This window comes from Flavobacterium filum DSM 17961, from assembly GCF_000425465.1.
GTDB lineage: Bacteria > Bacteroidota > Bacteroidia > Flavobacteriales > Flavobacteriaceae > Flavobacterium > Flavobacterium filum.
In genome coordinates this window covers 1-57,671 of the sequence record NZ_AUDM01000009.1, presented here as the reverse complement: position 1 = coordinate 57,671, position 57,671 = coordinate 1, and the positions used below count along the sequence as shown (strand labels likewise).

The 57,671-nt window shown below is 34.8% G+C and carries 57 protein-coding genes (1 of these 57 running past the window's edge); 37 read left to right on the top strand and 20 right to left on the bottom strand.

Annotation, left to right across the window (positions count from 1 at the left end):
* The 5 genes from H601_RS0106490 to pheT form a co-directional block, all read left to right on the top strand.
* Positions 1-888: the 3' portion of a tetratricopeptide repeat protein gene (locus H601_RS0106490; protein ID WP_035655669.1), read on the top strand. It extends 48 nt beyond the left edge of the window; the window shows 888 of its 936 coding nt (coding positions 49-936); its start codon lies beyond the left edge, outside the window; the stop codon is at positions 886-888.
* Between the two features lie 68 nt (positions 889-956).
* Positions 957-2,999: an ATP-dependent DNA helicase RecG gene (gene recG, locus H601_RS0106485; protein ID WP_425402330.1), complete on the top strand. Its 2,043-nt coding sequence runs from the start codon at positions 957-959 to the stop codon at positions 2,997-2,999.
* A gap of 148 nt (positions 3,000-3,147) precedes the next feature.
* Positions 3,148-4,011, top strand: a complete 864-nt coding sequence (locus tag H601_RS0106480; protein WP_026710748.1) for a bestrophin family protein — start codon at positions 3,148-3,150, stop codon at positions 4,009-4,011.
* 163 nt (positions 4,012-4,174) lie between these two features.
* Positions 4,175-4,705, top strand: a complete 531-nt coding sequence (locus tag H601_RS0106475; RefSeq protein ID WP_026710747.1) for a hypothetical protein — start codon at positions 4,175-4,177, stop codon at positions 4,703-4,705.
* Positions 4,706-4,823: 118 nt separating this feature from the next.
* Positions 4,824-7,244 carry a phenylalanine--tRNA ligase subunit beta gene (gene pheT / locus H601_RS0106470; protein ID WP_026710746.1) on the top strand — a complete coding sequence of 807 codons (2,421 nt, stop codon included), beginning with the start codon at positions 4,824-4,826 and terminating at the stop codon, positions 7,242-7,244.
* 63 nt (positions 7,245-7,307) lie between these two features.
* Here the strand turns inward: pheT and H601_RS0106465 are convergent, their stop codons facing one another.
* Entirely contained in the window at positions 7,308-7,877 is a 570-nt protein-coding gene (locus tag H601_RS0106465) for a fasciclin domain-containing protein (RefSeq protein ID WP_026710745.1), read from the bottom strand.
* Positions 7,878-8,071: 194 nt separating this feature from the next.
* On the opposite strand from H601_RS0106465, the gene H601_RS0106455 reads away from it, so the two are divergent.
* Positions 8,072-8,788 carry a hypothetical protein gene (locus H601_RS0106455; RefSeq protein WP_026710744.1) on the top strand — a complete coding sequence of 239 codons (717 nt, stop codon included), beginning with the start codon at positions 8,072-8,074 and terminating at the stop codon, positions 8,786-8,788.
* Between the two features lie 80 nt (positions 8,789-8,868).
* Here H601_RS0106455 and rpsA read toward each other — a convergent pair whose 3' ends face one another.
* On the bottom strand, positions 8,869-10,644 hold the full coding sequence (gene rpsA / locus H601_RS0106450; protein ID WP_026710743.1) for a 30S ribosomal protein S1: 1,776 nt from the start codon (positions 10,642-10,644) through the stop codon (positions 8,869-8,871).
* A 390-nt stretch (positions 10,645-11,034) separates the two neighbouring features.
* On the opposite strand from rpsA, the gene H601_RS0106445 reads away from it, so the two are divergent.
* Both H601_RS0106445 and H601_RS0106440 read left to right on the top strand, forming a co-directional pair.
* Positions 11,035-12,900 carry a DEAD/DEAH box helicase gene (locus tag H601_RS0106445; protein WP_026710742.1) on the top strand — a complete coding sequence of 622 codons (1,866 nt, stop codon included), beginning with the start codon at positions 11,035-11,037 and terminating at the stop codon, positions 12,898-12,900.
* Between the two features lie 86 nt (positions 12,901-12,986).
* Positions 12,987-13,751, top strand: a complete 765-nt coding sequence (locus H601_RS0106440; RefSeq protein ID WP_026710741.1) for a carboxypeptidase-like regulatory domain-containing protein — start codon at positions 12,987-12,989, stop codon at positions 13,749-13,751.
* On the opposite strand, the gene H601_RS0106435 is transcribed toward H601_RS0106440, so the two are convergent.
* Positions 13,752-14,435: a TrmH family RNA methyltransferase gene (locus H601_RS0106435; protein ID WP_035655642.1), complete on the bottom strand. Its 684-nt coding sequence runs from the start codon at positions 14,433-14,435 to the stop codon at positions 13,752-13,754. It lies immediately after the preceding gene.
* A 54-nt stretch (positions 14,436-14,489) separates the two neighbouring features.
* On the opposite strand from H601_RS0106435, the gene H601_RS0106430 reads away from it, so the two are divergent.
* The 6 genes from H601_RS0106430 to H601_RS0106405 all read left to right on the top strand — a co-directional run bounded on the left by H601_RS0106430 (position 14,490) and on the right by H601_RS0106405 (position 20,580).
* Positions 14,490-15,023 (top strand): RNA polymerase sigma factor, encoded by a 534-nt coding sequence (locus H601_RS0106430; RefSeq protein ID WP_026710739.1) that lies wholly within the window; start codon positions 14,490-14,492, stop codon positions 15,021-15,023.
* Positions 15,020-15,817: an anti-sigma factor gene (locus H601_RS0106425; protein WP_026710738.1), complete on the top strand. Its 798-nt coding sequence runs from the start codon at positions 15,020-15,022 to the stop codon at positions 15,815-15,817. The genes H601_RS0106430 and H601_RS0106425 overlap by 4 nt, the downstream gene beginning before the upstream one ends.
* 43 nt (positions 15,818-15,860) lie before the next feature.
* Entirely contained in the window at positions 15,861-16,562 is a 702-nt protein-coding gene (locus H601_RS0106420; RefSeq protein ID WP_026710737.1) for an SIR2 family NAD-dependent protein deacylase, read from the top strand.
* Positions 16,563-16,673: 111 nt separating this feature from the next.
* Complete coding sequence (gene purB, locus H601_RS0106415) at positions 16,674-18,020, top strand: adenylosuccinate lyase (RefSeq protein ID WP_026710736.1); 1,347 nt, start codon at positions 16,674-16,676, stop codon at positions 18,018-18,020.
* Positions 18,021-18,098: 78 nt separating this feature from the next.
* Entirely contained in the window at positions 18,099-18,713 is a 615-nt protein-coding gene (gene kefF, locus H601_RS0106410; protein ID WP_026710735.1) for a glutathione-regulated potassium-efflux system oxidoreductase KefF, read from the top strand.
* Positions 18,706-20,580, top strand: coding sequence for a monovalent cation:proton antiporter-2 (CPA2) family protein (locus H601_RS0106405; RefSeq protein WP_026710734.1), 1,875 nt, complete (start codon positions 18,706-18,708; stop codon positions 20,578-20,580). The genes kefF and H601_RS0106405 overlap by 8 nt, the downstream gene beginning before the upstream one ends.
* A 42-nt stretch (positions 20,581-20,622) precedes the next feature.
* On the opposite strand, the gene H601_RS0106400 is transcribed toward H601_RS0106405, so the two are convergent.
* From H601_RS0106400 to H601_RS0106380, 5 genes are all read right to left on the bottom strand, one after another.
* Positions 20,623-21,582, bottom strand: a complete 960-nt coding sequence (locus tag H601_RS0106400) for a tetratricopeptide repeat protein (RefSeq protein WP_026710733.1) — start codon at positions 21,580-21,582, stop codon at positions 20,623-20,625.
* 107 nt (positions 21,583-21,689) lie between these two features.
* Complete coding sequence (locus H601_RS16800; protein ID WP_245571620.1) at positions 21,690-22,853, bottom strand: TIGR02117 family protein; 1,164 nt, start codon at positions 22,851-22,853, stop codon at positions 21,690-21,692.
* Positions 22,854-23,191: 338 nt separating this feature from the next.
* On the bottom strand, positions 23,192-24,499 hold the full coding sequence (locus H601_RS16110; RefSeq protein ID WP_026710732.1) for a T9SS type A sorting domain-containing protein: 1,308 nt from the start codon (positions 24,497-24,499) through the stop codon (positions 23,192-23,194).
* A gap of 596 nt (positions 24,500-25,095) precedes the next feature.
* A complete protein-coding gene (ychF, locus tag H601_RS0106385; protein ID WP_026710731.1) occupies positions 25,096-26,190 on the bottom strand; it encodes a redox-regulated ATPase YchF in 1,095 nt (364 codons plus the stop codon).
* A 103-nt stretch (positions 26,191-26,293) separates the two neighbouring features.
* Positions 26,294-26,644, bottom strand: coding sequence for a 4Fe-4S dicluster domain-containing protein (locus tag H601_RS0106380; protein ID WP_026710730.1), 351 nt, complete (start codon positions 26,642-26,644; stop codon positions 26,294-26,296).
* A gap of 148 nt (positions 26,645-26,792) precedes the next feature.
* Between H601_RS0106380 and H601_RS0106375 the strand changes: the two genes are divergently transcribed.
* From H601_RS0106375 to H601_RS0106350, 6 genes are all read left to right on the top strand, one after another.
* Positions 26,793-27,851 (top strand): acyl-CoA reductase, encoded by a 1,059-nt coding sequence (locus tag H601_RS0106375; RefSeq protein ID WP_026710729.1) that lies wholly within the window; start codon positions 26,793-26,795, stop codon positions 27,849-27,851.
* Positions 27,852-27,998: 147 nt separating this feature from the next.
* Positions 27,999-29,069, top strand: coding sequence for a 3-phosphoserine/phosphohydroxythreonine transaminase (gene serC / locus H601_RS0106370; protein ID WP_026710728.1), 1,071 nt, complete (start codon positions 27,999-28,001; stop codon positions 29,067-29,069).
* Positions 29,070-29,207: 138 nt separating this feature from the next.
* Positions 29,208-30,167, top strand: coding sequence for a D-2-hydroxyacid dehydrogenase (locus tag H601_RS0106365; RefSeq protein ID WP_026710727.1), 960 nt, complete (start codon positions 29,208-29,210; stop codon positions 30,165-30,167).
* A 57-nt stretch (positions 30,168-30,224) separates the two neighbouring features.
* Positions 30,225-30,782 (top strand): hypothetical protein, encoded by a 558-nt coding sequence (locus H601_RS0106360; protein ID WP_026710726.1) that lies wholly within the window; start codon positions 30,225-30,227, stop codon positions 30,780-30,782.
* Between the two features lie 85 nt (positions 30,783-30,867).
* Positions 30,868-31,296, top strand: a complete 429-nt coding sequence (locus H601_RS0106355) for a DUF6146 family protein (RefSeq protein ID WP_026710725.1) — start codon at positions 30,868-30,870, stop codon at positions 31,294-31,296.
* Between the two features lies 1 nt (position 31,297).
* Complete coding sequence (locus H601_RS0106350) at positions 31,298-31,612, top strand: DUF6787 family protein (RefSeq protein ID WP_026710724.1); 315 nt, start codon at positions 31,298-31,300, stop codon at positions 31,610-31,612.
* Positions 31,613-31,636: 24 nt separating this feature from the next.
* On the opposite strand, the gene H601_RS0106345 is transcribed toward H601_RS0106350, so the two are convergent.
* Genes H601_RS0106345 through msrA form a run of 3 tightly spaced genes read right to left on the bottom strand, consistent with a single transcriptional unit; the run spans position 31,637 to position 33,200 of the window.
* A complete protein-coding gene (locus tag H601_RS0106345) occupies positions 31,637-31,927 on the bottom strand; it encodes a hypothetical protein (RefSeq protein ID WP_026710723.1) in 291 nt (96 codons plus the stop codon).
* A gap of 46 nt (positions 31,928-31,973) precedes the next feature.
* Entirely contained in the window at positions 31,974-32,645 is a 672-nt protein-coding gene (gene folE / locus H601_RS0106340) for a GTP cyclohydrolase I FolE (RefSeq protein WP_026710722.1), read from the bottom strand.
* Between the two features lie 12 nt (positions 32,646-32,657).
* The gene (msrA, locus tag H601_RS0106335; RefSeq protein ID WP_211223539.1) at positions 32,658-33,200 is read right to left on the bottom strand and encodes a peptide-methionine (S)-S-oxide reductase MsrA; all 543 of its coding nucleotides are present in this window, start codon (positions 33,198-33,200) and stop codon (positions 32,658-32,660) included.
* A 240-nt stretch (positions 33,201-33,440) separates the two neighbouring features.
* On the opposite strand from msrA, the gene H601_RS0106330 reads away from it, so the two are divergent.
* From H601_RS0106330 to H601_RS0106310, 5 genes are read left to right on the top strand one after another with little or no spacing between them, the layout of a single operon-like run.
* Positions 33,441-34,112 carry an ABC transporter ATP-binding protein gene (locus H601_RS0106330; protein WP_026710720.1) on the top strand — a complete coding sequence of 224 codons (672 nt, stop codon included), beginning with the start codon at positions 33,441-33,443 and terminating at the stop codon, positions 34,110-34,112.
* 4 nt (positions 34,113-34,116) lie between these two features.
* On the top strand, positions 34,117-34,881 hold the full coding sequence (locus H601_RS0106325) for a TIGR02757 family protein (protein WP_026710719.1): 765 nt from the start codon (positions 34,117-34,119) through the stop codon (positions 34,879-34,881).
* A 10-nt stretch (positions 34,882-34,891) separates the two neighbouring features.
* Positions 34,892-35,566 carry a peptidoglycan DD-metalloendopeptidase family protein gene (locus H601_RS0106320; protein ID WP_035655662.1) on the top strand — a complete coding sequence of 225 codons (675 nt, stop codon included), beginning with the start codon at positions 34,892-34,894 and terminating at the stop codon, positions 35,564-35,566.
* Positions 35,563-36,039: a hypothetical protein gene (locus tag H601_RS0106315; protein ID WP_026710717.1), complete on the top strand. Its 477-nt coding sequence runs from the start codon at positions 35,563-35,565 to the stop codon at positions 36,037-36,039. The genes H601_RS0106320 and H601_RS0106315 overlap by 4 nt, the downstream gene beginning before the upstream one ends.
* On the top strand, positions 36,023-36,508 hold the full coding sequence (locus H601_RS0106310; RefSeq protein ID WP_026710716.1) for a nuclear transport factor 2 family protein: 486 nt from the start codon (positions 36,023-36,025) through the stop codon (positions 36,506-36,508). The genes H601_RS0106315 and H601_RS0106310 overlap by 17 nt, the downstream gene beginning before the upstream one ends.
* Here H601_RS0106310 and H601_RS0106305 read toward each other — a convergent pair.
* The 6 genes from H601_RS0106305 to H601_RS0106280 are packed head-to-tail and all read right to left on the bottom strand — an operon-like array spanning position 36,494 to position 42,182.
* Positions 36,494-37,537, bottom strand: a complete 1,044-nt coding sequence (locus H601_RS0106305) for an o-succinylbenzoate synthase (RefSeq protein ID WP_026710715.1) — start codon at positions 37,535-37,537, stop codon at positions 36,494-36,496. The two genes, H601_RS0106310 and H601_RS0106305, sit on opposite strands and share 15 nt — an antisense overlap.
* A 3-nt stretch (positions 37,538-37,540) precedes the next feature.
* Positions 37,541-38,218 (bottom strand): metal-dependent hydrolase, encoded by a 678-nt coding sequence (locus H601_RS0106300; RefSeq protein ID WP_026710714.1) that lies wholly within the window; start codon positions 38,216-38,218, stop codon positions 37,541-37,543.
* A gap of 18 nt (positions 38,219-38,236) precedes the next feature.
* Positions 38,237-39,178, bottom strand: a complete 942-nt coding sequence (menA, locus tag H601_RS0106295; RefSeq protein WP_026710713.1) for a 1,4-dihydroxy-2-naphthoate octaprenyltransferase — start codon at positions 39,176-39,178, stop codon at positions 38,237-38,239.
* Between the two features lie 38 nt (positions 39,179-39,216).
* Entirely contained in the window at positions 39,217-40,725 is a 1,509-nt protein-coding gene (locus tag H601_RS0106290) for a PH domain-containing protein (RefSeq protein WP_026710712.1), read from the bottom strand.
* Positions 40,712-41,341, bottom strand: a complete 630-nt coding sequence (locus tag H601_RS15370) for a PH domain-containing protein (RefSeq protein ID WP_051220680.1) — start codon at positions 41,339-41,341, stop codon at positions 40,712-40,714. The genes H601_RS0106290 and H601_RS15370 overlap by 14 nt, the downstream gene beginning before the upstream one ends.
* A 1-nt stretch (position 41,342) precedes the next feature.
* The gene (locus H601_RS0106280) at positions 41,343-42,182 is read right to left on the bottom strand and encodes a 1,4-dihydroxy-2-naphthoyl-CoA synthase (protein ID WP_026710711.1); all 840 of its coding nucleotides are present in this window, start codon (positions 42,180-42,182) and stop codon (positions 41,343-41,345) included.
* A gap of 60 nt (positions 42,183-42,242) precedes the next feature.
* Between H601_RS0106280 and H601_RS0106275 the strand changes: the two genes are divergently transcribed.
* The 4 genes from H601_RS0106275 (at position 42,243) to H601_RS0106260 (ending at position 45,590) form a co-directional block, all read left to right on the top strand.
* The gene (locus H601_RS0106275; protein WP_026710710.1) at positions 42,243-42,764 is read left to right on the top strand and encodes a hypothetical protein; all 522 of its coding nucleotides are present in this window, start codon (positions 42,243-42,245) and stop codon (positions 42,762-42,764) included.
* A gap of 5 nt (positions 42,765-42,769) precedes the next feature.
* On the top strand, positions 42,770-43,876 hold the full coding sequence (locus H601_RS0106270) for a C1 family peptidase (protein ID WP_026710709.1): 1,107 nt from the start codon (positions 42,770-42,772) through the stop codon (positions 43,874-43,876).
* A complete protein-coding gene (locus H601_RS15365) occupies positions 43,873-44,319 on the top strand; it encodes a PH domain-containing protein (protein WP_051220679.1) in 447 nt (148 codons plus the stop codon). Before H601_RS0106270 ends, H601_RS15365 begins: the two co-directional genes overlap by 4 nt.
* 62 nt (positions 44,320-44,381) lie before the next feature.
* A complete protein-coding gene (locus H601_RS0106260) occupies positions 44,382-45,590 on the top strand; it encodes a serine hydrolase domain-containing protein (RefSeq protein WP_026710708.1) in 1,209 nt (402 codons plus the stop codon).
* A 6-nt stretch (positions 45,591-45,596) separates the two neighbouring features.
* On the opposite strand, the gene ygiD is transcribed toward H601_RS0106260, so the two are convergent.
* The 3 genes from ygiD to H601_RS0106245 form a co-directional block, all read right to left on the bottom strand.
* Positions 45,597-46,430 carry a 4,5-DOPA-extradiol-dioxygenase gene (ygiD, locus tag H601_RS0106255; protein ID WP_026710707.1) on the bottom strand — a complete coding sequence of 278 codons (834 nt, stop codon included), beginning with the start codon at positions 46,428-46,430 and terminating at the stop codon, positions 45,597-45,599.
* Between the two features lie 139 nt (positions 46,431-46,569).
* Positions 46,570-46,824: a hypothetical protein gene (locus H601_RS0106250; RefSeq protein WP_156900356.1), complete on the bottom strand. Its 255-nt coding sequence runs from the start codon at positions 46,822-46,824 to the stop codon at positions 46,570-46,572.
* 67 nt (positions 46,825-46,891) lie between these two features.
* Positions 46,892-47,725 carry a CvfB family protein gene (locus tag H601_RS0106245; protein ID WP_026710705.1) on the bottom strand — a complete coding sequence of 278 codons (834 nt, stop codon included), beginning with the start codon at positions 47,723-47,725 and terminating at the stop codon, positions 46,892-46,894.
* Between the two features lie 853 nt (positions 47,726-48,578).
* Between H601_RS0106245 and H601_RS0106235 the strand changes: the two genes are divergently transcribed.
* The 8 genes from H601_RS0106235 to H601_RS0106200 all read left to right on the top strand — a co-directional run.
* On the top strand, positions 48,579-48,881 hold the full coding sequence (locus H601_RS0106235) for a hypothetical protein (RefSeq protein WP_026710704.1): 303 nt from the start codon (positions 48,579-48,581) through the stop codon (positions 48,879-48,881).
* A gap of 49 nt (positions 48,882-48,930) precedes the next feature.
* Positions 48,931-49,956, top strand: coding sequence for a hypothetical protein (locus H601_RS0106230; protein ID WP_026710703.1), 1,026 nt, complete (start codon positions 48,931-48,933; stop codon positions 49,954-49,956).
* Positions 49,957-49,965: 9 nt separating this feature from the next.
* Positions 49,966-50,943, top strand: coding sequence for a hypothetical protein (locus H601_RS0106225; protein ID WP_026710702.1), 978 nt, complete (start codon positions 49,966-49,968; stop codon positions 50,941-50,943).
* Between the two features lie 4 nt (positions 50,944-50,947).
* Positions 50,948-51,889, top strand: coding sequence for a hypothetical protein (locus tag H601_RS0106220; protein ID WP_026710701.1), 942 nt, complete (start codon positions 50,948-50,950; stop codon positions 51,887-51,889).
* 16 nt (positions 51,890-51,905) lie between these two features.
* Positions 51,906-53,624, top strand: coding sequence for a phospholipase D-like domain-containing protein (locus tag H601_RS0106215; RefSeq protein ID WP_026710700.1), 1,719 nt, complete (start codon positions 51,906-51,908; stop codon positions 53,622-53,624).
* A 27-nt stretch (positions 53,625-53,651) separates the two neighbouring features.
* Positions 53,652-54,449, top strand: a complete 798-nt coding sequence (locus tag H601_RS0106210; RefSeq protein ID WP_156900355.1) for a hypothetical protein — start codon at positions 53,652-53,654, stop codon at positions 54,447-54,449.
* Positions 54,450-54,586: 137 nt separating this feature from the next.
* Positions 54,587-57,373, top strand: a complete 2,787-nt coding sequence (locus tag H601_RS15360; RefSeq protein WP_156900354.1) for a DUF7149 domain-containing protein — start codon at positions 54,587-54,589, stop codon at positions 57,371-57,373.
* A 36-nt stretch (positions 57,374-57,409) separates the two neighbouring features.
* Positions 57,410-57,671: transposase (locus H601_RS0106200; RefSeq protein ID WP_026710698.1), on the top strand; the 262-nt coding region annotated here is incomplete at its 3' end.

Genomic DNA, 57,671 nt, shown 5'->3' with positions numbered 1-57,671 from the left:
TATGGGTCAATTTTTGGATGCATTAACGGAGAAACTAAAGTTCTAAAAAATGGTGTTTTTATTTATGAAGATCACGAAGGTAGTATTCCGTTTGGACATAAATTCAATACGTTCAATTTTGAAAAAGTAAAAACTGAACTTGATAGTTTGTATAAAAAAACAAATGATTTAGACTATCTTTCTGATATTGGTTATGTATTAATCATTGAAGGAAAATATTTAGAAGCTTTGAAATTATATTTAGAAATTGAAAAAAAATCTCCCAATCGATATTCTACGGCATCTAATATTGGAACAATCTATGAGCTTTTGGGGGATAATAAAAATGCCTATTTTTGGATTGAAAAAGGAATTCAAATAAATCCTTCTTCTCATAATGGTTCAGAGTGGTTACACCTTAAAATATTAGAAGCAAAAATCAAAGCGGAAAAAAATCTTAATAGTAATTTCTTTTTTTCTACTTCTTTTGGAACATTTAACAATCCACAAACAGAATTGAGTGATGCAAAAATTGAAAAATTAATAAGTGATATATACTATCAATTGAATGAGAGAATAACTTTTATAAAAGGAAATGATATCATTATAGCAACCCTACTTTTTGATTTAGGAAATTTATGTTTAATTGAAAGAAAATATTATGAAGCTCTTCAGATTTTGAAAATGGCTAAAGAATACGGTTTAGAATCCGAACTTTTGAATCGTCGTATTGCTTACACAGAAGGTATTTATACATCTTGTAAAGATGAAGCAAGATTTAACACAACTAGAACCCATTATAGTAATATTTATAATGTTGAGAAAACTATTTTACTGATTTTATCTATAATAGGTTTCTGTGTTTTAATTTATTATTTATTTAATAAATATAGAACTAAAAATAATTGAAATAATTGAACGACATCCTACAAACACCAATCGAATACCTCAAAGGCGTGGGTCCGAGTCGTGGCGAAATGCTTCGAAAGGAACTCAACATCCACCGCTATGGTGATTTATTGACGTTGTTTCCCAACAGGTATATCGATCGAACGCGGTATTACAAAATCAACGAATTGCAAGCCGGCAATACCGAAGTGCAAATTATAGGCAAAATCATTCACCTTAAAACCATCGAACAAAGTAAAGGCAGAGGTCGCTTGGTTGCCACCTTTGTAGATGAAACCGGCGAAATGGAATTGGTATGGTTTCAAGGTCAAAAATGGATTCGTGAAAGTTTAAAACTTAACACTCCGTATGTGGCGTTTGGAAAAGTCACATCCTTTTCCAGTCAGTTTAACATGGCTCATCCCGAATTGGAATTGCTTGAAGAACACAAACAAAGTCTGCGTTCGGCCATGCAACCGGTGTATCCTTCAACGGAAAAACTGACACAAAAGGGCATTTCCAATCGAACCATCAACAAAATGATGCAACAATTATTTGTGGAAACGCAAGCTCGTTTTACAGAATCATTACCGCCCAATTTGTTGGAGGAATTGAAGTTGATTCCCAAAAATGCAGCGTTGTTCAATATTCATTTTCCGAAAAGTCAGGAGTTGTTAGCCAAAGCTCAATTCCGATTAAAATTTGAAGAATTGTTTTTTATTCAACTCCAACTCATCACCAAAAATCTCATTCGAAAGCACAAAATCAAAGGACATCCTTTTGAAAAAGTGGGTGAACATTTTAATACCTTTTATCAACATCATTTACCGTTTGAATTGACCAATGCTCAAAAAAGAGTGATTAAAGAAATTCGAAATGACTTAGGCAGTAAAGCCCAAATGAATCGTTTGTTGCAAGGTGATGTAGGTTCCGGCAAAACCATTGTGGCGTTATTGTGCATGCTCATGGCACTAGATAACGGTTTCCAAAGTTGTTTGATGGCTCCAACGGAAATTTTGGCTACGCAACATTTTAACGGTTTATCGGAATTGGCTAAAGAATTGAATATCAACATCAAATTACTAACCGGTTCAACTAAAACTTCCGAACGAAAAATCATTCATGAAGCTTTGGAAAAAGGAGAATTGCATATTTTAATCGGTACCCATGCTTTGTTGGAAGACAAAGTACAATTTCACAATTTAGGCTTGGCGATTATTGACGAACAACATCGATTTGGTGTGGAACAACGTTCTAAATTATGGAAGAAGAATGACATTCCGCCACATGTTTTGGTCATGACGGCGACCCCAATTCCGAGAACATTGGCGATGAGTATGTATGGCGATTTGGATATTTCGGTAATTGACGAATTGCCACCGGGCAGAAAACCCATTCAAACCGTGCATCGATATGACTCGAATCGGTTGAAAGTGTGGAAATTTTTGAAAGACGAAATTGCGAAAGGGCGACAAATTTATATTGTTTATCCCTTAATCAACGAAAGTGAAAAAATGGATTACAAAGATTTGATGGACGGTTACGAAAGTATTTCCAGAGATTTTCCGTTGCCGCAGTACAGCGTTTCCATTGTTCATGGACAGATGAAACCGGCAGAAAAAGACGAAGAAATGCGACGTTTTGCAGCCGGAAAAACTAATATAATGGTAGCGACTACGGTGATTGAAGTGGGTGTGAATGTACCGAACGCAAGTGTGATGGTTATTGAAAGTGCAGAACGATTCGGCTTATCACAATTGCACCAACTAAGAGGACGAGTGGGTCGCGGTGCCGAGCAAAGCTATTGTATTTTGATGACCGGTCACAAACTAAGTAACGATTCAAAAATCCGACTGGAAACCATGTGTAAAACCAATGACGGATTTGAAATTGCCGAAGTCGATTTAAAACTTCGCGGTCCGGGTGATATTATGGGAACGCAACAAAGCGGCGTGTTGAATTTACAAATCGCCGATTTGGTTCGCGACCGTGATATTTTACAATTAGCCCGACATGAAGCGATAAAACTGTTGAAAAAAGACCCAGCCATGACTTTGCCGGAACACCAAACCTTGCGAATGATATTTATGGAAATGAGCAAAAGGAAGAATATTTGGAATTATATAAGTTAGGTAATGGGTAATGGGTAATTGGTGATGGGTGAAAGGTTGTGGGTTAGTGAGGATGAAAATTAAAATTCACAGTCAAAAATTAAAATTTCTTCTTTACATTTACCTTTCAAAACAATCACCCAATACCTTTAACCCATTACCCTAAAAAATGGTTCAATACAACCCAAAAGACTGGATTACTTTTATTTTCAGATTTCACAAATCCGATACGTTTCGGAAATTGATTCCGATGATGATTTTCATTGGTTCATATACGTATGGCGTGGGTTATTTGGAAATTGTGCATTGGAAATTATCAGAAAAAAGTTATTTGAGCAACATTAATATTATGCATAGCATGTTGGGATTTGTGATTTCGTTGCTCTTAGTGTTCAGAACCAATACCGCTTATGATCGTTGGTGGGAAGGAAGAAAATTATGGGGAGCATTAGTCAACAATAGCCGAAATTTAGCCATCAAAATCAGTTCGATGTTGCATGACGAATCAGATAGACAATATTTTCGTAAAATGATTCCCGGATTTGCTTCCATATTGAATAAACATTTGAGTAATGAAGATACCGGAAAACAATTATATGACTTTGTTGATTTGGAAATTGACCATCACAAACACAAACCCAATCAAATTGCAAAAATGCTTTTTCAAAAAGTCAATGATTTATATCTGCAAAAAAAAATAACAGGTGATCAATTAATTGTACTCAATGAAGAATTAAAATCCTTTGCAGATATTTGTGGAGCGTGTGAACGCATCAAAAACACACCTATTCCCTATTCTTACAGTGCATTCATTAAAAAATTCATCTTTTTTTATGTGATGACCTTGCCGTTTGGTTATGTATTTAGTTTAGGCTATTATTCTATTCCGGTAGTTATTTTTATTTTTTATGTATTAGCGAGTTTAGAGCTCATCGCAGAAGAAATTGAAGATCCGTTTGGTAATGATGCGAATGATCTTCCCACCCAAAAAATCGCTTCCAACATCAAAAAACACGTAGAAGAAATCCTTTAAAATCATTTAATTAGACACAAAAGAGTCAAATAATCGAGTATTTGCGTTATTAAACGATTTATTTTTTTCACACACAAAACATCAATTAGCTTAGCTCAGAATTTAAAATTTGCCCAAGTTTTAAATTCTTTGCAACCCAAGTCTAACCGACAAACTAACCGTGATGAAAAAAATTACATTTGTAGTTTTTATAGCGTTGTTATCCCTGAGATGTAGTAAGGATGACGCTTCTCTTTCTGAGGAGAACATAGCTATAATTCAAGTTAATCCGTTAAAAAATTTAAATAACGGATTAGTTAAATATCCTTTAATCAATTCAAAAGCTGAACAAGTTGGCGAAATTGAAGTCTATCATGATGCTACTTCAATTTATGTTGATTGTCAATTGAATCCTTCCAAAAAAATTAAAAAAGCCGGATTGTATTTAGGTAATTATCAACAAATACCGCAAATAAAACAACTTTCAAATAGGCAACCATTTAGTCAATTACATGAATTTGAAACCGCAATTTCAAGTTCTTTTTTCACCTTTAGTCAAGCAGTACTAAATTTTGATCAAAATGGATGTATTTATATCTATACGCTTTTTGAAATTGAAGATACTGAAACGGAAATGACAGAAGTAGCATATATTACCACTCAACTTTTGCCGGGAGATACCAAAAAACATCATTTTTTGTATTGTGTGAAATAAAATAAAAAACAAAAAAACATATAGGTTACATCTTAAAAATGTGACCTTTTTTTATGGTTAAAATTATGCAAAAAGTATTTCATTACTTATCTTTGCGAGCTTTAAACACCGAATAAAAATGCGTATTTCCTATAACTGGCTGAAACAATTTATCAAATTAGATTTACCTTCCGAAGAAACTGCGGCTTTACTAACCGATTTAGGGTTAGAAGTTGAAATTGTAGAAAAATTTCAATCTGTAAAAGGCGGATTGGAAGGAATCATTGTTGGTGAAGTTAAAACCTGTGTCCAACATCCTGATGCTGACCGATTAAAAGTTACAACCGTTGATTTAGGCGATGGAAATCCTGTTCAAATTGTGTGCGGAGCTCCGAATGTTGGCGTGGGACAAAAAGTGCCGGTTGCTACAATTGGAACCCTTTTATTTGACAAAGAAGGAAACGAATTTCAAATTAAGAAAGGAAAAATTCGCGGACAAGATAGCCACGGAATGATTTGTGCTGAAGATGAATTAGGCTTGGGCGACAATCATGATGGCATTATGATTTTAGATACTACTATCAAAATTGGAACGCCTTTAGCAAAAGTCTTAAATGTTGAAAATGATGAAGTTTTTGAAATTGGTCTAACACCCAACCGTGCTGATGCCATGTCTCACATGGGAGTTGCCCGTGATTTGAGAGCCGGATTGGTGCAGAGAAATATGCAACCGGAATTAATTACACCTTCGGTAACCAGTTTTAGAGTAGATAAACGCACTTTGAAGATTGATGCAGAAGTGAAAGATGCAAAATTAGCACCACGTTATTGCGGAATAACTATTTCAGGAATTAATGTGAAACCATCTCCAGATTGGTTACAAAATAGACTAAAAGCCATCGGACTAACTCCAAAAAACAATATTGTTGATGCTACCAATTACGTTTTACATGAATTAGGTCAACCGTTACATGCTTTTGATGCATCAAAAATTCACGGAAAAATTATTGTAAAAACAGTTGCGGCCGGAACAAAATTCAAAACACTAGATGATGTAGAACGTATTCTTCATGAAGAAGATTTAATGATTTGTGATGAAAAAGGTCCGCTTTGTATAGCCGGTGTTTTTGGCGGAAAAGAATCCGGAGTTTCTGAAAACACTACGAATATCTTTTTAGAGAGTGCATATTTTAATCCGGTTTCTATTCGTAAAACGGCAAAAAGACATGGATTAAGTACCGATGCTTCATTCCGTTTTGAAAGAGGAATCGATCCAACCATTACTGAATATGCTCTAAAAAGAGCAGCTATTTTAATCAAAGAAATTGCAGGAGGTGAAATTACTTCTGATTTGATTGATATTTATCCTAAAAAAATTGAAGATTTTACCGTTTTATTGAACTTTAATAAAGTTAATAAATTGATCGGTCAAGAAATTCCAAAAGAAACCATCAAAAAGATTTTGGTTTCTTTAGATATTAAAGTGAACAGTGTTTCCGATGCCGGTTTAGGATTAATTATTCCGGCTTACCGCGTAGATGTACAACGTGAAATTGATGTAATTGAAGAAATTCTTCGCGTATATGGATACAACAACGTTCAGTTTTCAAAAAAATTAAACGCAACTGTTTCCAATTCTTCCCGAACAGAAGATTATAAAGTTCAAAATAGTATTGCCGCTCAATTGAATTCGTTAGGATTCCATGAAATGATGGCGAATTCCTTAACCTCACCGGATTATGTAAAATTATCGGAAAAGTTAAAAGAAGAATTTAACGTAATGATGTTAAATCCGTTGAGCAATGATTTATCAGCCATGCGTCAATCCTTATTGTTTTCTGGTCTTGAAGCGGTTTCTTATAACATCAATCGCAGAAATGCAGATTTAAAATTATTTGAATTTGGAAAAAGTTATCACAAAATGCCGTCCGGTTATGAAGAAAACAAGCATTTATCCTTGTTTGTGAGCGGAAATCGTCAGGCAGAAAATTGGACAACACCTCAAAAAGCTAGTGATTTCTTTTTATTTAAAGGTTATGTTCAATCGATTCTTACTCGACTTTCATTGACCAAAACGCAAACTATTCCGGTAACGAACGATGTATTTAATGAAGGAATTGCGTTGGCAATTGGAAATGATGTTTTGGTTGAAATGGGTACCGTTAAAAAATCCATCTTAAAATATTTCGATATCAAACAGGAGGTTTTTTATGCTGATTTTAACTGGAATTTGATTTTAAAATTAATTTCTATTAAAATTAAGTACCAAGATATTCCAAAATATCCTGAGGTTAGAAGAGATTTATCCTTATTATTGGATAAAAATATTTCTTTTGATCAATTATATGCCATTGCACGTTCTTCAGAAAAAAATCTATTAAAAGAAATTCAGTTGTTTGATGTTTATGAAGGAAAGAATCTTCCAGATGGTAAAAAATCGTATGCATTGAGTTTTATTATTCAAGATACGACCAAAACGCTGACTGACGAACAAATTGATAAAATTATGAGTAAGCTACAGCAACATTTTGAAAAAGAAGTTGGAGCTGTATTGAGATAAATTAAAAAAGACCACAATTTTGAAATCGTGGTCTTTTTTTTTGTCAAAATTCGAATGTAAAATTTATGATTTTGGAGTAACCACAGCATCAACAACGTGAATCACACCGTTTGATTGATTTACATCTGAAATGGTTACTTTTGATTTTCCACCGTTTTCATCGGAAAGAATCACATCTTTTCCTTTTAGCATAGCCGTTAATTTTCCACCGCTTACTGTTTTAAATTCCGCTTTACCATTTCCGGCTTTAATTGCTGCAACTATATCCGCTGCACTAAACTTTCCGGGCAAAACATGATAGGTTAAAATCGTTTGTAAAGTTTTAATGTTTTCCGGTTTTAGCAAGGTCTCAACTGTTCCTTTTGGCAATTTCTCAAACGCTGCATTGGTTGGAGCAAAAACAGTAAATGGCCCTTTACTTTGTAATGTTTCTACTAAACCGGCGGCTTTTACCGCTGCTACCAAAGTAGTATGGTCTTTGGAATTGACGGCATTTTCAACAATGTTTTTGCTGGGATACATCGGAGCTCCACCAACCTGAACCGTTTTTTCTTTGCTTTGTGCAAAAGTTACTACACTAAACAGTAAGACAAAAGTCATTACTACACTTGTTACATTTCTTTTCGTTTTCATATTATTTTTTTTAAAGTTATATGAATGGAATTACGAGGAAAAGTTCAGAAGAGTTTTGGAAGAAAAAAATTTAACAATTATTTATCATTTGAATAGAATCAAAAAAGTGATTAGTTTTTTTGACAATTGTATATATTTCAATACTTTAGATATAATTGAAATGATTGCTTGTTCACAACTTAATCCATTTAAAAATGCTTTTAAATAGAAAGAATCTACTAACCGAGTTAACTGAATTAACCAAAAAATCTGTTTCAGAAGATGACCTCCTAGCGGAGATTAAGCAGATATTAGCCGAAAATGAAGCAAAACGAGAAGAAATAAAATCCTCTCTTTCTGCCAAATCTTCAACAAATCATAATGCTTTTATCTTTGATAAATTGGAAACGGAGAAAATTTTTCATTTATCGCAAATCAAAAGTCTTTGTATTGATTATCGATTGCGTTTTTTAGATAGCCATTTATTTAAAGGAACTATCCCGGAAGAAGCTATTTCTATTATTCATCGATTAGAAAAAGAACATGCCACAAAGTTAGAAGGATTTAGAATCATGGCTCCATCAAAATTATTCAAGTTAGAAAATTATGATGATCCTCTGTTATTTGCTCCCATTGGTAATGGCTATTATTACTTAATTCATAAATGGGGAAATGATATTCATCCGTTACGAAAAATAGCCATGAAGCCATTCAAATCAATGGGGAATTTCATTGTACTATTGGTTGTAGTCAGCCTTTTATTAACCGCCCTTTTGCCCCAAAATATTTTCGGAAAAACCAGTCATAGTGTCATGAGTTTAGTAACTTTCCTTTTTATGCTAAAGTCTGTAATGGGAATTGCTCTATACTATTGCTTATGGCAAGGTAAAAGTTTTAATGAAGACATTTGGTTGAGCAAGTATTATAACTAGTAATTAGTGATTAGTAACTATAGACCAAAAAAAATCCCTCCACTTTCGTAGAGGGATTTTTAATGTATAAAAGAGCGTTATTATTTTTCTCCTTTTTCCATTTTAGCTTTTAAGTCCGCTAAAATTTGGTTGTTTTCACCTAGCGTTTGAGCAGGAGCATTAGTATTGTTGTTAGCAGCAACAGATTCTGTAGCAGCTTTCACATTTTTCTCCTCTTCTTCTCTGAAGATAGCGGTATGAGAAGCAACTACTCTTTTGAATTCTTTGTTGAACTCAATTACTTTAAAGTCAGCTGCGTCACCTTTTTTCAATTTCTTACCGTCTTCTTTTTCTAAATGACGTGCAGGAACAAACGCTACTACATCATCACCAAAATCAACAGTTGCACCTTTGTCAACAATTTCAGCGATAGTTCCGTTGTGGATAGTTCCAACAGCATAAGCATCTTCATGTTTATCCCATGGGTTATCAGTAGTTTGTTTGTGACCTAATGATAATTTACGTCCTTCAACATCTAACTCTAATACTACCACATCTAATTTTTCACCTACGTTAATGAATTCAGATGGATGTTTGATTTTTTTCGTCCAAGATAAATCGGAGATATAAATTAAACCATCAATTCCTTCTTCTAATTCAACAAAGATTCCAAAGTTTGTAAAGTTTCTTACGATACCTGTGTGTTTTGAACCAACTGGGTATTTAGCCGTAATATCCGTCCATGGATCTTGCGTCATTTGCTTGATACCTAAAGACATTTTTCTTTCGTCTCTGTCTAAAGTTAAGATAACTGCTTCTACTTCATCTCCAATTTTCATGAAATCTTGAGCAGAACGTAAATGTGTTGACCAAGACATTTCAGAAACGTGAATTAAACCTTCAACACCTTCAGCTACTTCAATGAAAGCTCCGTAATCAGCGATTACAACTACTTTACCTTTTACTTTATCTCCTACTTGAATTTTAGCATCTAAAGCATCCCATGGGTGAGCGTTTAATTGTTTTAATCCTAGTTGGATTCTTGTTTTCTCATCATCAAAATCAAGAATTACTACGTTTAATTTTTGATCTAATTCAAGAACTTCGCTTGGGTGATTGATTCTTGACCAAGAAAGGTCAGTAATGTGGATTAATCCATCAACACCACCTAAGTCAATAAACACACCATAAGAAGTAATGTTTTTCACCACACCTTCTAATACTTGTCCTTTTTCTAATTGACCAATGATTTCTTTTTTCTGAACTTCAATATCAGCTTCGATAAGAGCTTTGTGAGAAACGACCACGTTTTTGAATTCGTGATTGATTTTTACCACTTTAAACTCCATCATTTTGTTCACATATTGATCGTAGTCACGGATTGGTTTCACATCAATTTGCGAACCTGGTAAGAATGCTTCGATTCCGAAAACATCTACAATCATACCACCTTTTGTTCTGCATTTTACAAAACCATTCACGATTTCACCGCTTTCGTTAGCAGCAATAACGCGATCCCATGCTTTGATTGTTCTTGCTTTTCTGTGCGATAATACTAATTGACCTGTTCTGTCTTCACGAACGTCGATTAATACTTCTACTTTGTCACCCACTTTTAAGTGTGGATTGTAACGGAATTCATTTAAAGAGATAACTCCTTCTGATTTCGCGTTAATGTCAACGATTGCATCACGATCTGTAATACGAACTACTGTTCCCATTACTACCTCGTCACTGTCCGTTGAAATGAAGGTCTTAGCAACTAACTCTTCAAATTCTCTTAAGTTTTTCTCATCTACTGCATCAATTCCTTCTTGGAAGTTATGCCAGTTAAAGTTAGCTAAAAACGCTTCTTGTTCTTTTAATAATTCAGACATGCTGATAAAAAATTTGTATTCTGTGTTCTCTTGAGTTTCTTAATGCGATAGAAAACAGCAGAAGTTGTTTTACATAAATGGTTTATACCCAATGGAAACTCTTCTCCGCCAAAAGGTGTGCAAAAGTACAAACAATATTTCGATTTACAAAACTATTTTTCAGGCATTTATAGAGGTTTATTATTTAAAATTTTTACACCTCACTTTTTCTTCAAATTATCCCAGTTTTTAGAGATAATTATATCATTTTTGAAACAAATTTTTACAAAATTAACTGCATTTACAATAATCAAAATAATTATAAAAATATAAATAATTGTTTATCAGTAACTTAAAAATTAGTTATTATGGTTTTTAAAACCTACCTTTGCACCCAATTTAAAAGATTATATGAATAAATTTGAACAATTAGGTCTTAAAGAATCGCTACTGCTCGCGATTAAAGACCTTGGATTTGAAAATCCATCAGAAGTACAGCAAAAAGCGATTCCGGTTTTATTAGAAAATGAAACAGACTTAGTTGCCTTAGCTCAAACAGGAACAGGTAAAACAGCGGCATTTGGTTTCCCGCTGATTCAAAAAATAGAAGCCGAAAATAGAAATACACAAGCCTTAATTTTATCCCCTACGCGTGAACTTTGTTTGCAAATTACGAATGAATTAAAATTGTATTCTAAATACGAAAAAGGAATCAATGTAGTAGCCGTTTACGGTGGTGCAAGTATTTCTGAACAAGCTCGTGAAGTAAAAAGAGGTGCTCAAATTATTGTGGCAACTCCCGGAAGAATGCAAGATATGATTAACAGAGGATATGTAAATATTTCTCAAATTAATTATTGCATCCTGGATGAAGCAGATGAAATGTTGAACATGGGATTCTATGAAGACATTGTAAGCATCCTTTCAACAACCCCTGATGAAAAAAACACTTGGTTATTTTCTGCAACGATGCCGGCTGAAGTGTCCAGAATTGCAAAAAAATTCATGGTGGAACCGCAAGAAATTACGGTGGGTACCAAAAACTCAGGTTCGGCTACAGTTTCACACGAATTTTATTTGGTGAACGCAAGAGACCGATATGAAGCGTTAAAACGTTTGGCAGATGCTAATCCGGATATATTTTCCGTTATTTTTTGTCGTACCAAAAGAGATACACAACATGTAGCGGAAAAACTAATTGAAGATGGGTACAATGCTGCCGCTCTTCACGGAGATTTGTCGCAAGCTCAACGTGATAGCGTAATGAAATCATTCCGTGGTCGTCAAATTCAAATGTTAGTTGCGACCGATGTGGCAGCTCGTGGAATTGATGTAGATAATGTAACACACGTTATCAATTACCAATTACCAGATGAAATTGAAACCTATAACCACCGTTCAGGAAGAACCGGACGTGCCGGAAAATTAGGAACTTCAATCGTAATTGTTACGAAAAGTGAGTTACGCAAAATTTCGTCTATCGAAAAAATCATCAAACAAAAATTTGAAGAAAAAACAATTCCTTCCGGTATAGAAATCTGCGAAATTCAATTGTTGCATTTAGCTACTAAAATTAAAGATACAGAAGTAGATCACGAAATTGACAGCTATCTTCCTGCTATTAATGACGTGTTAGAAGGACTGTCAAAAGAAGAATTAATTAAGAAAATGGTATCGGTAGAATTTAACCGATTCATTAATTACTATAAAAAGAACAAAGATTTATCTTCTCAAAGTTCCGGTTCAGACCGAAGAGAAGAAAGAGGTGCGAGAGAAAATACTTCTGGTGCAACTCGTTTCTTTGTTAACATCGGTTCCAGAGATAATTTTGATTGGATGCAATTGAAAGATTTCTTGCGTGATACATTAGAATTAGGCCGTGAAGATGTGTATAAAGTAGATGTAAAAGAAGGTTTCTCTTTCTTTAATACCGATGTTGAGCATACCGATAAAGTAATGAACATTCTTAACGGAATGGAATTAGAAGGAAGACGTATCAATGTTGAAATTTCTAAAAATGACGGTGGCGGAAGAAGAGACCATAACGGCAGAAACTCTGGTGGTGGCGGATTCAGAGGAGAAAGATCCGGTTCACGAAGTGGTGGTTTCGGTCCAAGAAAAGAAGGTAGCGGTGCTCCAAGAAACGACCGAAAAGAAGGTGGGTTTAGACCACGAAGAGAAGGCGGTTCATCAGAAAGACCAAGACGTTCTGAAGGAGACCGACCGGCAAGCCGATCATTTGAAGCTGCTAAAAGCAGACGCCCAAGAAGAAGTTAACCACAATTGTTAATTTTCTTATAATTAAACAGAAACTACAAAATATATTCGTGTGATTTATTACTTTTAAACCGTTAAATAAGCATATGAAATATTTTGTAGTTTTTTTGTTTTTACTCTCCCTTCACACTTTTGCACAAACATCAGTTAGAACAGATAAAGTTTCGGCTACGGTTTTAAACGATAGTGATTCCAAACCCTTAACGAACGTAAATATTCTGAATTTAAATTCGGTTAGAGGAGCAACAACAAACGATAAAGGCTACTTTGAAATAGATGTTAGGGTGAATGACACGCTTCACTTATCAATTGTTGGATTTCAATCACTTCGTGTGAAAGTGACCAATGACTGGATAAAATCTAAAAACACACAAATCCGCTTAACTGAAAAAGCAATCGCGTTAGAGGAAGTAGTTGTTACTCCTTATAATCTAACCGGTTATCTTCAAATTGACGCGAAACACATTCCCGTTAAGGAGAATTATCGCTACGGAATTTCCGGATTGTCATATGGTTATGAAGCAGGTGAATATTCCCCAAATGCATTTAATAGAGTGTTAGGTTCAATCTTTAATCCAACCGATATGCTGTATAATTTCTTTGGAAAAAAACCTCAGGAGCTACGAAAATTGAGGGAAATGAAAAAAGATGATACGGTAAGAAACATTCTCGAACAAAAGTTTGACCGTGAAATGATAGCCATTATGCTTGGAGTGGATAAAAAAGAAATTCCTGAAATTTTGGAGCGATGCAACTATTCTGAATCGTTTGTAAAAACCGCAAATGACTTGCAGGTTTTAGATGCCATCAACGATTGCTATGAAGAATACCGCATCTTAAAACGCAAATAATTACAATTCAAATTTAGCCAATTCATCCCACCAACGAGCTTCAATTCGATGGATGTCTTTAATTGATTTTCTCGCCCAATCCAATCGTTTTAGTATCTTTTCTTCTTCAGATAACTGCCACTTGATTGGAGAACTTCGCAAACGCTGTGTGAGTTGTTGCATGATAATCGCAGCAGCGACCGAAATATTTAAACTTTCTGAAAATCCAACCATTGGAATTGTAAGATAACCATCGGCTTTTTTCAAAATTGCGTCAGAAAGCCCTTCTTTTTCAGTACCAAAAAACAAAACTGATTTAGGCGAAATATCATAATCTTCCAACGTGCTTGAACCCTCGTGCGGACTAGTTGCAATAATTTGATAGCCTTTTTCTTTTAACGATTGTAAACATGCTTTTGAAGATGAATATCGATGAACATCCACCCATTTTTGAGCACCTAGAGCTATTTCACCATCAATGGTTTTAGCAAACTTTTGTTCAATCACATGTAAGTCTTGAATACCAAAAACATCACAACTACGCATTACCGCACTCGTATTATGCATTTGATATACATCTTCAATGGCAACAGTAAAATGATATGTTCTATTATTTAAAACCGTATTGAATTTATCTTTTCGTTCTTGTGTAATAAAAGATTCTAAATAATGTAATAAGTCGGTTCGTTTTGACATTTCATCCATACAAATTGTATATAAACTTTAAAGTTCCTATCTTGGCTACTCAAAAAATTAGGTATGACACAAGAAGAATTATTGCCCCTAATATACAAAAAAGATGAAAGGGCATTTACCCTTTTATACGATATGTATTCAAAGAGTTTGTTTGGCGTGATTAGCAATCTAATCAAAGACCAAGAAGAAGCAGAAGACGTTTTACAAGACGTTTTTGTGAAAATTTGGAAAAACATTGATTCCTTTAGTGAGGAAAAAGGAAGATTATATACTTGGATGGTTAATATTACTCGAAATACAGCAATTGATAAATTACGATCTAAAGGATATAATAACAGTCAAAAAAACCTTTCGGCTGATAATTTCGTACATCTGTTAGATGACAACACAAGATTAACCAATAAAATCGATAGCATCGGAATAAAAGAGTTTGTAAAAAAACTCAAACCGAAATGCATTAAAATAATTGATTTACTTTTCTTTAAAGGTTATACACAACAAGAAGCTTCAGAAGAATTGGAAATTCCATTAGGAACCGTTAAAACACAAAACAGAAATTGTATTAACGAATTAAGAAACTTATTACAAGTATCATGAGTACACAAGAATACATTGAATCCGGAATACTAGAACTGTATGTTTACGGCAAATTAAACGATTCTGAAATGGAAGAAGTTTATAAAATGGCTGTTCAACAGGATGAAATCAAAAAAGAGATCATTGAAATTGAAAAAGCAATGGTTTACCTTTCAGGTAGTATTGCTCCTCGCCTTTCCGGTAAGAATTATGAAGCCATCAAACAAAAAATATTTGGTGACGAACCGAAAGTAATCGAATTACAACCCGAAACTAAACCAAAATCAGGATGGCTAGGGTATGTGGGCTGGGCTGCAGCAGTCATTTTCTTAGCCGGTGGTGGATATATGTTCCAACAGTGGAATACGAGCAAACAAACCATTGTGAACATTGAAACGGAAAATACAAAACTAAAACAGAACAAACTGGATTTAGAGTTGCAATTAAAAGCAGATGAAGAAGCGTTGGCTTTACTCCGCGATCCAAAAAATACAATCGTTCCACTTGCCGGACAAGAAGTATCACCAACTTCTTATGCAAAAGTGTATTGGAACCAAGAAACACAAACGGTATATGTAGATGGAGCCGGATTACCTGAACCACCTGAAGGTTATGTGTACCAAGTTTGGGCACTTAAGTTGAATCCGTTAACTCCTTTAAGTATCGGATTATTAGACGATTTTACAGGTGCTAACAAAAGAATTTTTGCGGTTGACAACGTAGTCGAAGCAGAAGCATTCGGAATCACACTTGAACCTGCCGGAGGAAGTGCCTCACCAACATTAGAACAATTATATACCTTAGGTAAAGTATAATACAATTAACCCTTTCATTTGAGAGGGTTTGTTTTTTTAGAATATGAAGAAAAAACTAGTAGTATTAAGTGGTGCCGGTATCAGTGCCGAAAGCGGTATTAAAACCTTCCGTGATGCAGACGGACTTTGGGAAGGTCATGACATCATGGAAGTGGCTTCTCCAATAGGTTGGCATAAAAATCCTGAATTGGTACTTGACTTTTACAACCAACGCAGAAGACAACTCAAAGAAGTACATCCTAATGAAGCTCATTATATCTTAGCGGAATTAGAATCCGATTTTGATGTACAAATCATCACTCAAAACGTAGATAATTTACACGAAAGAGCCGGTAGTACAAATGTGCTTCACTTGCATGGTGAACTCAATAAAGTGAGAAGTACTCAAAATCCTTCGTATATTTTAGAATGGATGGACGATTTAACATCTGATCACAAAGACCCGAATGGTAACCCAATGCGGCCACATATTGTTTGGTTTGGCGAAGATGTTCCGGCTATTGAAGTAGCTATAGAGTTAGCCGAAGAAGCGGATATTTTTTTGGTCATCGGTACTTCACTTCAAGTGTATCCCGCAGCAGGAATCATGCATTATACGCAACCAAATGTACCCGTATTTTACATTGACCCCAAACCGGCAACCGTTGTTGAATTAGCAAATCCATTGGAAATTATTCCGCTTTCCGGTTCGGAAGGAATGAAAATTGTTCGTGAAAAATTAAAATCCTTTTTGTTGGATAATTAAATCAAGTTTCTTTTGAAATAGAACCATTTGTTTTCTTTTTCAATTCACGTTTAAGGCGTATATTTGCACCTTATTTTCGAAATGATTCGGAAACTTTCAACAACACAACACATGACGACTTTAAACGAATTAACAGCCATTTCACCTATTGATGGTAGATACCGCAATAAAACCATTGCATTAGCCAATTATTTTTCTGAAGAAGCACTTATCAAATATAGGATTTTAGTGGAAATTGAATATTTTATTGCTCTTTGTCAACTACCCTTGCCACAATTGAAATCGGTTGAGCATTCAGTTTTTGAAAAGCTTCGTGATTTATATAAAAATTTCTCAACGGCTGATGCTCTTTCCATTAAAGAAATTGAAAAAACGACCAATCACGATGTGAAAGCGGTGGAATATTTTATTAAAAATGCGTTTGACCAATTGGGTTTACAAGCCTATAAAGAATTCATTCACTTCGGATTAACGTCTCAAGACATTAATAATACTGCTATTCCTCTTTCGCTAAAAGAATCGTTTGAAAATGTATATTTACCTGTATTAGTGAATGTAATTGCCAAGTTAAAAGACTTGAGCCAAGAATGGAAAGACGTTCCCATGTTAGCCAGAACTCACGGTCAACCTGCTTCACCTACCCGATTAGGGAAAGAATTTGGCGTTTTTGTGGAAAGATTAGAAGAACAAATGCGTTTGTTATTCAATATCCCTTTTGCTGCAAAATTTGGGGGTGCAACCGGTAATTACAATGCTCATCATGTGGCGTATCCTTCATTCGATTGGAGAAAATTCGGTGCTGCTTTTGTAGAAGAAACGCTTGGATTACATCATTCGTTTCCCACTACTCAAATTGAACATTATGACCATATGGCAGCTTTTTTTGATTGTTTAAAACGCATCAATACCATTTTGATTGATTTAGACCGAGATGTGTGGACGTATGTTTCAATGGATTATTTCAAACAAAAAATTAAAGCCGGTGAAATTGGTTCTTCCGCCATGCCGCATAAAGTAAACCCTATCGATTTTGAAAACTCTGAAGGAAATTTAGGAATTGCTAATGCACTTTTTGAACATTTAGCAGCAAAACTTCCGCTTTCTCGTTTGCAACGTGATTTGACTGACAGCACCGTTTTACGTAATATTGGCGTACCTATAGGTCATACCTTAATTGGTTTTGAGGCCACTTTAAAAGGGTTGGATAAATTACTATTGAATCCATCAAAACTAGCTGCTGACTTGGAACAAAATTGGGCAGTTGTAGCAGAAGCTATTCAAACCATTCTAAGAAGAGAAGGATATCAAAATCCGTATGAAGCGTTGAAAGGCTTAACCCGAACTAATGAAGTAATGAATCAGGCTTCCATTCATGCTTTTATTAAAAGTTTAGAAGTGAATGAGTCCGTTAAAGAAGAGTTGCTTCGCATCACTCCATCTAATTATTTAGGAATTTAAGGCATTTTTAACCCTAAAAAGATTGAAACCCTTCGAGGGCTACTTTTTTATTTCAAAAAAAAGCTATATTTTTAGGGCATGAGTGAACACAACATCTTAATTCTATTTGCCCATCCTTTATTGGAGAAATCCTATGCCAACCAGGCATTGGTCAAACATATTCCATCATCAAAAAACATTACTTTTCACGATTTATATGAAGAGTATCCGGAATTTGATATCGACGTAAACCGTGAAAAAAAACTGTTAGAACAACACGATATTATCATTTGGCATCATCCGTTATATTGGTACAGTTGTCCGCCCTTATTAAAACAATGGATTGACATGGTTTTAGAACATGGCTGGGCTTATGGAAAAAACGGAAATGCCTTAGCTGGAAAAACTGTTTTTCAAGTCATTACAACGGGAGGTGCTCAAGAAAACTATTGTGCGACCGGAAAAGACCGCTATACGATTCCGGAATTGTTACAGCCTTTTATTCAATCGGCTAAGGTATGTAAAATGAACTATTTGTCTCCTTTTGTAGTGCATGGAACACATCAAATGAAAGGAAACGATATTGAAGAAATAGCAAAACTGTATGCCCAATTGTTAACACACCTGAGTAAAAATGAATTGAATGTTGAGGAAATTAATACGTTCCATTATCTCAACCAATGGATAACCAAACAACTTACTAGCCATGAATAACGGATTTTTTGTACAAGCAATTATTTATTTGACTTCTGCTATTGTGTGTGTTCCAGTTGCAAAAAAAATGGGACTCAGTTCAATTTTAGGCTATCTGTTTGCGGGCATTATCATCGGACCGTTTGTATTAGGATTTATTGGTTCGGAAGGACAAGACATCATGCACTTTGCAGAGTTTGGAGTAGTAATGATGCTCTTCTTAATCGGATTGGAATTAGACCCGTATAAATTCTGGAAAATGCGAAAATTCATTCTCGGAATGGGTTCATTACAAATGATTGGTACTACTTTCTTGGTATTTTTACTTTGCCAAATGATATTGGATTGGAATTGGCAAACCACACTTGTAATTGCTCTTTCGCTATCGCTTTCGTCAACGGCAATTGTACTTCAAACACTAAAAGAAAAAGGATTGTCACAAACCTCAATGGGACGTTCTTCTTTTGCGGTTTTGCTCTTTCAAGATATTGCAGTCATTCCGATTTTAGCAATTATTCCGTTGTTAGTATCGGGAAATGTTACCGAAACAGGTGGAAATCATACCTCGTACATAAGTGATTTTGCCGCATGGTTGCAAACCTTAATTGTAATCGGGACCATTGTTTTTGTTTATTTCAGTGGCCGTTTGATTATCGTTCCAATGCTTCGGATGGTGGCCAAAACAAGGCTACAGGAATTGTTTACCGCTTCAGCCCTTTTGTTAGTGGTGGCCGTTTCTTATTTGATGCAATTGGTGGGATTAAGTCCGGCTCTAGGTGCTTTTTTGGCGGGAGTGGTATTGGCTAATTCCGAGTTTCGCCATGAACTGGAAGGCGACATTGCTCCTTTCAAAGGATTGCTGTTAGGCTTATTTTTTATTGGTGTGGGAGCATCTATTAATTTTCAATTGATTATTGAAAATCCTTTATTTATTTTATTGTTTGGAGCGGTGCTCACAGCTGTAAAATTTCTGGTGTTGTTTGGTATTGGTAAAATATATAAAAAGAGTTCCGACCAAAACTTATTGTTTTCCTTTGGTTTGAGTCAAGCCGGAGAATTTGGGTTTGTGATTTTAAGTTTCTCGATGCAGTTGAACATTCTACCCACTATTTTAGCTAATCAAATGATGGCGATTATAGCATTAAGTATGTTATCTACCCCATTCTTGTTACTTATGAATGAAAAATGGATTGATCCTTTTTTTGGAGTAAAGGAAATACAAAAAAAACCGCATGATAAAATTGACGAACACAACGAAGTAATAATTGCCGGTTTTGGGCATTTTGGAAGTACAATTGGTCGTTTATTAAAAGCTAATGGCGTTCAAGCAACCATTTTAGATCATGATTCTGACCGCGTAGATTTGCTTCGGAAAATGGGATTCAAGGTTTATTATGGTGATGCAACCCGACTCGAATTATTAAAAGCCGCCGGGGCCGAAGATGCAAAATTATTCATCGCAGCAATTGACAACCCGGAAGTAAACCTAAGTGTAGTGGAAATTCTTCGCAAGCATTTTCCAAACCTCAACATTCTTACACGTGCTCGTAACCGTGTGGATGCGTACGAATTAATTGACCATGGTGTGAATAAAATATACCGTGAAACCCTCTATACTGCTGTGCATTTAGGTGTTGATGCCTTAATAGAACTCGGTCATCGCAAATATTCGGCAACGCGACAAGGACAACGATTCATTAAATACGATGAAGCTGCCATTCGCAAATTAGCCGCCAAACGTCACGATAAAATGGCGTATTTGGCCACGGTGAAAGATGAAATTGAAATGCAGGAACAATTGCTCAAAAACGATATGCATATCAATTTTTCTGCAGCAGACCATGCGTGGGATAGTGAGCATTTGAAAAAGGAGATTGTTGGTAATTAATCCTCTAACCCTCTAAAGTTTCAAACTCTTCGAGGGTTCTAATTATTTACAAATTTCTTTATTTATATTTCTTATCGTTTTACTTTCATCAATTTTAAACCCTAACTGTTTTGCTTTTTGTATAGCTAAACAAGCTTCAGAATACTTATTACTTTGGTATAATGATATAGCTAAATTTGCATATAAAAATGATTGATTCGGATTAATTTTAATTGCTGATTCAAAATCTTTTATAGCCTTATCATCATCATTTAATTTATGATATAACAATCCCCTATTATTATAAAGACCTTCATATGTACTGTCAATATTGATGGCTACATTTAAATAGTCAATTGCTTTTTCTAATTTATTTACATTTGCATAACAACTCGAAATTTCTAGTAATAACATTGGATTTTCGGGTTCTATTTTTAAAGCTTTTTCAAATGTTAAAATTGCTGAATAATAATCTTTAGATTTTACAAAACTACATGCTTCATTACTCATTTTTTCAGTTGATTTATATTTAAAACTATATGGCAATTTTACAGTAACTTTTTCTTCAATACCATATCTGTCGTACCACTCTTTAGGTAAATATTGCTGTGGTTCAATGCCAATGTTAAAACCAAAAAGCGGGATACATAATAAAAAAAAGATAATTGAAGTTGAAGTAAGTCTTTGGTTTTTCAAACTTCCATTTTTTAAATATAATACAGTAGAAATTATAAAGAAAGGCAAAACAAATAAACCCAGATAATCACCAAATTCATGTTCTAAATATTTTGAAAAAAGAATCAAACACATTAACACGATTGAGATTTGCAATAAAATAGTGTATCTATCTATTCTTTTTCTGATATAATCTTTGAATAACTTAGAAATGAAATAAATGAATATTCCTAAAAGTCCTAAAGCAAAAAATGCTTTTCCTCCAGGCCAATTTAATATTTGAAATAGCAAGCCAAAAATCAAAATTGCTAAAGTAGAATAGAATGTAATTTTAATGAATGATTTCATAAAATAAACTGTTATTTTTGAATAGTTATACTTTTTCGAGACTTGAGTAACATTCAAAGTTTTTCAAACTCTTCGAGGGTTGGAAAGATTTGAAATCCTTTTTTAATTTATTCTGGTATTTTCTCCTCCAATACTACACTACCATTAACATCAAAATACGTACACACCATTTTTTTTAAAGAGATTTCCCATTTTTCTATTCCGGCAGTTGCACACATCTGTATGAAGGTGAGATAATCTGTTTTCCCTTGTTGATGTGCTTGTAATTCTGCTTTAAAATGAGCATCGTTGGGCGTTATGGCAATCGCTAAAGGTGCATATTTTGGTGGTACAGTTACAGTATAGTTGTTTTCGCCATGATAATCAATATGTCCGTCAGACACGTAGGCTTCGTAATGGGATACGCCCAAAGATTTGATGGCTCTGATATATGCCGGAAAATCAGCTCCTGATTTTACTTTTCCGTGTTCGGCTGTGATTTGTTCTAAAGTAAACATGATTGGTGGTTTTATTAGGAGCAATAAAAGTAACAAAATTTTTGCTCTTTTAACCCTCGAAGAATTTGAAACCCTTAGAGGGTTATAATCACTCCCGATAATGATAAAAATTCCTTTGTCACTCGGTGTCCACAACGCAGCTTTGAGTCCGGCGGCTTTTAGACCTTGATTGGCCCAAGTGTTGCAGGTATAAAAAAGATTATAGGTGCGATGAGCTTCATAAAAACTATCGTTTTGTCCGTACGTAGTAGCAGGAATAAAAATGGGTTGTTCAGTTGCATCATATTGAAAACTGTCTTCAATGTAGTGCACCAATTGTTGATATTGAGTGGCTGATAAGTTGACTTTAATACAATTTTCATGCTCCTTCATTTGTTTATAAAACGTGGTATGCATAGCGGAAGTGCCCAAATGAAAAGCAGCTTTAAATGCGGTACTGAATTTCAGATCAGCCCATTCGGGTGTGTCGAGGTAGAAACCTTTATCGCCCCAACCAAAAGCAATGAATTGATGAGTAGAGTCTTTGGAAGGTAAGTGTTCAAATTTTATTTTTTCTGACCAGTCTTTGATGGCTGTACGAACAGGCAAAACCAAATCAGTATGAACGCCATTGGATTTGAGGTAAATGGAATGTGTCTGCTCATCTGTTGCTTGTGTTTTATTCACCGGAATAACGGAACAAACCACAGTTATGGCTGCATATCCTACGAAAAACAATAAAATAAATACAACTGCTTTTTTTATTCCTTTCCACACGATGGAAACTTTTTTCATAAAGTCGATTTTTAGGAATAACGGTGGGGTGAATTGGTTATTGTATATACTTTAAACTTCTTCATACGTTAATCATAATTCAACATTCGCTAATCGTTAATCATCAATCGTTAATCAAAAAACAATTAGGTTAACGTATTCGCTTTATTTTACAATTAAAACTTTTAAAAACCAATAAACAGTTTTAATATAAGTGGTTGTATAAGCATTAAAAAACTTATTGATTAAAATAATCCTCACTTATACTATTTTAATTAGGTTGTTTTTAACTTTTTAGAAGTTATAAATCGTTGCTATTATTAGCAGTTATTATGAGTGATTAAGTATTTTTTATGAATTTACTTCTTCATAATTTTCTTTGCCATAATTTCTTTTTCACTTGAAATTTTTACAAAATACAAACCGCTTGTAACGTTTGAAAAATCAATTTGGTCAATGTTACCACTTTGTTCCATAATTGTTTTGCCCGTCACATCATACACAACAATTTTTTGAATGGTGGTGTTTGTATTGTTTTCAACAAATAAAAGATTATTTACTGGATTTGGATATAGGGTAAACGAAGAAGAGGTAAACTCTTCATTTTGTAAAATGGCTTCACATTCTTGTTGTGTACTCACATAATGCGTTGTTGCATCTTTCTCTAGCCAATTAGCATTACAATTGGCAACATCATCAACAAAAATACAACTCAAATTAGGGTTATTGGTAGCCTTAAAACGGTCGTCATAAATAAGTGTTTCACTACCGGGATTTGTAACATATTGGCCATTAAGTAGAGTATTTGAACCATTTTGAAGTAATACTGACGAAAGGTTATTATCATAACAGTGCAATCTTTCTAAAAGTGGATTATTATTAAGGTTTAATGTAGTTAGATTATCATTATTCATACAAAACAATATTTGAAGTGCTGAGTTATTAGAAAAATCTAAAGTTGTTAATTCATTATTTTGGCAATATAAATGTTTTATTGAAGGTACATTAGAAAGGTCTAATGTAGTAAGATAAGTATTTGTACAATGCAATCTAATAAATTGTGGTACATTGGTTATGGTTAAATGAGTTAATGGATTTTGACCACATGAAAGTAATAATAGTGCAGGATTTGCAAAAATATCCAGTGATGTTAATTGATTATTGAAGCAAAAGAGTAGTGTTAAATTAACATTTTGAGAAACATCAAGACTTGTTAATAGATTGTGTTCACATGATAAAGTTGTGAGATTGATATTATTCGAAACATCAAGCGTTGTGAGTTGGTTTCTTACACAAATTAACCCTTGCAAGGCGATATTGTTAGTGATGTTAATGCTTGTTAGGCTATTGTCATTACAAGATAAATTAATTAAATTCAAATTATTACTAAAATCTAAACTCGTTAAATTAATACAGTTTCTGATGTTGATACTTTGTAACTGCGTGAAACCTTCAATTCCTATAATATTGTGTAAATTACTGCCATTAATGTTTAAACTAACCACTGTATTAATATCACTGTTTAATACCAAATGATTGATGATACCATCACTATCAATACCTTGGTTGATGAGTTCTTGTTCAAAGTCTTCGTCAGGAATAACCGTATATTGAGCATTACTCTTGTAAAAGAAAAAAAGCAAAAGGAAAAAGTAGTAATTTTTCATACTGTTTGATTGTGTGAACTCTTTGTTTTGTTTGGCTTTACCATAATAAAATTGAATTTAAATGCTTATAAATAGTTTTATTTACTTCTTCTTTGAATTATTAAATAAATATTCTTATCCAAAGTCCAATTTAGTTTTAAGATATATATAATCGAACAGATTATAACTTAATAATCAAGTAAATATAATGGTTTTTACTTACAAATAAAAAAATTTTGATTACAGTAAGATAAATAGAATAAAAGTTAAATTAGGTCTAAATAGCTATATCACACCCAATTGAATATTTCTATTAATTATCTAAAAATACGTGGTATTTGCATTATGGAAACCTAAATATAAAAAAATAATGTGAAACTTATCTTATCAAAACCTATTTTTTATCCTTCAACTTCTCCACCACTTCATCATTCGTTATTCATCAATCGTTAATCATAGGTAGCAACTCCATACATAAAGCATACCTTCTCCTAGGTTGTGGTACCCCTAACATTTCAAAAAGCTAAAAAAAAAATAAAAAAAAAAACTGCCCAAAATCGGACAGTCTATTTTCTATTCTCTATTCTCTATTTTCTATTTTCTATTCTCCATTCTCCCTACACATTAAACCTAAAATGCATCACATCGCCATCTTTCACCACATATTCTTTACCTTCCACTCTCAACTTTCCGGCTTCTTTTACTTTGGCTTCTGAACCGTAGTTGGAGTAATCGTCAAAAGCAATTACTTCCGCACGAATAAAGCCTTTTTCAAAGTCAGTGTGAATGACACCGGCAGCTTTTGGTGCGGTATCGCCAATGTTGATGGTCCACGCCCGTACTTCTTTTACGCCGGCAGTGAAATAGGTTTGTAACTTCAATAATTTATATGCTGCACGAATCAACACCGCCGAACCCGGCTCGGTTAATCCCATATCTTGCAAGAACATCTGACGCTCTTCATAGCTTTCTAATTCCGTAATATCAGCCTCAGCTCCAACGGATAAAACTATTACTTCAGCTTGCTCGTCTTTTACCAATTCACGAACTTGATCCACATATTTGTTTCCATTCACGGCAGAAGCTTCATCTACATTGCACACATACAATACCGGTTTGGCAGTAATCAACTGAAAATCCTGCATCAATTCTTCTTCGTCTTGGTTCATTGGCACTACCGTACGAGCGGATTTGGCTTGTAATAAAGCCTCTTTGATACGGTTCAACAAAGCTTGCTCCACTTGTGCTTCTTTGTTTCCGGTTTTGGCAGCACGGTTCACTTTTTCAAGGCGTTTTTCAACCGTTTCCAAATCTTTTAATTGCAATTCAATATCAATCGTTTCTTTATCCCGAATCGGATTTACGCTACCATCTACATGCACAATATTGTCGTTATCAAAACAACGCAATACGTGAATAATGGCATTACACTCTCTGATGTTTCCCAAAAACTGATTCCCTAATCCTTCACCTTTGCTGGCTCCTTTTACCAATCCGGCAATGTCCACAATATCAACAGTAGCCATTTGCACGCGTTCCGGTTTTACCAATTCTTCCAGACGGGCAATACGCGGGTCGGGTACATTTACTACACCAATATTCGGCTCAATCGTACAAAACGGAAAGTTCGCACTCTGGGCTTTGGCATTAGACAAACAATTAAAAAGGGTTGATTTTCCAACATTGGGTAATCCTACAATTCCTGCTTTCATTTTAAGGTAATGGGTTATTGGTAATTGGTAAAAGGTTTAAAACGGGTGCAAATATAGGGTTTTCTATTTTGCAAAAAAACTCCTCAAAAAGAGGAGCCACTTTTTATTCGTTATGCAAAAACGATTGTCGGTTTAAGAGCGTTTCTTCGCTTTCCACATGGTTGTCATCCGGCACACAACAGTCAACCGGACAAACGGCTGCACATTGTGGCTCTTCGTGAAAACCTTTACATTCGGTACATTTTCCGGGTACGATGTAATAAATGTCATCGGAAATTGGCGTTTGAGGTGCTTCAGCATCTACTTCCGTTCCGTCGGGTAAAATTACTTTTCCTTTTAATTTGGTACCGTCTTTATATCGCCAGTCATCAGCTCCTTCATAAATTGCTGTATTTGGACATTCAGGTTCACATGCCCCACAGTTGATACATTCGTCAGTTATAATGATTGCCATTTTTCTTTTGTTTAAAAGTTTATGCGTTTAAAAGTTTAAAAGAGTAATCAAAAATCCAGTTAAACTTTCAACTATTGGCTATTGCCACAATTCTATTTCTTATTTTTGTGCAAAATTACAATCTAATCAAGTTATAAACAAGTATCAAATGTTACAAAAATCAAAAATTACTGCTTTTGTGGAATTGGGGAAATTTTTAGCACAATTTTCGTTGGATAATACTCAACCACAAAACAATGTACTTTTGAATGACCGTTTTTTTAGCTCATTTGAAGATTTGTTGGCTTTGTCACAATCACACAATGGTTGGTTTACCAAAGAGCAAGTTTATTTTGCCGTGCAATCATGGGCGGAAGCCTTAACGGAAGAAAACCTATCCAAATGGTTATCCAATTATGATTTTTCAAATGTGCAACCCAAAACAATTGGATTGATTTTAGCCGGAAACATCCCGTTGGTGGGTTTTCACGATTTTTTGTGTGTTTTGATTTCAGGGCATAAAGTGTTAGTGAAAACATCATCTAACGACCAACATTTGATAAAATTTCTCTCCAATTATTTAACAAGTGTTGAAGAAGGATTACATGACTTTATTACGTTTACAGAAGGTAAATTAGAGGGTTTTGATGCCGTTATTGCGACAGGAAGTAACAACACGGCCCGTTATTTTGAATATTATTTCAAAGATAAACCCTCCATTATCCGTAAAAACAGAAACTCAGTTGCCGTGTTAACCGGAACAGAATCAAAAGAAGAGTTGACCCGTTTGGGAGAAGATATATTTCGTTATTTCGGATTAGGTTGCCGAAATGTGTCTAAAATTTTTGTGCCAAAAGGATACCATTTTGATACTTTTTTCAATGCTATTTTTGACTACCAAGACGTCATTCACTATGAAAAATATGCCAACAATTACGATTACAACAAGGCCGTTTTTTTAATGAGTAATTTTAAATTATTAGACAATGGATTCTTAACCTTAAAAGAAGACCAAAGTTACTCCTCACCTATTTCATCGTTATTTTATGAATATTATGACGATATTGAAAATTTGAAAAATCGATTAAAAGAAGATCATGAACAATTGCAATGCATTGTTTCGAATGGAATAACGGCCAACAGTATTCCGTTTGGACAAACACAGAAGCCACAGCTTTGGGATTATGCAGATGGTGTGGATACGATTGCGTTTTTAGTACATTTATAATCAACTTTTTAACTAAATCGTTTTCGTTAATAAACGGCTTATTTTTACCTATACTTATTTTACATGTTTTTTAATCAGAAATGTTGAAATTTGTACCCATAACAAAACAACTCCACAACACGAAAGTGTTTCTGAACAAAACAATACATGAAAAAACACAATTACAGTGCCGGTCCGTGCATTTTGCCCCAAGAAGTATTTGAAAAATCGGCTCAAGCCGTTTTAAATTTTAACCAATCCGGTTTATCCATTTTAGAAATATCACACCGCAGTAAAGATTTTGTTGCGGTAATGGAAGAAGCCAGAGCATTAGCGTTGGAACTTTTAGGTTTACAAGGAAAAGGCTATCAGGCTTTGTTTTTGCATGGCGGAGCTAGTTTGGAATTTTTAATGGTTCCCTACAACCTGATGAAAGTAAACGGAAAAGCCGCCTATCTCGATACGGGTACGTGGGCCAATTCAGCCATCAAAGAAGCGAAAGCTTTTGGTGAAACAGTGGTAGTGGCTTCCTCAAAACCGGAAAATTATAACCATATTCCAAAAGGATATAATGTTCCAACAGATGCCGATTATTTTCATTGTACTTCAAATAATACCATTTTCGGTACACAAATGAAAGAATTTCCAACCTTGGACATTCCAATGGTGTGCGACATGAGTTCCGATATTTTTTCCAGAACTTTAGATTTTTCACAATTTGATTTGATTTATGCCGGAGCTCAGAAAAACATGGGACCAGCCGGAACAACATTAGTGGTAGTTAAAGAAGAAATCTTAGGAAAATCAGGAAGAACAATTCCTGCTATGTTGGATTATAAACAGCACATTGACAAAGAAAGTATGTATAATACTCCAGCCGTTTTTGCTATATATACTTCCCTACTCACTTTACAATGGTTAAAAAATTTAGGAGGAATTGCTGCCATTGAAAAAATAAATGAAGCAAAAGCCAACTTATTATACACCGAAATTGATCGCAATCCTTTATTCAAAGGCACAGCAGTACCGGAATTTAGAAGTAACATGAATGCCACGTTTTTATTAAACGATGAGGCTCATGCACCTTTATTTGATTCGATGTGGAAAGAAGCCGGCATTTCCGGATTACCGGGTCATCGTTCAGTTGGGGGTTATAGAGCTTCGATGTACAATGCTCTTCCTTTAGAAAGTGTGCAGGTGTTGGTGGATGTGATGAAGGAGTTGGAGGTTAGGAGTTAGAAGTTGGGAGAAAATAGAGAATAGAATATAGAAAATAGAATATAGAAAATTTAAATAACATACATATTCTAAGAACAAAGTAACTCAGAGTCTTAGTACCCCAGAGCCTTAGTACCTTAGAACCTTATCAAAAAAAAAATGAAAGTATTAGCAAACGACGGCATTTCTGCCAGTGGAATAAAAGCCTTAGAAAAAGGCGGATTTGAAGTAATTACAACCAAAGTAGCTCAAGAACAAGTGGCCAATTATATCAACGCCAACCAAGTGAGTGTTATTTTGGTAAGAAGTGCTACCAAAGTGAGAAAAGATATTATCGATGCTTGTCCCGGTTTAAAAATTATAGGTCGTGGCGGCGTGGGAATGGATAATATTGATGTAACGTATGCCCGAGAAAAAGGTATTCATGTCATCAATACGCCGGCTTCTTCCTCAGAATCAGTAGCAGAATTGGTTTTTGCTCATTTGTTTTCAGGTGTTCGATTTTTACACGATGCCAACAGAAACATGCCATTGGAGGGCGAATCTAATTTTGAAGGATTAAAAAAAGCGTATGCCAATGGAATTGAATTACGTGGAAAAACCCTTGGAATTATTGGTTTCGGTCGAATTGGTCAAGCTGTAGCTAAAATGGCTTTAGGTTTAGGAATGAAAGTAATTGCTTCCGATAAATATGTTGGCGAAGCAGTCATTCGTGTGGATTTCTATAATGGTCAATTCATCAATGTGGACATCATTACCGAACCAATGGAAGATTTATTGAAGCATTCCGATTTTATCACCTTACACGTACCGGCACAAGACGGTTATGTAATTGGAAAAGAAGAATTAAACATGATGAAAGATAATGTGGGTATCATCAATGCTGCTCGTGGTGGTGTAATTGACGAGGTGGCTTTAGTAGAAGCATTGGATAGCGGAAAAGTATTGTTTTCCGGCTTAGACGTTTTTGAAAAAGAACCTACTCCGGAAATTCAATTGTTGATGCATCCGAAGATTTCGCTGACTCCCCATATTGGTGCGGCAACTTTAGAAGCCCAAGACCGAATTGGGACTGAATTAGCGGAACAAATCATCAGTTTGATGAAAACGGAAAAATAATGCTGCTTGTTTTAGTATTTTTTTCCTAATTTCGTTATTCAACCTAAAAAATAAACTATGCTAGATCAATTAACACAATTAGTTCAACAATATGGCGATAATGCTGTAGTAAAAAATGCAGCCATTCCGAATGAAATGAATGACGCTGTATTGAAAGAAACCGAAAATTCACTTTTTTCCGGCTTACAAAAGATGGCGAGTGGAGGACAATTCGAACAGTTAGCCGGGCTTTTTCAAGGCAATAATGCCGGTTCAGCGTCCAATCCTGTAGTGCAACAATTGGTCAATCAAGTTTCGGGTAATTTAGGTGAAAAATTCGGTATAGACGGTCAAGCAGCCAATGGAGTAGCTTCGAATATGATTCCACAAATTTTAGGTTCCTTAATCGGAAAAGCCAAAGACCCGAATGAAAAAGGATTTGAAATTTCTGATTTGGTAAGTGCTATTTCGGGTGGTGGCAATAATTCAGGTTTGATGGATGCCATTTCCAAATACGGTGGTCAATTTGGTTTAGACCAAAATAACGATGGTAAAGTGGATATGCAAGATGCTATGTCGGCAGTAACCAAAAAAGGAGGATTAGGCGGTTTATTCGGAAAGCTTTTCGGTAAATAAACGCTTTTTTTATATCACCATTCATGCTTTAAATGGAATGTTAAATATAATATTCCATTTAAAGCATTTTTTGTACTTTTATGGAATGAAAACAGTAGTGTGGATTTGCATAGGAATACTTGTTGTTTTGGGTTGTTCAACTCCCAAAAGTACTGTTACGCCTACTGAAAAAAACATTACTAACAATGATACGATTCGCATTGCCAATGAGGAGTTGGAATATGAAGTCATCATTTTTGAACCCGGTTTTAATGCATGGTTAGAAAGTACAGCAAGGCCCCGTAACTATTATGATTTGGCTTTTTTAGAAAACCGTAATCAGATTTGGGTAACCAATTATAACCAACGTGTTTTGGACCCCAGAAGGTATGACCCGTTGCTTTATGAAATGCAGATCAACTATCAAAACAATATCAATTACGGATATGAAGTAAATTATATGCTTTATAATTACCTACTCTATTTTCAATTGAAATATAAACAACGCTTAGGCGGTTTTGAACCCCGTTTATGATATGAAGAAACTGAAAGAACGTTGGGGAATTACTTCTAACTACCAACTCACTATTATATTTATTGTTTTTGCTATTACTGGATCACTATCGGCTTATTTGTCTAAACCATTTACCAAATATATCGGATTGACAAAAGACAATCTTAGTTATTTTTATTTACCCGTTCGGTTGATTGCTATTTTCCCGATATATCAAGTTTTATTGGTATTAACCGGTTTTCTTTTCGGACAGTTTACCTTCTTTTGGTGGTTTGAAAAGAAAATGCTTCGCAGTATGAAATTGGGCTTTATTGCCGATTGGTTTGAAAAAAAATAAGCCGCTCTTTCGAACGGCTTAAAATTATTTTTTGATGATGTATGTGTAAATCCACGTAAGTGTAAAGGTGGGAATAAAATCCAAACCGGGTAAAATTTCTTCAACAAATACTATAAAACCCGCTGCTGCTCCAACAGTACCTTTATACATTCTCAACATAATTAGTCCGGCAATTGGAGCCCAAATCACATCGGTAATAGCTCCTAAAAAAGGAACTAAATAAGACATCATTCCAATAGCGTCAAAAAGTAAACTTAGAACTAAATCCCTAGATTTTGTATCTTTTACCGGTTGAACGGTTACTTCTTTTGTCATGATAATGAATTAAATTTTAATCATTTACAACAAAAGTAATGCCATTTTAATTTTCTTTCTTTAATAAATTGAAAAAGTCATTACGGTTTTCTTTGTCTTTAAATATTCCGCCATATTGAATGGTTGAAGTATAACTCGAACTGTCTTTAATACCGCGGCTGGACACGCACAAATGTTCAGCTTCTACCACCACTATCACATCTTCTGTATCCAATACTGTTTTCAGTTCATTGAAAATCTGCATAATCATGCGTTCTTGCACTTGTGGTCTTCTTGCATAATAATCCACAATTCGGTTTAATTTTGATAATCCTATTACTTTTCCGTTGGATACATATCCAATATGGGCTTTTCCAATAATGGGTAAAAAATGGTGCTCACAAGTAGAGTTGAAACTAATATTCGCTTCAACCAACATTTTATCATAGTGATAACTGTTTTCAAAAACAGATATTTTAGGTTTGTTTGCAGGATTCAATCCACTAAATATTTCTTGTATGAACATTTTAGCCACACGGTGAGGCGTACCTCTCAAACTATCATCTGTCATATCTAGTCCCATTTCTTCCATGATGATGTGGAAATGTTTCTCTATAGTAGCCATTTTTTCCGCATCCGATTTATCAAAAGCATCCGGACGTAAAGGCGTTTCAGCAGAAGTCATTTGATGACCATCCCCAATTAAATCAAATATTTCTTTTTCTAATACGTTTTCCATAGCAATGTTGAGTTAGTTTTTTAATTTAGCTTTATAGTACTTTTTCAATTTTTCAATTTTAGGTGTAATCACATAATGGCAATATGATTGTGTTTTGTTTTGATTATAATAATTTTGATGATAATCTTCTGCCGGATAAAACGTTACAGCAGGAGATAATTTGGTCACAATCGGCGAATTGAATATTTTTTCTTGAACTAATAAATCGATGTAATCGTTGGCAATTTCTTTCTGCTTCTTTGAATGGTAAAATATCTCACTGCGGTATTGAGTTCCTACATCATTTCCTTGGCGATTTAATGTAGTTGGGTCATGTGTGGCAAAATAAATCTCTAATAATTCCCCATAACTAATCTCTTTAGGGTCATACGTAATTTGAATCGCTTCGGCATGACCAGTGGTGCCGGTGCATATTTCTTTATACGTTGGATTAGGAGTTTTTCCTCCAATATAACCTGACACAACTGTTTTAACGCCTTTTAAATCTAAAAAAATAGCTTCTGTACACCAAAAGCAACCACCGGCCAAAGTGGCCATTTCTATGTTTTGATCCATTGTTGTTTGTTTCTGTTGATTAGCGGGTAAAGGTTTTTTTTCTTGAGCCGTACAAGAAGTGATTACCAGAGAAATGAAGAGTGATACGAATTTCATTTTGTAAATTTGTTTAACAAATATATGGATATATTAAACAAAATACACCCTTTAACGTAAATTTATTATTTATTCCACTATAATAAAAATCAATTTTCTTCAAAATCAATGAAAAACTTTGTTCCTTTGTGAAAACTGAAACACATGATTGTAGCCAAAAACATTCATAAAAAATTTGACCAATTACACGTTTTAAAAGGCGTTGACTTGGAAGTAAAAAAAGGAGAGATTGTGGCAATTGTAGGAGCATCCGGTGCAGGAAAGACAACATTGCTTCAAATTTTGGGCACCTTAGAAAAACCATCAAAAGAATTTGCTTCTTCACTATTAATTGATGGAGATTCTATTCTCTCTCTAAACGATAAAGAATTGTCAATATTCCGGAATAAAAAATTGGGATTCATTTTTCAATTTCATCAATTGCTACCGGAATTTACAGCATTAGAAAATGTATGTATTCCCGCTTTTATTGCCGGAAAAGAAAAAAAAGAAGCAGAAGAAGCCGCACATTACTTACTTAATTATTTAGGTCTTTCTCATCGCAGTAATCACAAACCTGGTGAACTGTCTGGCGGTGAACAACAAAGAGTGGCAGTTGCTAGAGCTTTAATTAACCAACCGGCTGTCATTTTTGCCGATGAACCGTCGGGTAATTTGGATACGCAATCAGCAGAAAATTTGCATGAACTCTTTTTTAAATTGAGAGATGAATTCGGACAAACGTTTGTGATTGTAACCCATAATCAGACTTTAGCCAACATGGCTGACCGAAAATTAGTGATGAAAGACGGTTTATTTGCAACTTCTGAACTGTGACAAAATGCAATTGGAAGAGCTAAAAGAATTTTTAGACAAAAAAGTTGAATTATACAACCATCCTCGATTTATCGAAAGTGACCCAATTCAAATTCCACATGCCTTTCAAAGGAAAGAAGACATTGAAATTGCAGCCTTTTTAGTTGCTGTTATTGCGTGGGGAAATCGCAAAATGATTATCAAAAACGGCTGGCAATTGATGGAGTATTTAGATCACTCACCTTATGAATTTGTAGTAAATCATCAATCCTCTGATCTTTCCAAAATCGAATCGTTTGTGCATCGCACTTTTAATGGAACAGATGCTATAACATTTATTAAAGCCCTTAAACATATTTATCAATGTCATGGTGGTTTGGAAAATGTTTTTACCAACCATCAAGAATCTACAACGCTACAGCCTGCTATTAGTGCATTTAAAAAAGTATTTTTTGAAATTGAGCATCTTAAACGAGCCGAAAAACATCTTTCCGACCCGTTACAGCAATCTGCAGCCAAACGCATTAATATGTTTTTGCGTTGGATGGTACGAAAAGACAATTGTGGGGTTGATTTTGGTATCTGGAAGAGCTTACAACCCTCACAATTATCCTGTCCGTTAGATGTACATTCGGGAAATGTGGCTAGAAAATTAAATTTACTCACCCGAAAACAAAACGATGCCAAAGCCTTGGCGGAATTAGATGAACAACTTAGACTCCTCGACCCAATCGATCCGGTGAAATATGATTTTGCTTTGTTTGGTTTGGGTGTTTTTGAACATTTTTAAATTCTTTTTTATGTTAGTTGAAGCACTTTTAAAAATTACCGATTGTTACGTTTTAGAGGCTTCTATTCCCTATGAAGCATATTGTCCGATTGATTTATCACCGGAAAGTGAATTGCTGACTACCTTACAGCCTAAAACTGCTGACGACTATATAAAAGCAATTGATTTTCATTTAAAAAGAAATCATGCTCAAGTGGCTTTTGGTGGATATATGGAACGAAGAAATTTATATCAAAGAAGTCACCTTTTTAATGAAAATCCGGTAAATGAACGGAACATTCACATTGGTTTAGACTTGTGGATTAATGAACCGGTAGCTGTTTTAGCTGCCCTTGACGGGGAAGTCATGAGTGTGCAAAACAATGCTGGCTTTGGCGACTACGGTCCAACTGTTATCCTGAAGCACATGCTAAATAAATGTGAATTTTATACGCTATACGGTCATTTGTCGTTAGAAAGTGTAAAGGACTTACAAACTGGTCAAAAAGTAACAAAAGGGGAAAAAATTGCCATTTTGGGTGAACCTTCCGAAAATGGAGATTATGCTCCACATTTGCATTTTCAACTCATTCAATCGCTTGGTGATTATGTTGGCGATTATCCGGGTGTATGCAAAAAAAGTGATGTCGCTTTTTACCAAGAAAATTGTCCGGATCCCAATCTTTTACTAAAAATAAGCAAATGAAAAAAATAGTTTTTTATAGTTTAATTTTACTTTTTATCAGTTGTAAATCAGCTAAAAACAATTCTTTACCTAAAGAAAAAATAAAAGCTAATTTTGAAAAGATTGAATTGTCTTCTGCTACCTCTATTCAGAAAAAAAGAAGTTATGAATTAGGAAAAAGAATGTTGATGACCTGTAATACTTCCACATTTAAACCGTTTACGACCGAAGAAGCTACTCAGGAAGTCATTCAGAAAATCACGCAGAATAAAATTTCCATGACTTGCCATCAAGTTTTAAGAGGTTTTGGACAATTTATTGACATGAAATTAAAAGAAGTGAGGTATAATGAAGATACAAAAATTACGCTATTCCGCTACCAATGCGAATATGAAAAGAAATACAGAATCAAAGAACTACAAGTGTATATCAATCAAGAAAATAAAATAACTTCAATCAACTCAACCGACTGGAAAGATGACTACGAACCATAACCTTTTATTAAAATTTTATGATGCTTTCAGCAAAGGCGATGGAGAAACCATGGCAAGCTGCTATCATCCGGAAGCTGAGTTCGCTGACCCCGCATTTGGCAAACTATCTCAACAAGAAGTAGTGGCTATGTGGAAAATGCTCTTAAAAAACAGCAAAGGAAAGTTAAAAATTGAATTTACAAATGTAAACACTTTTGAAAACAAAGGTTCTCTTCTGTGGACTGCTCATTACACTTTCAGCAAAACCAATCGAAAAGTGGTGAATAAAATCCAAGCTAACTTTGAATTTAAAGACCATTTAATTTATCGTCATCACGATCGATTTAACCTTTGGAAATGGAGCGGTATGGCTTTAGGATGGAAGGGATATGTATTAGGATGGACTCCTTTTATGCAAAAAGCCATCCAAAAACAAGCTCGAACTGCACTTCAGAAATATAGGGAAGAACAAGGTTTAAAAACCAATTAAATCCGTTTTCCATCCTAAAACTTGTCGATAGTGAATTCTACCACTTTCAATAACTAATGGACAATCAATATTGTTCGTATACAATCCACCCGTACCCAACCCTTGCGGCATCGGGTTTTGCAGCGTGAATGTCCACTGCGTAATGGCATTTAAACCAATGTTGCTTTCCAAAGCAGACGTTACCCACCAACCGATGTTCAATTCTTCTGCAAGGTCAATCCATTCTTGAGCTCCGCGAAATCCACCAACCAAACTGGGTTTTAAAATGATAAATTGTGGAGTGATCTTTTGTAATAATTGACGTTTTTCAGGTATTGAAAATACACCAATCAACTCTTCATCCAAGGCAATAGGTAAAGGAGTGATTTTACACAGCTCTGCCATCCTGTCATGCTGTTTTACCGCAATAGGCTGCTCTATACTATGTAATTCATAACCAGCTAATTGATTTAACTTATCTAAAGCGTTATTTAAATCAAAAGCACCGTTTGCATCCACACGAATTTCGATGGTTTTAGCATCAAAATGTTGTCGAATAAAGGCTAATAATCCCAACTCTTTTTCAAAATCAATGGCTCCGATTTTCAATTTGATGCATCGAAAACCTTGGGCCAATTTTTCTTCAATTTGGGCTTTCATAAAGGCTTCCTCACCCATCCAAACCAACCCATTTATTTCCATTGATTCCATTCCTGAAGTAAAAGTGGAAGGAAACAATTCAAATGGATTTTCATTTTCCAACGAACGAAATGCCATTTCAACTCCAAATTGAATAGAAGGAAACTCGATGAGTGCCTCCCAAAGTTGATCAACTCCCAGATGAATGTTTTGACACACCCATTGCAGCTTTTCTTCATAATCGGGTTGGTCATCAATACTCAGGGTACGAAGTATACCGCACTCTCCTATTCCTCGCTTACCGTTATCTTCTAAAACGATGAACCAGGTTTCTTTTTGGGTTAAAACACCTCTGGAAGTGCCGGAAGGGCGTTTGAAATCTAATATGTATTTTTGATAAGTCGCTTTCAAACGTTACAATTCAATAAAGTCACCTATTTCAAGCAACATTAAATCTTTTCCGCTGTTGAAAAACTTTTTAATGGCCGCTTCATGGTCAATTTCGATGTAGCCAAATGTATCAAAGTGAACGCCTAAAATTTTGTCACATTCTACAAATTCAGCTGCAATTATAGCATCATCAATATCCATAGTAAAGTTATCACCAATGGGTAGAATGGCTAAATCCAATTTCGTACGAAGTGGAATCAGTTTCATATCCATCGTTAAAGCTGTATCTCCGGCAATGTAAATATTTTTGTGTTCGCTTTCAATTACAAAACCACCGGGATTTCCACCATAGGATCCATCCGGAAAAGAACTGGAATGTACTGCATTCACATATTTCACTTTACCAAAATCAAAATTCCAACTTCCACCATGATTCATGGGATGACTGTTAAAACCTTTGTTGCCATAATACGTTGCTATTTCCCAATTGGAAACGATGGTTGCATTTGTTCGCTTAGCAATGGCTTCCACGTCTAAAATATGGTCTTGATGAGCGTGAGTTAGCAAAATATAATCCGCTAGAAGCGAATCAATAGCAATATGAGCCGCTTTTGGATTTCCGGAAATAAACGGATCAACTAAAATGTGCTTACCTCCTACTTCAATTCCTAAAGAAGCGTGTCCGTAAAACGTAATTTTCATAGCGTATTTTGTTTTGAATTAGACAATTACATCTGAAATAAAATAGATCATACAAAGCGATAAAAGCAATGATACCATAAATGTACTTATAGCTAATCGTTTCAATTCCGGGTCTAAATTTGCCGGATTTTTGGTTTTCATTACCCTAAGCATGTGGCTTATGATGGGGAAAAACACAATCACATAAATAAATTGGTCAATGGCAAATTGCTGTGTGAATCCAAATACCAATAATAAAATCATGGCCGAGATAAGTAAAAAGTAATGGTATTTTTTAGCGTTTTCTCCACCCATTTTTACCACAATGGTATTTTTTCCGGCTTTACGGTCAGAGGCTTCATCTCTCATATTGTTGAGATTTAGTACGCCAACACTTAAAAAACCGATAGCAATAGCCGGTAAAAGCAAATACAAATCAATTACTTTTGAAAACATAAAATAAGAACCGTACGTACTTACTAAACCAAAAAATACAAATACAAAAACATCTCCGTAGCCTTTATAGCCATAAGCTCCTTTACCAACAGTATAGCGAATGGCAGAAGCAATGGCAACGATTCCCAAAGCCAAAAAGAACAAAGAATAATACATGTATTGCAATCCGAAAGCGGTATAAATTAACCAAACAGCAGATAAAAACGTAAGGAAAGCGGTGATGATAATCGCTCTTTTCATGGCAGCGGGAGAAATTGCTCCGCTTTGTAAAGCTCTTGTCGGACCAATTCTGTCTTCATTATCAGTACCTTTTACCCCATCGCCATAATCGTTGGCAAAATTAGACAATACTTGCAATCCGATTGTAGTTAGCAACAACAAGCAAAAAATCTTCCAACTGAATACTTGTGTGGGCGTCAATACGTTTTCGGTAGGTTTAGCCAATGCATAAAAACTTCCAACCAAAATTCCGGAAACAGATAACGGCAAGGTACGTATACGAGCGGCTTCAATCCAATGTTTCATAACTAATTTTTTTACAAAAGTAAAGTAAAATTAACAAATTACATCCAATTTTGTTGACTACGTTCTGCCAAATATAGCCAATAATTAATCCAGGGTTTTAACTCCGAATAATTGGCAAAATGAAAACCTACATCACCGGCAGCGGTATGAAAAGTAAGATGCACCAAATCAGCCGATTGATGCCAAAAATATTGTTGAGTAGTAATCCCCTGAATTTTATAGGCTTCCAAAAGTTGAAATTGCACATCCCACGCATTTTTTTTGATCATAATCAAGTCGTTGTTGACCAATAATCGATAGTTTTTGAAACGGAAATACACAATTATCATCACAAATGCCACATACAAACCCAACCACGGCAAATACGCATGTAAAGGTGAATAAATGTATAGTGCCACAAGTAAAGTGATAATCACAGGTAAAATAATGCCGAGTAATATGGCTTTAATTAAATACCGATAATTGGGCAAAAAAGTTTTAAGTACGGGTTCATTTGACAACCCTAATTGTCGTAAAATAATTTCCTTTTCATCCGGCTGACAACCCGGAATTTCAATTTCGCTACTTTTTTTTCCTTCTTCCTCTACTTCATTGGTGGCAGCGGCTTGTTTTAAATGTACATCAAATAGCCTTAATTTACGTTGAAAAAAATTCTGCCGCACAATTGTAAGTTGCACTTTTAGGGGTTTTAAAAGCGTATTCTTTTTGGCGAATAATCCGTGTTGAATGGCAATTGCTCCTTTTTGAAACGTCATTTGATAACCATAATATTTTACTAAGGTTCGCACCAGATTAATAAGCAATACCAAAACTAAAATCAGTAACAAAAAAAACGAAAACGAAAAATAATTGATGCCTTGATTAACGATACCGGTTACTTGTTCTTCATCAACCTCAATAGTTTGTGTTACTTCTTGAAAACTTCCATACAATGAACCAATAAATCCCAAAATAAGAGCAATACTTCTTCCGTAGTTAGATGTAATTCCTACTTTAAACAAAGTAGATAAACGAATATTTAAAAAAGGTTTAACTGCTTCTTCTTCAGTAATTGTAGTTGACAGCATCGTTTTTTCATTCGAGAGTAATTGCTGTTTCAAATGCAATGCCAACGCATTATCAACCGCTCGAATACTGACTTCTTTTTTGTTGCTTCCGGCTGTATCAATATCCACACTATAAACGCCAACCAACTTTTGAATAAGGGATTGATTGATGTTTACTTGTTGAATTTTATCCAGTTGAATGGTTATTTTATTTTTGGTGATGACTCCTTTTTGTATGACAAATTCTTGCTTTTCCTGATCCAAATAAAAGGTAAAATGAATGTACTTTAAATAAGCTATAAAGCCAATTAAAACCAATAAAAGTAAAACACCTACTACTACCCAAACCATTTTTGAACCATCTAAGCGGTACAACACTACAGCTAAAGGCAAAAACAAATTTCGCACAATATCTTGTAGCGTATCCATGTACATAATTACTATACCATTGATGGATTGCCGCTGGGGTTGAGAAAAATCCTTTGGATTAAACTGTTTCATCGTCAGTTGAGGCTGCTTCTTGGGTTGTAGATGATTCATCCGGAACCAGTTCTTCAGGAATTGACTCTTCCATGAATTCTATTTCAGGAGTTTTAAAAGTTTGAGAAGAAATTTGATTCAACAAATAGGTTTTGATTTGTTCTGCTTCTTCTTTTGGCAAACCCGGAATGTGCAAATCGCTACTGCTTCCTCCGGCGGTGTAAATTTGTAATTCACTTAAATCATACATTCTCGAAAAAAAACCTTCATGTATCGCTACATGCTGAATGCGATTAAAGGGAATAATCGTGGTGGTGGTGGAAATAATTCCGTGGCGAAATAAAATATCTTTTTCTCTAACTGCGTAGCCTTTTTTTCGATAACCAATAAATGACATCCAAAAAAGAAGTCCGATAAAAAGGAACAAAACAGAACCAAATACAAGCATTTGAGCTCGTATCCATTCATTAAAGAAAGTAAATAACATCAACAACATTCCTAAAATAACCGTTAGTAATGCATTATTGATATATACAATATTTAGATATTGCTTTGGAATAGTTTGAAAGGAAACGGCTTCTACTTGAGGTAAATGCTCAAAAGAAATCGGTTCATTCGTAAAGTGTTCTTGCCTCATATTATGGAATCCATTTCTTTTCAAAATTAGGTTTACGTTTTTCTAAAAAAGCATTTCTACCTTCTACTGCTTCATCGGTCATGTAGGCTAGTCGAGTGGCTTCACCTGCAAAAACTTGTTGTCCCACCATGCCGTCATCGGTTAAATTCATAGCAAATTTCAACATTTTGATTGAAGTGGGAGATTTTGCCAATATTTCCTGTGCCCACTCATATGCGGTATCTTCTAATTCATCATGTGGAATCACGGCATTTACCATTCCCATTTCAAAGGCTTCCTGAGCGGAATAATTTCTCCCTAAGAAAAAAATCTCTCTTGCTTTCTTTTGCCCGACCATTTTAGCCAAATACGCAGAACCGTAGCCACCATCAAAACTGGTTACATCGGCATCAGTTTGTTTAAAGATGGCGTGTTCTTTACTAGCTAACGTTAAATCACACACCACATGCAAACTGTGTCCGCCGCCTACTGCCCAACCGGGTACAACGGCAATAACTGCTTTAGGCATGAAACGAATAAGGCGTTGCACTTCTAAAATATTTAAACGATGCATGCCATCATCACCCACATACCCTTGATGACCTCTCGCCCGTTGGTCGCCGCCGCTACAAAAGGAATACACCCCATCTTTTGGCGAAGGTCCTTCTGCGGAAAGCAATACAACGCCAATGGAAGTATCTTCTTGTGCATCATAAAAAGCTTGGTACAATTCAGCCGTAGTTTTTGGACGAAAAGCGTTTCGAACTTCCGGACGATTAAAAGCGATACGGGCAACACCGTTACATTTTTTATACGTAATATCTTCAAATTCTCTGGCGGTTTGCCAATTAATTTCTTTCATAAGCTTCAAAATTTACCGTAAAAATACTATTTTTAACTTTTTAAAACCATAGGTAGTAACATGAAAAAATCACTTTATACACTAATTCTCTTATTGTTAAGTTTTTACGGTTTCACACAAACCATTAAAACTACTACATTTGAAATTACTTTTCCGGCACAACCACAAGAAGCAGAACAGGATATTGTTACCGAAGCGGGCGACACACATGTAAAAACCTATCAATTGATGCACGAAGGTGCCATGCTGTTAATGACAGAGGCAACCTATCCGGAAGGGGTAAACCTTACTGCCAATATGGAGGTGAACAAAAAAATATTAAAGAACTCTAAAAACGGCAGTGTGAATAATTTTGCCGGTCAAATGGGATTGCAGGTAACGTTGGTTTCAGAAATTTTTGAGGAATACAAAACTTTACTTGCCATGCGTTCAGTGGATAAAGTGGGGAATTATTATGCACAAGTATATACTTTACTTCAAAACAATAAGATGTATGCAATGATGGTGTTCAGCGAGACAGAATTGCAAGGTCGCACACTCTTGTATCAACTTACCGATTCCTTTCAACTTTTAACATTATAATGGTCATGAAAAAAATACTTCTTCTTTGTTGCTTATTCACTATTGGGATGGGATGGTCTCAACCCTACTCTTTTCAAACCATTAAAGAAATTAGTTGTCAACCGGTATTGTCGCAAGGAAATACGGGAACCTGTTGGTCTTATTCTACCATTTCTTTTCTGGAAGCAGAAATTATTCGCATCAGCGGAAAAAAAATCAACTTATCCGAAATGTACCAAGTGCGAAATACCTATGTCAAAAAAGCTGAAAATTATGTTTCAAGACAAGGTAAAGCACAGTTTAGTGAGGGCGGACTTTCGCATGATGTAATCAATAGTTTACAAGCATTTGGATTAGTACCGGAAGAGGCTTTTTCAGGCTTGAATGGACAACAGACTTCTCATAACCATGCCGAATTGCAAGCATTGTTAGAAGGAATGTTGAAAGTGTTTGTAGAAAATCCGGGTAAAAAACTTTCTACGAACTGGAAAACATCCATTGAAGCGGTATTGGATATTTATTTGGGGAAAAATCCAACGGAATTTATGTATGAAGGAAAAAAATATACTCCTCAAACTTTCGCAAAATTTACGCAACTCAACCCATCAGATTATGTGAGTTTGACCTCTTTTACGCATGCTCCTTATTATTCCTCCTTTATATTAAATATTCCTGATAATTTTTCTAATGGCCATTTTTATAATCTCCCATTAGAAGAATGGATTGCTTGTGTAGATGTTGCACTGGAAAAAGGCTACTCACTTGCCTTAGATTGTGATGTAAGTGAACCGACTTTTTCCGGTAAACACGGCATTGCTGTTATTCCCCAAGAAGAGACGGATGTAAAATCTATCCTAACGGAAAGTAAACCGGAAATGGTGGTTACTGCCTCAAACAGACAAGCAGCTTTTGAGAATCTAACCACCCAAGATGATCATTTGATGCACATTGTGGGAACTGTTAAAGACCAAAATGGCAAGTTATATTATAAAGTTAAAAATTCATGGGGCAGTGATTCGGGAAAAGATGGTTTTATATATATGAGCGTTGCTTATTTACAATTAAAAGGCATCTCTGTAATGGTACACCGCAAGGCTCTACCTGAAAAAACTACTAAGCAACTTGGTTTATGACACAAGAAGAAATGGTATTCCCCTCGGCAGTAAGTCGCTCTAGCGGTATTTTCATTACCGTTTTTGGAACCGCTTTAGCTATTTTAAACGTTTTCTTATGGTTTGAAATTGGTACAGAACCGGAAGCGATTGGGGTAAACTTGCTTTTAACAGCTATTTGTATTGCCTTCTTTTGGATGCTATTTGATACTAAATATGTTATCAAAGGTGAACTACTTCATTACAATAGTGGTCCTATTCGGGGTAAAATAAACATCATGAAGATACGTAAAATTGAGCATCAAAAAGGGTGGTACCAAAAGAGTCTTATGAAACCCGCTTTGAGTATGAATGGTCTTTATTTATATTATGACAAATTTGAAGACATTTATATTTCTCCAAAGGATAAAACCGAGTTTGTTAATTACTTGTTGAAAATTAATCCTAAAATTGAATTAATTTGAGTGTATTTTAATTCAAAAAAGTTAGTTTTGTTTTTACCAAACAACTGAATACCCAAATTGGCATGAATAAATTAAAAATTGCTTTAGCAATTCTTTCCTTATATATAGCTTTTTCCTGTCAGAAAAAAGAGGAAGCTCCCCTTTTAGCTCATTATATTCCGGAGGAAGAACCCGTGCCGGCAATAGATTCACTTTTGATTACCATTCCGTTAGCGATTGAATTTAATCCGGTTTCAGAAGAATTTAAATCCCAAAAGCAACAAAAAATTGAGGCCTTTTATCGAAAAAATATCGGTTTAGCTGATTTCAGTGGGGCTTTATTAGTGGCTAAAAACGGGAAAATTCTGTTTGAAGATTACAAAGGCTATGAAAACTTTGCCGAGAAAAAACCAATCAATGCCCAATCGGCTTTGCATTTAGCCTCAGTGAGCAAAGTGTTAACAGCTACCTTAATTTTAAAATTAGTGCAGGAAAACAAAATTGCGTTAGATGAAAAAGTGCAGACCTATTTACCTGATTTTCCTTATACACAGACGTCTGTTAGAACTTTGTTGAATCATCGAAGTGGTTTACCGCATTATTCCCGATTTAGTGAATACATCAAAAAATGGAATACCCGAAAAATATTGTCAAATGAAGATGTGCTGCAATACCTAAAAAAACACAAGTTTCCTTTACTTTCAAAAGATAACCGTAATTTTAATTATTGCAATACTAACTATGCGATTTTGGCTTTGATTGCTGAAAAAGTAACCACACAATCTTTTCCGGAGGCCATGAAATCGTATGTCTTTGAACCGCTTGGCATGAACGATAGTTTTGTAATTGATTTTGAAACCCAAAAAAAACAAGTTGCTCAGTCGTATAAAACCAATTATGTGAACCATGGTTGGGATCAATTTGATGCGATTTATGGTGATAAAAATATTTATGCTTCGCTTCGCGACATGGTAAAATTTGATTTGGCCACTTATTCTGAAACATTTCTCCGCAAAGACTTATTGGAAGAAGCATTGAAAGGCTACAGCTATGAAAAAAGAGGCTTCAACAATTACGGATTGGGCTATCGAATGAAAGAATTTGATAATGGCGAAACGATGCATTACCACAACGGATGGTGGCATGGTAATACTTCTTCTTATATTACGATGAAAAAAGATACGGTAGTAATTATTGCTTTATCCAATAAATACACTCAAAAAACGTATCGAGCCATGCGATTAACCGCTTTGTTCAGAGACTTTCCATTTGAATTAGATGAAAAAGAATAAGTTCTTTTAGCCTATTTTTACCGACGTCATATTTAATGAACCACCAACCAACTGGTCATTAAAAAAGGAGACCTTATCTTTGGGCGTTTGCAATCCCAAAATATACAATAAAGGATAATAATGGTCTGGTGTAGGTACCGCCAATAAAGCTGCTTTATGAAGTTTTTCATAAGCAATTAACGCTTGATGATTACCTTCATTTATTTTCTGTTTGAACACTTCATTCATTTCAATCGCCCAATCAAACCCATAATTGGGAACATTCAATTTGTCCCATGCCACTTTCTGAAGGTTGTGTACCATGTTCCCGGAACCAATAATCAGTACTCCTTTTTTACGAAGCGACACGATTTCTTTGGCCAAAGTATAATGATAAGCAGCCGGTTGATGATAATCAATACTCAATTGCAATACCGGAATATCGGCTTTTGGATACATGTGTCGCACTACGGTCCATGTGCCGTGATCGAGACCCCAATCATGGTCGAGTCCTACATGCGTTGAATGAATCAACTCTGCCGTTGTTTTGGCAAGAATAGGATTTCCTTTGGCGGGATATTGTACCTCAAAGAGAGCTTTAGGAAAGCCACCAAAATCATGTATCGTTTTCGGGTTATCCATTGCGGTTACATGCGTGCCTTTTGTCAACCAATGGGCGGAAATAACCAACACCGCTTTTGGACGAGGAATTTCTTTACCAAACTTAGCCCACGTTTGTGAAAAAGAATTGTTTTCAATTCCATTCATGGGAGAACCGTGACCAATAAACAAAACCGGCATGAGAACGTCTTGTTCCGCCAAATCATCGGTCCAATTTAAAAAAGGGTGTAATGTTGCCATACCTGCTCCTCCTACGAGTGTTTTTATAAAAGATAATCGGTTCAAATGCATGTTATTTGTATATACAAATATATAGTTTTATTGTTACATACAAAATGATTCACCTAATTTAAAAAGTAATGATAATCAAAAGAAAGATTTACAACAAACCAATGCCCAAATGGCGAAGTAGTAAATACATGCTCAAAACATTAAACACCAAAGCTAACCAATGCAATAGATTATTTTCGTCCGGATTTTTAATGATTTCAACAATGTTTAAAAAAGGCAACGTAAAAATCAACAACAAGGTTGGTACCCAAATGACATCTATCGATTCTTCCCAAAGGGTTATGGTGTAGAAACGTTTGACCACCGACAAAAACAACAGCAAGACCGAAAGGATACTGAGCATGAGGTATATTTTGGGTTTGTTGTGCATACTAGAGTAAAATTTCCCCACAGTTTCAACCATGAATGAATTAGTCAATCAAATAAATGCCATCCGGTTTGATGGTTATTTTATGTTGTTTGTAAAGTGTTCCGATGGCTTTTTTAAACGCCTTTTTACTCATTTGAAGTACCGTTTTGATGTCTTCCGGATGACTATCATCTGTTAGGCGAAGAAAACCTCTGTTGGCTTTTAATTCGTTTAAAATCGTTTGGGCATGCTCTTCAATGCTCTCCACTCCTACTTTTGTAAACGTAACATCAATTTTACCATCGGGACGTACTAACTTGATGTAGCCCTTGGTTTTGTCGCCGGGACGTATTTTATCTTGATAGACTTCATTTTTATAGACCAAGCCTTTGTGGTTGCCGTTAATGATAACGTTTACACCCATGTCAGTTACGTGAGAAATAATCAAATGCACTTCTTCTCCGGTTTGGAAAGTAGCATCCGTTTGATTCAAAAACTGATTTAACTTACTGGAAGCTACCAACCGATTGGTTTGTTTGTCCAAGTACAGATGCACCAAATAGCGTTTTCCTTGTTCCATCTCACGGGCTTGTTCTTTGAAGGGAACGAACAAATCCTTTTCTAATCCCCAATCTAAAAACGCCCCGAACTTATTGGTATAATTCACCCTCAAAAAGGCAAAATCTCCAAACGTAATATACGGTTTCAAGGTTGTGGCCACCGGACGTTCCTCATGATCGAGATACACAAAAACGGTAAGCTCCTCGCCAATTTGAAAGGCTTTGGGTACGTATTTTAGGGGTAAAAGTACATCGTCAGTGCCGTTGGTGAGGAATAATCCCACTTGAGTGCTTCTGTCGATTTTGAGGGTATGGTATATGCCGAGTGCGAGCATGGATTTCTTTTTTGGCAAAGGTATGAATTTAATGTGGCAATTTGGTAATGTGTCAATTCGGCAATTCGGTAATGGGGCAATGGGGTAATTCGGCAATGTGTCAATTCGGTAATGTGTCAATGGAACGCAGATGATACGGGTGGAACAGATGCACGCAGATTTTTTTGGATTTGCTTCGCAAAGGTGGATGAACACGGATACGTTTGGGTTGTCATGTTCTGATGGTTGCCATTTTATACTTAAAATTTATTTTTAACCGCAAAGGTCGCCAAGGAGGCACAGAGAAAGCAAAGACGCTTCGCTTTTGTTTTTTACCATTAAGGAATTAAGGGGCATTAAGGTAATGGAACACGGATGATGCGGATGGAATGGATGGACGCGGTTTTTTATGGATTTGCTTTGCAAAGGCGGATGAACACGGATTAGTTTGTGCAACATTTTCTTTTATTTCAACTGCTCTCTTCCCCGGCTGTGTCATTCCGACGCAGGAGGAATCTCATCAATCAATGAGGCTATTTGGCAATGGGGTAATGGAAAAAAATTAATCCTTACACTCTCATTTTCGTGTTTAGCTTTTTCCAAATTACGGAATCAAAGTAATTGAAAATCTGACTAATAATTTTTTAAATTAAAATTTTGGAAAGTAGGATTATCAATTTTTTTGATTTTTTTGATTTTTTAGATTTTTACAATTTCCACACCCTATTTTCAAACTTTCCGTACCCATTAAGAGATGAGTGAAAATACCATAATTTTTTATAAGTAATTGATTACGAGAAAAATCCCTATTTGTAGGGATGTTTTGGTGTTCTATTTTGATTTAAGTTTGAAGAGTAACAAATATCAAAATCATATGGCAGCAAGTGAATTCAAACAGTTAAAGAAAATAATTGAGTCAGATCCCAAGGAGATGGCTTTGTTTAAGCAAGACCCCGTTAAGTATTTAGAACAAATGAAACCAATTGAAAAGCCATGGGTATTTATGACGATTGTGATTATAGTCGGATTGGTTTTGATAGCATCAGTTGTGCTAGGTAGTATAATCATTTTTAAAGCAAGTGATTCACAAACCGCTAAAGTACCCGATTTTTTGGTGGGTATCGGTTCTACAGCGTTGGGAGCGTTGGTGGGGTTGTTGGCACCGAGTCCGAAGTGATAAAAAATTAACATCGTACCATAATAAACTTAATTTAATAACAAACACAATGAAAAAAATTTTACTTATTACAACAATTTTATTTTTAAAAAATTTTGCTTTTGGTCAAGGGAGTACTTTGAATTTAAAAAGTGTTGAAGAAACAACTACATATAATCAAGTTCAACAAAATTATGAAAATTTATACAACCGAGAAATTCAAAATTGCGATAATGAAATATTGAGATTGGAAGGTGTAATGCCTTCTATGAGTTCAGTTGAAGAAATGGATTCAATAACAAATCTCATTAAAATTCAACAGAAAATCAGAATAAGGTTAGAAAAAGAAAAAATTAAGAAGATTTCTTCAATTAATTATTCTTGGTTTTTTCCTACTAAAACAATCGAAAGTAGAGATAAATTCTTTAATGAATTATATAATAAAGAAAGTTCCAATACAAAATATTTAAATTCTTTTTCATTGAATACAAACTTTAATGGTGCCTCTGCTCAGTCAGAATTAATTACTGACAATTTAAATTGGTTTAGAATATCTTTTGGAAGTGTTGTAGCATCACAAAACGAATCAGATGAGGAGGAAAATACTGAAGATGAAATATCTGAAAAAAGTGAAACAGAACAAGAGGCTTTTACAAGACTAATTAATGGTGGAGGTAATTTTTATCTTTCCTTTGAGTTACCATTACTTACTACATACAATGGTGAATCCAATGATTTGATGTTAGGCTATTTATTTTTTCAAATGAAAGGTGCTACTGATATAAAAGGTTTTGGAAATGATATAGAAACTAGTACAGCAAATGGAAGTTTTGGTTTATATGGTTTCGTTTCTGCTTCATCAGATAATAAAGAATTTAATTTTTTTCTTCAAGGAAATGTTGATTATTCATTTGGAACAAAAGATTTTTATTCTAACCTAGGCATTAATAATGAAAAAGGATTCTTAAATGGTAAAATTATAGCTGGTGTAACCTTGATGCAAAAATTCAGATTATCTGCAATAGTATCAACGTTTGGCAGTGAAAAAGTGTTACGTAATGAGAGAATAGCAGTTGGTCTTCAAATTCTTCCTTAACCTCATAATATGAAATTTTCATTTGCATTATTAATTTGTACTTTAACTCATCATTTATATTCTCAAAATGAAAGGCTGATAGATAAAGTTCAATATGGTTTTACTTTAAAAGCCAAATTAGAATTAGATTTTAAAAAAAATGACGAACCATTAATTAATTTTAGAGTTTCATCAAGTATGGGTATTGCTAGCAGATGGATTATTAACGAGCTATATCCTTCAATAAATAGTGAATTGCAATTATACAATGGTGGACTTGGAACCCATAAAGATTCATTAAATTGTAATAAAACGACTTTTGAAGCAATAATTGCTTTTACTTTAACGGCAGGACGCTTGAATTCCAAATATTTAGACAACTCTATTTTAGCTAGAAATGTTTCTTTACGTTATTTTTCTGATTTTGCAATACCATCTTTACAAAATCCTTACAACTATTCAATATCCTTGGGAACAAATTTGGTTTTTTATTCTGATCTAAATAAATCGTTTCAAAAGGTTGGTTTCTTAAATATTAATCATAGTCGTTTTCAATTATCCTATTATAATGACGGAATGCCTTTTCAATATTTTTTATTAGGAGATGATTATGATCGCTATCATACAGGTGGAGGGATTCTTTCTTATGATGGTGATATTGGTGGGATTAATGAACTTAAATCTTATCATTTTGAATTATCATATCATAAGTTTTCAGGATATAGTAAAAATTCATTCGAGCTAGCCAATAGTATTAACTCATCAAATGTTGATTATAGAGATTCAAATCAAATCAAATACAATAAAAGTTTATGGAAATTAAATATTCAATCATTTAATGCTAATAATGGAATAGGAATAGCACTATCCTCATATAATTCTGTGCCTTTTGACGGACAACATTTAATTCATTGGATTATTGATAATGCTTTTCATATTGTTCCTTACAAAAGCTATAATTGTATTGAACCATCCATTTTTATGATTAGCAATAATTTTAAGAATTAAAAAAATGAAACATTATCTTATTATTTTTCTACCAATAATATCAATTCTTACTTTAACTAGTTGTGGAAAAAGTTTTTATTACGTTAAAAATGACATAAATATCAAACATGATATCATCAATAGGAACATTACTGAATCATTTAAAACAGATTCCACATCAAAAGTTTTTATTAGGAGATTATATGTAAACAAATCAGAAACAAATCTTTACAATGAGATAACAATTGATGATTCAAAAGACAATAAATTGATTGAAGTACAATACTTAATTTTTAATGGAAACAAAGTTCTGTATATTTCAACAATACCATCTAAATATATTTATGATAAAACTCAACAATATTTATTAAAAAAAGAAGGTGGAAAAATTTCATATCCTAACGCGTTCTTTTTTAATTCGTTTTACTTTGGGACTGTGAAGAGTAGTGATAATAAAACAATTAAAATTGAATTTAAAAAGAAAAAAAAAATAATTAATTGGAACTTTGAAATTAATATTGATTCAAAAAGAAATTGCAATGCATATAACCTTCTTTCAATAGAAGAATTTAAATCTAATAATGCAAATAAGCGTAAATCTATAGTAATAAATGAATCAGTAAAAAACGAAATTTATTTCAGTAACTCCTATGAATTTATTGGTAACCCAAATAATTATTTTAAGTATTTATCATTCAAAGTTCCCTATTCAAAATGTGAGATGGAGCTTGCAGATAAAATGGAAGAAAAACTTCGTGAAAAAGATTCCATAATTAAATATTATGCGGATAAATATAAAGAAACGTTGAAGCAAAAGATATCTTTTCCAATAGCATATGAAATATTAATAATATACAAAGACTCTACAAAATCAAAAGTTAAAAAATTAATCATCCCATTTGAAAACGATTTTAAATCAATAAAATTTAAATGCAATAGAGTTAAGTATATTACTTCTTTAAATTAAAAAACTATTAAAAAAAATGGCAAACACTAATAACTTTATTATTACGGGAAAAAATAAAAATGCATTATTTTCCCTTAAAGCTTACAGAGGTGAAGGTATGTTGCTTTTAGCAATGAATTGGAAACAAGGAAATCCACCTAATGATTTTGTCGGTTTTTCAATAGAATACAAAGAACCTAATGGTGATAGATTTTTTGCTATACAAAATAGAATTGCTTTTGAGGGAACTAAATTCAAAGATGGTAAAAAAAGTATCTCAAGTTTATTAGCCCCAATACAACTGTTTAGATGGATTCATTTTCCTATGAATCCAGAAAAAAAAGGTGAATTTTTATACAAAGTTAAACCTGTTTTTATGAGTAATTCTATGGAATTATCCTATGGTGAAAAACAAGAAATAGCAATTGAATTAAACAGAGAAACGTATGAAGGTAAAGTAAATGTTACTTTTACAAGAGGATTTATAAGTTCTCAAGCTTTTGTAGATCGATATAATGCTGATAATGGCATTCAAAAACTTTTACCAACATTATCAAAAGAAGGTTTGGATTTTACTCCTGTTCATCCAAAAGCAAACGAAGCTCTTGCTTGGATGGGATTTGAAGCTAGAAATGTTATTTTGAAATTATTAGACGATGCGATAAATGATACATCAGCTCAAGTAAAAGTTATTGCTTATGATTTAAATTTACCTGAAATGGTCGAAAAGTTGGCAAAATTAGAAAATCGTTTAAGCATTATTATTGACGACAGTAAAGACCATAAAGAGCATGGTTCAGCAGAGAACAAAGCTTATGATATCTTATCAAAATCAACTAATAATATCAAAAGGCAACATATGGGACAACTACAACATAATAAAACTATAATTGTAGAAGGTAATTCTATAAAAGCAGCAGTTTATGGTTCTACTAACTTTTCATGGCGAGGTTTTTATGTACAAGCAAATAACGCAGTAATCGTTTATGGTGAAGAAGCAATCAAACCATTTAAAATTGCTTTTGAAAATTACTTTACTAATGAAAAAAATAATGTTAAAGCTTTTGGAAAAACAACATCTGCAACTTGGAATACAATCGATATCCCGGGCATAGACATTCAAACTACTTTTTCTCCTCACAGTAAAATAAATGCAGTACTCGACCATATTGCAAACGATGTAAGTAAAACTGAATCTTCATTATTTTATTCACTGGCTTTTTTATCTCAAACTCAAGGTGGCATAAGAGATATTATAACTACAATAACAAATAATAGTGAGTCATTTGTATATGGGATGGCTGATAAAAAAATTGGAGGTTTTGAATTAAGAAAACCAGATGGCACTATCCTACCTGTTTATCCTTCTGAATTGTCAAAAAATCTACCTGAACCTTTTATCTCTGAACCAAAAGGAGGTAGAGGAAATCGTATGCACCATAAATTTATCGTCATCGATTTTGATAAACCAACGGCAAGAGTATATTTAGGTTCTTATAATTTTTCGTTGACAGCAGACACTAAAAATGGTGAAAATTTATTATTAATAAAAGATCAAAAGATAGCAACTTCATATATGATAGAAGCATTAAGAATTTTTGACCATTATCACTTTCGATTAGCTGTTAAAGAATCTAAAAAAACAAAAACAAAATTAATTCTAAAGCGTCCACCAACCTCAAGTGTTGAAAAGACATGGTGGGAACCATTTTACACTAATTTAAAAAAAATAAAGGATAGAGAGCTTTTCTCGTAAATTAGAAAAATATTATTTTATATGAAAATGTCTACAACCCCTCCACCTCAACAAACCAAACCACCCGAAAACCGCATCATTTCCTACCATAAAATACGTCTTGCCGTAGGAATTATTGGGATGCTCCTGCCCTTTTGCCTTTGGATACTCAATGCGATTATCAATGAATCCGGTATTTTGCACAATCCGTTGTGGATTACCTTTTCGGATGGGTACGATGCGGGAGATAACCTCAAAGATTCGATAAGTCATTTTTACTATTCTACGGTGGGAGAACTTTTTACAGGAGCGTTGTGTGCCGTGTCGTTGTTTTTGTTTTGCTATCGTGGGTATGACCGTCCCGCTTATGGCAAATATCACAAAATTCCCGGCGATAACTTTATGTGCAATTTTGCTGGGGCAATGGCTCTTTTGGTGGTTATTTTTCCAACGAGTGCTGATCCGTGTATGAAAGACAATTTCAGAGCGTTTGTAGCCACCGATGCCACCGGATACATTCATTACGGAGCCGCAGTACTTTTCTTTGTTGCCCTATCCATTATTTCGTTTGTAAATTTCAGACGGACGAAAGAGCCTGAAAACTTTGGCAAAAACAAATCACATCACATCTTTAAAAAATGTGCCATTGTCATGTTCAGTTGTATGTTGATTCTTCTAGTGCTTTTTATCTCAGATGTAACTTGGTCTGATGACTACAACCTCACCTATTGGTTGGAAACCGTTATGCTAGTTGCATTTGGAATATCATGGACCGTAAAAGGACAAATTGACCAACAGCTCTTTCATGTGAATTATTTTGGAAATGGTGTCGTAGAAGAAGAATAATTCCAACCTTTACGGATTCCAGTAAAAAATAGTAAAAATCACTTTTTACCTTAGCCATCTAGTTTCCCAATTATTTTGCGAAACTAGATTGTTAATTTTATTTAAAAAACCTAAATTTGAGCATTAAACCATTCTACATGCACATCGAACCTCGCAAAGCTCTCAACAAAGCCTTTTTGAAAATAAAACCCAACCGCTCGGGGATTGAACTCTTTAAAAGCAATTTGATTTTGCTTTTGAATAGTTGCTCTGAAAAGGAATCGGAGGAGTTTCACAAAAACCTCATTGCCGACTTTCTAAAAAATACCTACTACTCCCCCAACCATTTTATCAATACCAAAGGGAGAAATGATTTGGTGATTCACACCGGTAAGGAAGCCTCTAGCCAAGTGGGCGTGATTATTGAAGCGAAAAGTCCGGCGAATAAGGCCGAAATGCTTTCTGAGAAAAACCTCAACAGCAAAGCCTTGCAGGAATTGGTGCTCTACTTTTTGCGGGAACGCATTACGCACAAAAACCTTGAAATCAAACACTTGGTGGCGACCAACCTAAACGAGTGGTTTATTTTTGACGGACAACTGTTCGATAAATTATTTGCTCAAAATAAAGCGTTTGTTAAACAATTTCAGGAATTTGAAGAAGGAAAACTTTCCGGTACCTCCACCGATTTCTTTTATCGGGAGATGGCTAAACCGTTTATCGAGACGCTTTTAGACAAAATCGAATACACCTATTTTGATTTGGCTTCCTACGATAAAATTCTTCGCAACGACGACAAAACCGACGATACCCAACTCATCGTTTTATATAAATTGCTTTCGCCGGAGCATTTGCTTAAACTTTCGTTTGCCAATGACAGCAACTCGTTGGACAAAAACTTTTATAACGAATTGTTGCATTTGATTGGCTTAACCGAAACCAAAGAAGGCGGCAAAAAACTCATCGAACGCCCCAAAGCAGGTCAGCGACTGGCGGGTTCGTTGTTGGAAAACACGATGAATCAATTGGATAGTTTTGATAAAATCAACCGATTGCCCAACGTGAAACAATATGGCGACACCTATGACGAACGCTTGTTTACCGTTGCCCTGGAATTGTGCATCACGTGGGTGAACCGGATTTTGTTTCTCAAACTGTTGGAAGCTCAATTGATTGCCTACCACAAAGGCGACAAACGTTATGCGTTTTTACATGCCGACTTGATTCCGGATTATGACCAGCTCAATGCGTTGTTCTTTATGGTCTTGGCCAAAAAACCCGAAGACCGCAACGAACGGGTGAAAATCCCTTTTGCCAACGTGCCGTATTTGAACAGTTCACTGTTTGAACCCACCGATTTGGAACACCACACCTTGTTTATTTCGGGGTTGGAAGACCATGTTCCCCTGCCCTATTTGAGCGGTACGGTGATTAAAGATGCCAACGGAAAGAAAAAAACGGGAGAGCAAGGAGCGTTGCCCTATTTCTTCTCGTTTTTGGATGCCTATGATTTTGCGAGTGAAGGCAGCGAAGACATTCAGGAAGACAACAAAACCTTGATTAACGCCTCGGTGTTGGGCTTGATTTTTGAAAAAATAAACGGTTACAAAGACGGTTCGTTTTACACGCCCAGTTTCATTACGATGTACATGTGTAAAGAAACCATTCGCCGGGCGGTGTTGCAAAAGTTCAACGAAGTGAAAGGTTGGGATTGTGCCGATTTTGACGGTTTATACAACAAAATTGACGATACCAAAGAAGCCAATACCATCATTAACAGCATTAAAATTTGTGACCCGGCAGTGGGTTCGGGACACTTTTTGGTTTCGGCGTTGAATGAGATGATTGCGATTAAACACGATTTAAAAGTATTGGTGGACCGCAATGGCAAACGCTTGAAAGAATACCACATTGACATTGTAAACGACGAATTGATTGTGACGGATGAAGACGGATTGCCGTTTGTGTATAACCCCAACAACAAAGAAAGCCAACGCATACAGGAAACCTTGTTTCACGAAAAGCAGACGATTATTGAAAACTGTTTGTTTGGCGTGGACATTAACCCGAATTCGGTGAAGATTTGCCGATTGCGGTTGTGGATTGAGTTGTTGAAGAATGCGTATTATAGAGAGAATAGAGAAAAGAGTATAGAAAATAGAGAAAAGAGTATAGAAAATAGAGAAAAGAATATAGAAAATAGAGAAAAGAATATAGAGAATAGACGGGGCGGTTTAGATTTTAGGGAGTTGGAGACGTTGCCGAATATTGACATCAACATCAAATGCGGGAATTCGTTGATTAGCCGTTTTGGGTTGGAGGCGGATTTGAAAAAAGCCTTGAAGCAGAGCAAGTGGAACATAGAGAGTTATAAGTTGGCGGTGGCCACGTATCGCAATGCGGAGAACAAGGAGCAAAAGCGGGAGATGGAGCAATTGATTGCCGACATTAAGGGGAATTTTAGGAGTGAAATTGCGGTGAACGACCCGAAGAAACTGCGGTTAGAAAAGTTAAAAGGCGAGTTATTTAATTATACGCAACAAGTGGGCTTGTTTGAACGCAGCAAAAAAGAGCAAACGGAGTGGAACAAAAAGGTAAACACGCTGAGTGCCGACGTGCAAAAACTGGAAACCGAGTTGGAAGAAATCAAGAGCAACAAGATTTATGAAAATGCGTTTGAGTGGCGGTTTGAGTTTCCGGAGGTGCTGAACGACCAAGGTGATTTTGTGGGGTTTGATGTGGTGATTGGGAATCCGCCGTATTTTTCATTAGAAAAGTCTAATATAGATTATTTTAAATTAGAAAGTCAATATAAATCAATTGAAAAAAGGGGTGACATTTATACTCTTTTTTATGAATTAGGTATGTTTATTCTAAAAAAAGATTATAGTTTGTGTTACATTACGTCAAGTACGAGTATGCTCAATAAACTGTGTCAAATATAAAAAATAGAAGGATGAATTTTTTAAATTTGATTTATTATGAGCGAACAATTCGATTTTGAGTCTTTCTCTAAGTCAGCTATAGAGAAATTAAAGCAAGGTAAACCCTTGACAGGTGCAGATGGTGTTTTTACACCGCTTTTAAAAATGATTTTAGAAGCTTCACTTGAGAGTGAAATAACAGATCACGTCCAAGAGACTAAATCAGAAAAAAATAGGCGTAACGGTAAAGCAAAGAAAACAATTACCAGTGGTTTAGGAAGTTTTGAATTAGAAACACCCAGAGACCGTAATGGTAGCT

Coding starts and splice junctions, on each gene's coding strand:
- H601_RS0106220 (WP_026710701.1), top strand. CDS start 50,948: ATGAAACATTATCTTATTATTTTTCTACCAATAATATCAATTCTTACT.
- kefF (WP_026710735.1), top strand. CDS start 18,099: ATGAGTGAACACAACATCTTAATTCTATTTGCCCATCCTTTATTGGAG.
- recG (WP_425402330.1), top strand. CDS start 957: ATGCTTCGAAAGGAACTCAACATCCACCGCTATGGTGATTTATTGACG.
- H601_RS0106230 (WP_026710703.1), top strand. CDS start 48,931: ATGAAAAAAATTTTACTTATTACAACAATTTTATTTTTAAAAAATTTT.
- H601_RS0106245 (WP_026710705.1), bottom strand. CDS start 47,725: ATGCTCGCACTCGGCATATACCATACCCTCAAAATCGACAGAAGCACT.
- H601_RS0106225 (WP_026710702.1), top strand. CDS start 49,966: ATGAAATTTTCATTTGCATTATTAATTTGTACTTTAACTCATCATTTA.
- H601_RS0106405 (WP_026710734.1), top strand. CDS start 18,706: ATGAATAACGGATTTTTTGTACAAGCAATTATTTATTTGACTTCTGCT.
- folE (WP_026710722.1), bottom strand. CDS start 32,645: ATGGAAAACGTATTAGAAAAAGAAATATTTGATTTAATTGGGGATGGT.
- H601_RS0106350 (WP_026710724.1), top strand. CDS start 31,298: ATGAAGAAACTGAAAGAACGTTGGGGAATTACTTCTAACTACCAACTC.
- H601_RS16800 (WP_245571620.1), bottom strand. CDS start 22,853: ATGAAAAAAGTTTCCATCGTGTGGAAAGGAATAAAAAAAGCAGTTGTA.
- H601_RS0106330 (WP_026710720.1), top strand. CDS start 33,441: ATGATTGTAGCCAAAAACATTCATAAAAAATTTGACCAATTACACGTT.
- H601_RS0106475 (WP_026710747.1), top strand. CDS start 4,175: ATGAAAAAAATTACATTTGTAGTTTTTATAGCGTTGTTATCCCTGAGA.
- H601_RS0106480 (WP_026710748.1), top strand. CDS start 3,148: ATGGTTCAATACAACCCAAAAGACTGGATTACTTTTATTTTCAGATTT.
- H601_RS0106360 (WP_026710726.1), top strand. CDS start 30,225: ATGCTAGATCAATTAACACAATTAGTTCAACAATATGGCGATAATGCT.
- H601_RS0106375 (WP_026710729.1), top strand. CDS start 26,793: ATGTTACAAAAATCAAAAATTACTGCTTTTGTGGAATTGGGGAAATTT.
- H601_RS0106435 (WP_035655642.1), bottom strand. CDS start 14,435: ATGGATGAAATGTCAAAACGAACCGACTTATTACATTATTTAGAATCT.
- H601_RS0106250 (WP_156900356.1), bottom strand. CDS start 46,824: ATGCTCAGTATCCTTTCGGTCTTGCTGTTGTTTTTGTCGGTGGTCAAA.
- pheT (WP_026710746.1), top strand. CDS start 4,824: ATGCGTATTTCCTATAACTGGCTGAAACAATTTATCAAATTAGATTTA.
- serC (WP_026710728.1), top strand. CDS start 27,999: ATGAAAAAACACAATTACAGTGCCGGTCCGTGCATTTTGCCCCAAGAA.
- H601_RS0106325 (WP_026710719.1), top strand. CDS start 34,117: ATGCAATTGGAAGAGCTAAAAGAATTTTTAGACAAAAAAGTTGAATTA.
- H601_RS0106215 (WP_026710700.1), top strand. CDS start 51,906: ATGGCAAACACTAATAACTTTATTATTACGGGAAAAAATAAAAATGCA.
- H601_RS0106355 (WP_026710725.1), top strand. CDS start 30,868: ATGAAAACAGTAGTGTGGATTTGCATAGGAATACTTGTTGTTTTGGGT.
- H601_RS0106425 (WP_026710738.1), top strand. CDS start 15,020: ATGAGTACACAAGAATACATTGAATCCGGAATACTAGAACTGTATGTT.
- H601_RS0106210 (WP_156900355.1), top strand. CDS start 53,652: ATGTCTACAACCCCTCCACCTCAACAAACCAAACCACCCGAAAACCGC.
- H601_RS0106455 (WP_026710744.1), top strand. CDS start 8,072: ATGCTTTTAAATAGAAAGAATCTACTAACCGAGTTAACTGAATTAACC.
- H601_RS0106290 (WP_026710712.1), bottom strand. CDS start 40,725: ATGAAACAGTTTAATCCAAAGGATTTTTCTCAACCCCAGCGGCAATCC.
- H601_RS15365 (WP_051220679.1), top strand. CDS start 43,873: ATGACACAAGAAGAAATGGTATTCCCCTCGGCAGTAAGTCGCTCTAGC.
- H601_RS0106300 (WP_026710714.1), bottom strand. CDS start 38,218: ATGAAAATTACGTTTTACGGACACGCTTCTTTAGGAATTGAAGTAGGA.
- H601_RS0106365 (WP_026710727.1), top strand. CDS start 29,208: ATGAAAGTATTAGCAAACGACGGCATTTCTGCCAGTGGAATAAAAGCC.
- H601_RS0106275 (WP_026710710.1), top strand. CDS start 42,243: ATGAAAAAATCACTTTATACACTAATTCTCTTATTGTTAAGTTTTTAC.
- H601_RS0106430 (WP_026710739.1), top strand. CDS start 14,490: ATGACACAAGAAGAATTATTGCCCCTAATATACAAAAAAGATGAAAGG.
- H601_RS0106310 (WP_026710716.1), top strand. CDS start 36,023: ATGACTACGAACCATAACCTTTTATTAAAATTTTATGATGCTTTCAGC.
- H601_RS16110 (WP_026710732.1), bottom strand. CDS start 24,499: ATGAAAAATTACTACTTTTTCCTTTTGCTTTTTTTCTTTTACAAGAGT.
- H601_RS0106400 (WP_026710733.1), bottom strand. CDS start 21,582: ATGAAATCATTCATTAAAATTACATTCTATTCTACTTTAGCAATTTTG.
- ychF (WP_026710731.1), bottom strand. CDS start 26,190: ATGAAAGCAGGAATTGTAGGATTACCCAATGTTGGAAAATCAACCCTT.
- msrA (WP_211223539.1), bottom strand. CDS start 33,200: ATGGATCAAAACATAGAAATGGCCACTTTGGCCGGTGGTTGCTTTTGG.
- H601_RS0106445 (WP_026710742.1), top strand. CDS start 11,035: ATGAATAAATTTGAACAATTAGGTCTTAAAGAATCGCTACTGCTCGCG.
- menA (WP_026710713.1), bottom strand. CDS start 39,178: ATGAAACATTGGATTGAAGCCGCTCGTATACGTACCTTGCCGTTATCT.
- H601_RS15360 (WP_156900354.1), top strand. CDS start 54,587: ATGCACATCGAACCTCGCAAAGCTCTCAACAAAGCCTTTTTGAAAATA.
- H601_RS0106260 (WP_026710708.1), top strand. CDS start 44,382: ATGAATAAATTAAAAATTGCTTTAGCAATTCTTTCCTTATATATAGCT.
- purB (WP_026710736.1), top strand. CDS start 16,674: ATGACGACTTTAAACGAATTAACAGCCATTTCACCTATTGATGGTAGA.
- H601_RS0106270 (WP_026710709.1), top strand. CDS start 42,770: ATGAAAAAAATACTTCTTCTTTGTTGCTTATTCACTATTGGGATGGGA.
- rpsA (WP_026710743.1), bottom strand. CDS start 10,644: ATGTCTGAATTATTAAAAGAACAAGAAGCGTTTTTAGCTAACTTTAAC.
- H601_RS0106320 (WP_035655662.1), top strand. CDS start 34,892: ATGTTAGTTGAAGCACTTTTAAAAATTACCGATTGTTACGTTTTAGAG.
- H601_RS0106280 (WP_026710711.1), bottom strand. CDS start 42,182: ATGAAAGAAATTAATTGGCAAACCGCCAGAGAATTTGAAGATATTACG.
- H601_RS0106465 (WP_026710745.1), bottom strand. CDS start 7,877: ATGAAAACGAAAAGAAATGTAACAAGTGTAGTAATGACTTTTGTCTTA.
- H601_RS0106380 (WP_026710730.1), bottom strand. CDS start 26,644: ATGGCAATCATTATAACTGACGAATGTATCAACTGTGGGGCATGTGAA.
- H601_RS0106345 (WP_026710723.1), bottom strand. CDS start 31,927: ATGACAAAAGAAGTAACCGTTCAACCGGTAAAAGATACAAAATCTAGG.
- H601_RS0106315 (WP_026710717.1), top strand. CDS start 35,563: ATGAAAAAAATAGTTTTTTATAGTTTAATTTTACTTTTTATCAGTTGT.
- H601_RS0106440 (WP_026710741.1), top strand. CDS start 12,987: ATGAAATATTTTGTAGTTTTTTTGTTTTTACTCTCCCTTCACACTTTT.
- H601_RS15370 (WP_051220680.1), bottom strand. CDS start 41,341: ATGAGGCAAGAACACTTTACGAATGAACCGATTTCTTTTGAGCATTTA.
- H601_RS0106235 (WP_026710704.1), top strand. CDS start 48,579: ATGGCAGCAAGTGAATTCAAACAGTTAAAGAAAATAATTGAGTCAGAT.
- H601_RS0106420 (WP_026710737.1), top strand. CDS start 15,861: ATGAAGAAAAAACTAGTAGTATTAAGTGGTGCCGGTATCAGTGCCGAA.
- ygiD (WP_026710707.1), bottom strand. CDS start 46,430: ATGGCAACATTACACCCTTTTTTAAATTGGACCGATGATTTGGCGGAA.